The organism is Micromonospora sp. C51, assembly GCF_018070435.1.
GTDB classification, from domain to species: Bacteria; Actinomycetota; Actinomycetes; order Mycobacteriales; family Micromonosporaceae; genus Micromonospora; species Micromonospora sediminimaris.
The window spans coordinates 1-57,220 of record NZ_JAGPXQ010000028.1; the positions used below are offsets into that span (position 1 = coordinate 1).

Annotated in this window: 52 protein-coding genes (1 of these 52 cut by a window edge); 23 read left to right on the forward strand and 29 right to left on the reverse strand. The window is 72.5% G+C overall.

The window, feature by feature from the left end; genetic code table 11:
- Positions 1–5: 5 nt before the first annotated feature.
- From KBX50_RS23065 to KBX50_RS23080, 4 genes are all read right to left on the reverse strand, one after another.
- Positions 6–1,295, reverse strand: a complete 1,290-nt coding sequence (locus KBX50_RS23065) for a DUF2314 domain-containing protein (RefSeq protein WP_210939727.1) — start codon at positions 1,293–1,295, stop codon at positions 6–8.
- A gap of 67 nt (positions 1,296–1,362) precedes the next feature.
- Positions 1,363–2,136 carry an adenosylcobinamide-GDP ribazoletransferase gene (locus tag KBX50_RS23070; RefSeq protein ID WP_210939729.1) on the reverse strand — a complete coding sequence of 258 codons (774 nt, stop codon included), beginning with the start codon at positions 2,134–2,136 and terminating at the stop codon, positions 1,363–1,365.
- Positions 2,126–4,057 carry a bifunctional adenosylcobinamide kinase/adenosylcobinamide-phosphate guanylyltransferase gene (cobU, locus tag KBX50_RS23075; RefSeq protein ID WP_210939731.1) on the reverse strand — a complete coding sequence of 644 codons (1,932 nt, stop codon included), beginning with the start codon at positions 4,055–4,057 and terminating at the stop codon, positions 2,126–2,128. The genes KBX50_RS23070 and cobU overlap by 11 nt, the downstream gene beginning before the upstream one ends.
- Before the next feature lie 75 nt (positions 4,058–4,132).
- Positions 4,133–4,339 carry a Rho termination factor N-terminal domain-containing protein gene (locus KBX50_RS23080; protein ID WP_210939733.1) on the reverse strand — a complete coding sequence of 69 codons (207 nt, stop codon included), beginning with the start codon at positions 4,337–4,339 and terminating at the stop codon, positions 4,133–4,135.
- Between the two features lie 217 nt (positions 4,340–4,556).
- On the opposite strand from KBX50_RS23080, the gene KBX50_RS23085 reads away from it, so the two are divergent.
- Positions 4,557–4,757, forward strand: a complete 201-nt coding sequence (locus KBX50_RS23085; protein ID WP_203996708.1) for a hypothetical protein — start codon at positions 4,557–4,559, stop codon at positions 4,755–4,757.
- Positions 4,757–5,548 (forward strand): site-2 protease family protein, encoded by a 792-nt coding sequence (locus KBX50_RS23090; RefSeq protein ID WP_210939735.1) that lies wholly within the window; start codon positions 4,757–4,759, stop codon positions 5,546–5,548. Before KBX50_RS23085 ends, KBX50_RS23090 begins: the two co-directional genes overlap by 1 nt.
- Before the next feature lie 61 nt (positions 5,549–5,609).
- On the opposite strand, the gene KBX50_RS23095 is transcribed toward KBX50_RS23090, so the two are convergent.
- Positions 5,610–6,608, reverse strand: coding sequence for an aldo/keto reductase family protein (locus KBX50_RS23095; protein ID WP_093401229.1), 999 nt, complete (start codon positions 6,606–6,608; stop codon positions 5,610–5,612).
- A gap of 45 nt (positions 6,609–6,653) precedes the next feature.
- Positions 6,654–7,319: a TetR/AcrR family transcriptional regulator gene (locus KBX50_RS23100; protein ID WP_210939737.1), complete on the reverse strand. Its 666-nt coding sequence runs from the start codon at positions 7,317–7,319 to the stop codon at positions 6,654–6,656.
- A 108-nt stretch (positions 7,320–7,427) separates the two neighbouring features.
- Between KBX50_RS23100 and KBX50_RS23105 the strand changes: the two genes are divergently transcribed.
- Positions 7,428–7,952 carry a quercetin 2,3-dioxygenase gene (locus KBX50_RS23105; RefSeq protein WP_210939739.1) on the forward strand — a complete coding sequence of 175 codons (525 nt, stop codon included), beginning with the start codon at positions 7,428–7,430 and terminating at the stop codon, positions 7,950–7,952.
- Between the two features lie 226 nt (positions 7,953–8,178).
- Here the strand turns inward: KBX50_RS23105 and KBX50_RS32950 are convergent, their stop codons facing one another.
- The 4 genes from KBX50_RS32950 to nadA all read right to left on the reverse strand — a co-directional run bounded on the left by KBX50_RS32950 (position 8,179) and on the right by nadA (position 16,192).
- A complete protein-coding gene (locus KBX50_RS32950) occupies positions 8,179–12,228 on the reverse strand; it encodes a WG repeat-containing protein (RefSeq protein ID WP_247674273.1) in 4,050 nt (1,349 codons plus the stop codon).
- A gap of 521 nt (positions 12,229–12,749) precedes the next feature.
- A complete protein-coding gene (locus KBX50_RS23115) occupies positions 12,750–13,355 on the reverse strand; it encodes a DUF3043 domain-containing protein (protein WP_210939741.1) in 606 nt (201 codons plus the stop codon).
- A gap of 78 nt (positions 13,356–13,433) precedes the next feature.
- Positions 13,434–14,789, reverse strand: a complete 1,356-nt coding sequence (gene murA / locus KBX50_RS23120; protein ID WP_093401573.1) for a UDP-N-acetylglucosamine 1-carboxyvinyltransferase — start codon at positions 14,787–14,789, stop codon at positions 13,434–13,436.
- 227 nt (positions 14,790–15,016) lie between these two features.
- The gene (nadA, locus tag KBX50_RS23125) at positions 15,017–16,192 is read right to left on the reverse strand and encodes a quinolinate synthase NadA (RefSeq protein WP_210939743.1); all 1,176 of its coding nucleotides are present in this window, start codon (positions 16,190–16,192) and stop codon (positions 15,017–15,019) included.
- A gap of 68 nt (positions 16,193–16,260) precedes the next feature.
- On the opposite strand from nadA, the gene KBX50_RS23130 reads away from it, so the two are divergent.
- The 3 genes from KBX50_RS23130 (at position 16,261) to KBX50_RS23140 (ending at position 19,170) form a co-directional block, all read left to right on the forward strand.
- Positions 16,261–17,400, forward strand: coding sequence for a glycerate kinase (locus tag KBX50_RS23130; protein WP_210939745.1), 1,140 nt, complete (start codon positions 16,261–16,263; stop codon positions 17,398–17,400).
- A gap of 152 nt (positions 17,401–17,552) precedes the next feature.
- The gene (gene erpA, locus KBX50_RS23135) at positions 17,553–17,921 is read left to right on the forward strand and encodes an iron-sulfur cluster insertion protein ErpA (protein ID WP_093401225.1); all 369 of its coding nucleotides are present in this window, start codon (positions 17,553–17,555) and stop codon (positions 17,919–17,921) included.
- A gap of 271 nt (positions 17,922–18,192) precedes the next feature.
- On the forward strand, positions 18,193–19,170 hold the full coding sequence (locus tag KBX50_RS23140) for a carbohydrate kinase family protein (protein WP_210939747.1): 978 nt from the start codon (positions 18,193–18,195) through the stop codon (positions 19,168–19,170).
- 136 nt (positions 19,171–19,306) lie between these two features.
- Here KBX50_RS23140 and KBX50_RS23145 read toward each other — a convergent pair whose 3' ends face one another.
- Entirely contained in the window at positions 19,307–19,525 is a 219-nt protein-coding gene (locus KBX50_RS23145) for a sulfurtransferase TusA family protein (RefSeq protein ID WP_093401570.1), read from the reverse strand.
- 71 nt (positions 19,526–19,596) lie between these two features.
- Positions 19,597–20,748: an aminotransferase class V-fold PLP-dependent enzyme gene (locus KBX50_RS23150; RefSeq protein WP_210939749.1), complete on the reverse strand. Its 1,152-nt coding sequence runs from the start codon at positions 20,746–20,748 to the stop codon at positions 19,597–19,599.
- Positions 20,749–20,941: 193 nt separating this feature from the next.
- Here KBX50_RS23150 and coxB point away from each other — a divergent pair, with 193 nt between their 5' ends.
- Positions 20,942–21,913 (forward strand): cytochrome c oxidase subunit II, encoded by a 972-nt coding sequence (gene coxB, locus KBX50_RS23155; protein ID WP_210939754.1) that lies wholly within the window; start codon positions 20,942–20,944, stop codon positions 21,911–21,913.
- A 10-nt stretch (positions 21,914–21,923) separates the two neighbouring features.
- Positions 21,924–22,352, forward strand: a complete 429-nt coding sequence (locus KBX50_RS23160) for a cytochrome c oxidase subunit 4 (protein WP_093401221.1) — start codon at positions 21,924–21,926, stop codon at positions 22,350–22,352.
- 77 nt (positions 22,353–22,429) lie between these two features.
- Here the strand turns inward: KBX50_RS23160 and KBX50_RS23165 are convergent, their stop codons facing one another.
- The 4 genes from KBX50_RS23165 to KBX50_RS23180 all read right to left on the reverse strand — a co-directional run bounded on the left by KBX50_RS23165 (position 22,430) and on the right by KBX50_RS23180 (position 25,426).
- A complete protein-coding gene (locus tag KBX50_RS23165) occupies positions 22,430–22,627 on the reverse strand; it encodes a hypothetical protein (RefSeq protein ID WP_210939755.1) in 198 nt (65 codons plus the stop codon).
- A gap of 107 nt (positions 22,628–22,734) precedes the next feature.
- Positions 22,735–23,781: an anthranilate phosphoribosyltransferase gene (gene trpD / locus KBX50_RS23170; protein WP_210939758.1), complete on the reverse strand. Its 1,047-nt coding sequence runs from the start codon at positions 23,779–23,781 to the stop codon at positions 22,735–22,737.
- Between the two features lie 84 nt (positions 23,782–23,865).
- Positions 23,866–24,261, reverse strand: a complete 396-nt coding sequence (locus KBX50_RS23175; protein ID WP_210939760.1) for a hypothetical protein — start codon at positions 24,259–24,261, stop codon at positions 23,866–23,868.
- A gap of 163 nt (positions 24,262–24,424) precedes the next feature.
- Positions 24,425–25,426, reverse strand: a complete 1,002-nt coding sequence (locus tag KBX50_RS23180) for a cytochrome c oxidase assembly protein (RefSeq protein WP_374224709.1) — start codon at positions 25,424–25,426, stop codon at positions 24,425–24,427.
- A 108-nt stretch (positions 25,427–25,534) separates the two neighbouring features.
- Between KBX50_RS23180 and KBX50_RS23185 the strand changes: the two genes are divergently transcribed.
- The 5 genes from KBX50_RS23185 (at position 25,535) to KBX50_RS23205 (ending at position 30,607) form a co-directional block, all read left to right on the forward strand.
- Positions 25,535–26,134: a heme-copper oxidase subunit III gene (locus KBX50_RS23185; RefSeq protein ID WP_164449244.1), complete on the forward strand. Its 600-nt coding sequence runs from the start codon at positions 25,535–25,537 to the stop codon at positions 26,132–26,134.
- Positions 26,135–26,210: 76 nt separating this feature from the next.
- Entirely contained in the window at positions 26,211–27,050 is an 840-nt protein-coding gene (locus KBX50_RS23190) for a cytochrome c (RefSeq protein WP_210939762.1), read from the forward strand.
- An 11-nt stretch (positions 27,051–27,061) separates the two neighbouring features.
- Positions 27,062–28,147 (forward strand): ubiquinol-cytochrome c reductase iron-sulfur subunit, encoded by a 1,086-nt coding sequence (locus tag KBX50_RS23195; RefSeq protein WP_210939764.1) that lies wholly within the window; start codon positions 27,062–27,064, stop codon positions 28,145–28,147.
- A complete protein-coding gene (locus tag KBX50_RS23200) occupies positions 28,144–29,763 on the forward strand; it encodes a ubiquinol-cytochrome c reductase cytochrome b subunit (protein ID WP_210939765.1) in 1,620 nt (539 codons plus the stop codon). The genes KBX50_RS23195 and KBX50_RS23200 overlap by 4 nt, the downstream gene beginning before the upstream one ends.
- Positions 29,764–29,929: 166 nt before the next feature.
- Positions 29,930–30,607 carry a DUF4142 domain-containing protein gene (locus tag KBX50_RS23205; RefSeq protein ID WP_210939767.1) on the forward strand — a complete coding sequence of 226 codons (678 nt, stop codon included), beginning with the start codon at positions 29,930–29,932 and terminating at the stop codon, positions 30,605–30,607.
- Between the two features lie 48 nt (positions 30,608–30,655).
- Here the strand turns inward: KBX50_RS23205 and KBX50_RS23210 are convergent, their stop codons facing one another.
- From KBX50_RS23210 to KBX50_RS23230, 5 genes are all read right to left on the reverse strand, one after another.
- On the reverse strand, positions 30,656–30,943 hold the full coding sequence (locus tag KBX50_RS23210) for an Lrp/AsnC family transcriptional regulator (RefSeq protein ID WP_093401212.1): 288 nt from the start codon (positions 30,941–30,943) through the stop codon (positions 30,656–30,658).
- A gap of 361 nt (positions 30,944–31,304) precedes the next feature.
- Entirely contained in the window at positions 31,305–32,192 is an 888-nt protein-coding gene (locus KBX50_RS23215; RefSeq protein ID WP_247674275.1) for a sugar phosphate nucleotidyltransferase, read from the reverse strand.
- Complete coding sequence (locus KBX50_RS23220) at positions 32,189–32,731, reverse strand: NUDIX hydrolase (RefSeq protein WP_210939769.1); 543 nt, start codon at positions 32,729–32,731, stop codon at positions 32,189–32,191. The genes KBX50_RS23215 and KBX50_RS23220 overlap by 4 nt, the downstream gene beginning before the upstream one ends.
- Positions 32,732–32,805: 74 nt before the next feature.
- Positions 32,806–34,593, reverse strand: a complete 1,788-nt coding sequence (locus tag KBX50_RS23225) for a bifunctional (p)ppGpp synthetase/guanosine-3',5'-bis(diphosphate) 3'-pyrophosphohydrolase (protein ID WP_210939771.1) — start codon at positions 34,591–34,593, stop codon at positions 32,806–32,808.
- Between the two features lie 129 nt (positions 34,594–34,722).
- Positions 34,723–36,477 (reverse strand): DEDD exonuclease domain-containing protein, encoded by a 1,755-nt coding sequence (locus KBX50_RS23230; protein WP_210939773.1) that lies wholly within the window; start codon positions 36,475–36,477, stop codon positions 34,723–34,725.
- A gap of 128 nt (positions 36,478–36,605) precedes the next feature.
- Between KBX50_RS23230 and KBX50_RS23235 the strand changes: the two genes are divergently transcribed.
- The 3 genes from KBX50_RS23235 to KBX50_RS23245 all read left to right on the forward strand — a co-directional run bounded on the left by KBX50_RS23235 (position 36,606) and on the right by KBX50_RS23245 (position 40,622).
- Positions 36,606–38,039 (forward strand): NYN domain-containing protein, encoded by a 1,434-nt coding sequence (locus KBX50_RS23235; RefSeq protein WP_210939774.1) that lies wholly within the window; start codon positions 36,606–36,608, stop codon positions 38,037–38,039.
- A 178-nt stretch (positions 38,040–38,217) separates the two neighbouring features.
- Entirely contained in the window at positions 38,218–39,477 is a 1,260-nt protein-coding gene (locus KBX50_RS23240; protein ID WP_210939776.1) for a M48 family metallopeptidase, read from the forward strand.
- Positions 39,474–40,622 carry a glycosyltransferase family 4 protein gene (locus KBX50_RS23245; protein ID WP_210939778.1) on the forward strand — a complete coding sequence of 383 codons (1,149 nt, stop codon included), beginning with the start codon at positions 39,474–39,476 and terminating at the stop codon, positions 40,620–40,622. The genes KBX50_RS23240 and KBX50_RS23245 overlap by 4 nt, the downstream gene beginning before the upstream one ends.
- 21 nt (positions 40,623–40,643) lie before the next feature.
- Here the strand turns inward: KBX50_RS23245 and KBX50_RS23250 are convergent, their stop codons facing one another.
- The 5 genes from KBX50_RS23250 to KBX50_RS23270 form a co-directional block, all read right to left on the reverse strand.
- A complete protein-coding gene (locus tag KBX50_RS23250; protein WP_210939818.1) occupies positions 40,644–42,299 on the reverse strand; it encodes a bifunctional diguanylate cyclase/phosphodiesterase in 1,656 nt (551 codons plus the stop codon).
- Between the two features lie 79 nt (positions 42,300–42,378).
- A complete protein-coding gene (locus KBX50_RS23255) occupies positions 42,379–43,188 on the reverse strand; it encodes an SAM-dependent methyltransferase (RefSeq protein WP_093401205.1) in 810 nt (269 codons plus the stop codon).
- A gap of 161 nt (positions 43,189–43,349) precedes the next feature.
- On the reverse strand, positions 43,350–44,018 hold the full coding sequence (locus tag KBX50_RS23260) for a response regulator transcription factor (RefSeq protein ID WP_200209675.1): 669 nt from the start codon (positions 44,016–44,018) through the stop codon (positions 43,350–43,352).
- Positions 44,019–44,025: 7 nt separating this feature from the next.
- The gene (locus tag KBX50_RS23265) at positions 44,026–45,720 is read right to left on the reverse strand and encodes a histidine kinase (RefSeq protein ID WP_210939779.1); all 1,695 of its coding nucleotides are present in this window, start codon (positions 45,718–45,720) and stop codon (positions 44,026–44,028) included.
- A 14-nt stretch (positions 45,721–45,734) separates the two neighbouring features.
- Complete coding sequence (locus tag KBX50_RS23270; protein WP_210939780.1) at positions 45,735–47,534, reverse strand: long-chain fatty acid--CoA ligase; 1,800 nt, start codon at positions 47,532–47,534, stop codon at positions 45,735–45,737.
- Between the two features lie 145 nt (positions 47,535–47,679).
- Here KBX50_RS23270 and KBX50_RS23275 point away from each other — a divergent pair, with 145 nt between their 5' ends.
- The 6 genes from KBX50_RS23275 to KBX50_RS23300 all read left to right on the forward strand — a co-directional run bounded on the left by KBX50_RS23275 (position 47,680) and on the right by KBX50_RS23300 (position 52,960).
- Complete coding sequence (locus KBX50_RS23275) at positions 47,680–48,135, forward strand: SRPBCC family protein (RefSeq protein ID WP_210939781.1); 456 nt, start codon at positions 47,680–47,682, stop codon at positions 48,133–48,135.
- Between the two features lie 40 nt (positions 48,136–48,175).
- Positions 48,176–48,892, forward strand: coding sequence for a hypothetical protein (locus KBX50_RS23280; RefSeq protein ID WP_247674276.1), 717 nt, complete (start codon positions 48,176–48,178; stop codon positions 48,890–48,892).
- A gap of 73 nt (positions 48,893–48,965) precedes the next feature.
- On the forward strand, positions 48,966–49,913 hold the full coding sequence (locus tag KBX50_RS23285) for an ROK family glucokinase (protein WP_093401202.1): 948 nt from the start codon (positions 48,966–48,968) through the stop codon (positions 49,911–49,913).
- 29 nt (positions 49,914–49,942) lie between these two features.
- A complete protein-coding gene (locus KBX50_RS23290; RefSeq protein ID WP_210939782.1) occupies positions 49,943–50,647 on the forward strand; it encodes an endonuclease/exonuclease/phosphatase family protein in 705 nt (234 codons plus the stop codon).
- A gap of 91 nt (positions 50,648–50,738) precedes the next feature.
- Positions 50,739–52,145 (forward strand): NAD(P)/FAD-dependent oxidoreductase, encoded by a 1,407-nt coding sequence (locus KBX50_RS23295; RefSeq protein ID WP_210939783.1) that lies wholly within the window; start codon positions 50,739–50,741, stop codon positions 52,143–52,145.
- 11 nt (positions 52,146–52,156) lie between these two features.
- Positions 52,157–52,960, forward strand: a complete 804-nt coding sequence (locus KBX50_RS23300) for an alpha/beta fold hydrolase (protein ID WP_247674292.1) — start codon at positions 52,157–52,159, stop codon at positions 52,958–52,960.
- A gap of 29 nt (positions 52,961–52,989) precedes the next feature.
- Here KBX50_RS23300 and KBX50_RS23305 read toward each other — a convergent pair whose 3' ends face one another.
- The gene (locus tag KBX50_RS23305) at positions 52,990–54,405 is read right to left on the reverse strand and encodes a trehalose-6-phosphate synthase (protein WP_210939785.1); all 1,416 of its coding nucleotides are present in this window, start codon (positions 54,403–54,405) and stop codon (positions 52,990–52,992) included.
- A 175-nt stretch (positions 54,406–54,580) separates the two neighbouring features.
- On the reverse strand, positions 54,581–55,429 hold the full coding sequence (locus tag KBX50_RS23310; RefSeq protein WP_210939786.1) for a DUF308 domain-containing protein: 849 nt from the start codon (positions 55,427–55,429) through the stop codon (positions 54,581–54,583).
- Between the two features lie 551 nt (positions 55,430–55,980).
- Here KBX50_RS23310 and KBX50_RS23315 point away from each other — a divergent pair.
- Complete coding sequence (locus tag KBX50_RS23315) at positions 55,981–56,691, forward strand: 1-acyl-sn-glycerol-3-phosphate acyltransferase (RefSeq protein WP_210939788.1); 711 nt, start codon at positions 55,981–55,983, stop codon at positions 56,689–56,691.
- Between the two features lie 42 nt (positions 56,692–56,733).
- Here the strand turns inward: KBX50_RS23315 and KBX50_RS23320 are convergent, their stop codons facing one another.
- On the reverse strand, positions 56,734–57,220 hold the end of the coding sequence (locus tag KBX50_RS23320; RefSeq protein WP_210939790.1) for an adenylate/guanylate cyclase domain-containing protein. 3,077 nt of this gene lie beyond the right edge of the window; only the last 487 of its 3,564 coding nucleotides appear in the window; its start codon lies beyond the right edge, outside the window — the gene reads right to left on this strand; it ends in the stop codon at positions 56,734–56,736.

Consider the following 57,220-nt stretch of genomic DNA (forward strand, 5'->3'; position numbering starts at 1 on the left):
GGGGGTTAGGGGGTGGGGGGTTGGCCGGCGTCTAGGACGGCCTGGGTCCAGCCGCCCTCGATGACGCCGCTGGTGCCGAGGAGGGCCCAGTCGACGATGTCGGCGACCTCCACCACGACGGGGGAGCCGATTCGTACGGTGGCGTCGGTGTTGGCGTCGCTGGCGCTGGCACCGACGATCCGGTCCGGGGTGTCCCAGTCCGTCACGCCGGCCCAGACGTACTCCGGACCGTCGTCGCCCGGCAGCCCGTACTTGACGACCAGCTGCGTCTCCGGCGGCAGCTGACCGTCGCGGAACCGGGCCCGGATGTCCGCCAGCCCGGCGCGGGCGGTGGCGATCGCCCGGCTCATCGCGTCACCGGCGCGGGCGTACCGCACGTCGGGTTGGATCCCGGAGAAGAGCGTGGCGCAGGCGTTGGCGAAGTACCGCCCGGCCGGACCGGGATGCCCGGCCGGCGGGCGCAGGCTGAGGAAGGAGTCGGCGTCCGGGTCGGTGGCCGGATCCAGCTCCAGGCGCAGCAGCACCGGCGCGGTCGCCCCGTGCTGCTCCGGATTGCCGTACGCCACCGCGATGTCGTGTCCGGTCACCGTGGCCAGCACCGGTAGCTGCACGAACGCCGGCACCTCCGCGCCGGCCAGCCCGTCGGTCCAGTCCCGCAGCAGGCGTCGGGCGGCACCGGTCATCACCGCGCCCCAGGCCCGGGTGAGATGGTCGGGCACCCCCTGGGTCTGCAACTCCAGCAGGCCGAAGCGGCGCAGCCCCTTGGTGGTGAACCAGAGCCCTTCGGCGTCCGACGAGTAGGGCACCAGCACCCAGTCGACCAGCCGGACCCGGCCCTGCGCGTCGGGCAGCGAGCGCAGCGCCGCGGCCGGGTCCAGGAACTGCAGGCCGAAGACGTCCACCACGTCGCCACCCACTGCCTCGGCGACCGCCGCGGCCACCGCCCGGGCGGCCCACTCGTGGGCGGGCGGCCAGCCCGGCCGGTACTCCGCCTGCACCACCACCAGGTGGGTCGCCGCAGCCAGCCGGTCCAGCTGCGCGTCGCTGGCCCCGAACGCGGTGAGCAGGTCCGGCGGCAGCTCGGGAAACTCACCGACCGGCCGGATGTCGACGCTCATCAGCGGACTGTCAAGCATCTGCCGGGCCAGCCCGTAGACCGGTTCGGCGAGCCGGCCGGCCAGCTTCCCGACGGCCGTGCGGGCGGTCACCGACGGCAGCCCCACCGTCGGCACCAGATACGTCGCGCTGAGCGACTCCGGGACCGGAACGGGCAGGAAGTCGTCGGTGATGAGCATGTCGTCCCCCGGGTGGCCGCGCCGGTGCTGTCGTCGCAGGTACGCTACCCGGCGCCGGGCCATCGACTCAGGCGGACAGCACCAGTCCCAGGTAGACGAGCGTGGTGACCAGCTCGACGGTCGCGCCGAGCACGTCTCCGGTGATCCCGCCGAGCCGGCGTACCACGTGTCGCAGCAGCCCGGCCGCGACGGCGAGCGCCGCCAGGACGACCAGCGGGCCCTGCCACGGCCGGTGCGGCACCGCCGCGATCGCCAGCAGCGCGACGGCGGCGGTGGCGACGGCCAGCGCGACCGGTCCGACACTGCCGGCGACCAGCGCACCCAGCCCCTCCGGGCGCGCCGCCGGCACCCCACGACGGCAGGCCAGCGTCACTCCGAGCCGCCCCGCCGCGGTGGCCGTCAGCACCGCCGCGAACACCGCCGGGCGGGACCGACCGGCCAGCTCGGCCAGCGCCGCGGCCTGCACCAGCAGGACGAGGACCAGGGCGACCACGCCGAAGGGCCCCACGTCGGGCCTCTTCATGATCTCCAGAGCGGCCGGTCCGCGCCGGTACGACCCGAGCGCGTCCACGGTGTCGGCCAGCCCGTCCAGGTGCAGCCCCCGGGTGAGCAGAGCGGCCACCGCGACGGTCACTCCGGCGGCGACCAGCGGCGCGGTGCCGGCCTCCAGCAACAGCAGTACGCCGGCCAGCGGCACCCCGAGCAGTACGCCGACCGCCGGGGCGAGCGTCATCGCCGTACCGGCGGTGGCCCGGTCGATCCGGCCGACGCGCAGCGGCAGGATGGTGAGGGTGGTCAGCGCCAGCCGCGCCCCGTCGCCGAGCCGCAGCTCAGCTGGCACGTGCGGCGGAGGTCTCCGCCGGCTCGGCGGCCGGCGCGGTGGTGGTCGGGCCGGGCCCCTCGGGTTCCGGCTCGTGGAAGTCGGGCTCCGTCTCCTCGACGGGCTCCACCTCGCCGCTCTCGCTGTCGTCGCCCTCGGGGCGGTCCGGCAGCGCGGCGGACAGCGCCAGCGCCGAGCGCAGCAGCGGCAGGACGGTGAGCGCGTTCGCCCCCTCGCCGAGGTCGAGCCGCAGCTGGGTCAACGGATCCAGGCCGAGCACGTCGGCGGCCAGCCGGACGGCCGGATGCCCGCCGTCGTCGGCCAGCAGGCACCAGTGCCGGGCCTGCCCGGCCAGGTCCCGACTGATCAGCGCGGAGGCCACCCCGACCGGCCCGTCCAGCAGCACCGGCAGCCGGCGGGCGGTCGCACCCAGGAGGATGCCGGTGGCGACGGCGATGTCCCCGCCGCCCAACTCGGCGAGCACGTGCACGGCGTCCCGGGAGGAACGACGGGTGCGGTGCAGGGCGTCGCGGACCGCGGCGCAGCGAGCCATCCAGGCCACGTCGTCGATCTCGCCACCCGAGGTGACCACCCGGGCGAGCACTGCGGGCGGTTCGGCGCCGGCGGTCGCGGCCAGCACCGCCGCGGCCGTGGCCTCCGCGCCGGCGCCGCACGCGGCCAGCACCAGCAGCTGTACGCCGGCATCCGCCGCCTCCTCGGCCAGCCGCCAGCCGTAGCGCAGGGCCGAGTCCACCTGCTCGGGGTCGAGCGCCGGGCCGTGCTCGATGGGCGCGGCGGCGGGGGCGTCCACCACCTGGAGGCTCGCGCCGCTCTCGGCGGCCAGCCGGGCGAGCACGCCCTGCCCGGCCCGGGCCTGCTCGGCCCGCCGGTCCGACTCACCGGTCACCGTGCCGGCGGCGACCCCGCCGGCGTGGTCGCCGTGCACCAACAGCACCCGCACCGACCGCCACGGCGTGGGGGTGGGGGTGCCCTGGGTGGCGGCGGCGAACGAGATCACCTGCTCCAGCGCACCGAGCCCGGTGCCCGGCACGTCCAGGCCCGCCAGCCGTTCGACGGCCTGCGGTCCGGCGTACTCGTCGGGCATGGGCAGTTCCATGCCGGGCTGGATGACCAGGCCGGCCGCGGCCACCGGAAGACCCGTGGTGGGCGCCGTCCAGCCGGTGCCGACGGTCTCGGCGGCGGGTTCGGCGGGCACCTGCGGGGTGGTCACCGGCGGTGAGCCGGGCAGCGGCGGACCACCTGGGGCGACCGGCGACTGGCCGGTCGGGCCGGGCTGTGCGGGCACCGGGGCGGCGGCCGGGCCGTTCTGGGCGGGCACCGTCGCAGCAGACGGGGCGGGAGTGGCCGGTGCCGAGTCGGCGGGGGTGGGCTGGACGACGGCGGGCTTCAACCGGCACGGCTGACCGGCCACCACCAGGACCACCGAGTCGCAGGCATCCGCGACGGCGCGGTTGACCGCGCCGAGGGCGTCGGTGAATGCCCGTCCCAGCGGTGTGGTGGGTACCAGGGAGAGCCCGACCTCGGGACTGACCAGCACCAGCCGGGCGGCGCAGGACCGCACGGCCGCAGCCAGTTCATCGACGGTGGCGGTGTCGTCGGCCGGCTGGTGAGCCGGGTCGAGCAGCACGGTGACCCAGCCACCGAGGTCGTCGACGAGCAGCGTCTCCTCCGGCCGGGCGTTGGAGATCACGTCCGCGAGACGACGCGGGTCGGTCGCGGTCTCCTCCGTGCTCCAGGTCTCGGGCCGGCGGGCGCGGTGCGCGGCGAGTCGCGCGGCCCACTCGGGGTCGTCGCCCGGGTCGGCGGCGGTGGCCAGGTAGCGGACCGTGGGCGCGTCGGCGACCAGGGACTCGGCGAACTCCGACTTGCCGGACCGGATGCCACCGAGGACCAGAAGCGTGTTCCACCCGTCTTGGGACATGCTGCGTACCTTACGTCCAGCGGGGCGACCGGGGCACCGCAGGTGCGGCACCGTACCGCCGCCCCCGCGGCGTGGTCACTGCCGCTCGGGGGCCTGGTACCGGAAGTCGTTGGGGTTGACGTTCGCCGGCTTCGGATCCTCCTGCCAGGCGCCCTCACCGGGACGGGCCTGGAGGGCGTCGATGAGGTCCTCCCGGTCCATCTCCCGCGCCCCTTCGATGCCGCCGCGTACCGCGATGTCGCGCAGCTCCGCCGTGTCCATCTGCGGGATCGGTGTCGTCATTGTCGCCTCCTGTGCGTCGGGTTCCTGAAGGACATACCCCGCCGCGGCAGGGTCAGTCGCGGCCGAGCGACGCTGCCCGCGCCGCCCGCAGAGCACGCCGCTCGGGCCGGTGCCGGACGCCGATCGACGCCCGTGGCCCGGTCGTCGGCGCTGCGGTACGACTACGCTGGCGGAGGTCCGTCCCATGGGGGCAGCAGCGGCGAGGGGAGACGCGCAGATGGCGTGGAGCTGGCGGTACGAGGGCGCGAACGGCGAGTCGGTCGACGGGCCGGCTGAGTCGTTCGGCAGCCAGGCGGATGCCGAGTCCTGGATCGGCCAGACCTGGCGGGAACTCGCGGCGTCCGGCGTCACCTCGGTCGCGCTCCTCGAAGACGATCGGGTGGAGTACCGGATGAGCCTGCTGCCCGCGGCGGAGTGATGACACCCAGGGACTCCGAGCCGTTGGTGCTCGGGGTGCCCCGGGCGGCCTTCCGACCCAGCCCGGTCTTCCTGGCGCTGGTCGCCCTGCTGGTGACCAGCGCCGTGTTGACCTGGCACGGGATCGGCAACGTCCGGCTCACCGTGTTCGGCTTCGTCGTCTGCGGCTGGCTGGTCTCGTTGTGCCTGCACGAGTACGCCCACGCCGTGGTGGCGTACCGCAGCGGTGACCGGGGGGTGGCCCACCGGGGCTACCTGACGTTGAACCCGTTGAAGTACAGCCATCCGTTGCTGTCCATCGCGCTGCCGGTGGTGGTGGTGCTCCTCGGCGGGATCGGCCTGCCCGGTGGCGCCGTCTGGGTCGACCGGCACGTCATTCCGGGGCGGCTACGGCACACCCTGGTCAGCCTCGCCGGGCCCGCCACCAACGTGCTGTTCGCGATCGTGCTGGTGGTGGTGCTGCGGCTCGGTGCGGGCGGCGGTGGGCCGGTGGAGTTCTGGGCGGCGGTGGCCCTGCTGGCCTTCCTTCAGATCACCGCCAGCCTGCTCAACCTGCTGCCGGTGCCCGGCCTGGACGGCGGCAACATGATCCAGCCGTGGCTGACGCCGCAGTACCGGCGGATGTACGACCTGTTCGCGCCGTACGGATTCATCCTGCTCTTCGCGTTGCTGTGGAACCCGACGATCGGTGGCTGGTTCTTCACCGCCGTCTTCGCCGTCGGCGACACGCTCGGCCTGCCGCCCTGGCTGTACGCGACCGGTCTGGACCTGATCCGCTTCTGGCAGGGCTGACCAGGCTCGGGCGGCCCGTCCGCCCGGCCGACGTGCGGTACGCCGGCCGGGCGGGGTGGAGTCAGGGCCGTTCGGCCGGCGACTCGGTGCGCGCCGGGTCCCGCTCGGTGACCGGGTCGACGATCTCGTCGATCGCCTTGAGCAGGCCGGCGTCGAGCTTCACGCCGGCCGCCTTGACGTTGTCGTGCACCTGCTCGGGGCGCGACGCACCGATGATGGCCGACGACACGTTGGGGTTCTGCAGCACCCAGGCGATGGCCAGCTGGGGCATGGTCAGCCCGGCCTGGTCGGCCAGCGGCTTGAGCTGCTGCACCCGGGTCAGCACGTCGTCGGTCAGCCACTTGGCGATGAAGCCCGCGCCGGACTTCTCGTCGGTGGCCCGGGAACCGGACGGTGGCGGCTGGCCGGGAAGGTACTTGCCGGAGAGCACGCCCTGGGCCATCGGCGACCAGACGATCTGCCCGAGGCCCAGCTCTTCGCTGGTGGGGATGACCTCGCTCTCGATGACCCGCCAGAGCATCGAGTACTGCGGTTGGCTGGACACCAGCGGGATGCGCAGCTCCCGGGCGAGGCCGTGCGCCTCGCGGATCTGCGATGCCTTCCACTCGGAGACACCGATGTAGTGCGCCTTGCCGGAGTGCACGACGTCGGCGAACGCCTCCATCGTCTCCTCCAGCGGGGTGCTGTAGTCGTACCGGTGGGCCTGGTAGAGGTCCACGTAGTCGGTACGCAGCCGGCGCAGCGATCCGTTGATCGACTCCATGATGTGCTTCCGGGACAGGCCCCGGTCGTTGCGGCCCGGCCCGGTGGGCCAGTACACCTTGGTGAAGATCTCCAGGCCCTCGCGCCGCTCCTGCTGAAGCGCCCGACCGAGAACGTCCTCGGCGCGGGTGCCGGCGTACACGTCGGCGGTGTCGAAGGTGGTGATGCCGGCGTCGAGGGCGGCTCGCACGCAGGCGAACGCCGCTTCCTCCTCGACCTGCGAACCGTGGGTGATCCAGTTGCCGTACGAGATCTCACTGACCATGAGGCCGGAGCGGCCCAGGTGTCGGAATTCCATGCTCTGACCCTAGCCCGCCGTGGTGCGCCCGGCAGGAGACGGTGATCAGTCGGGGTCCGACAGCAGCGCGTGGCGCAGGCTGCGGCCGAGCCACCGCCGGAAGGTCTCCTCGTGCCAGCCACGCTCCAGCACCAGCGCGCCGTAGTGCGCCGGGTCGTTGTAGAACCACACCTCGTCGATGGCGGCCTCGCCGTCGGCGCCCTGGCGCAGCGGCGCACCCAGGGCGCACACCCGCTCGACCACCATCGTGGCGCCGAGCCGCCGGTTGCGGAGCAGCGTCTGCCAGACCTCGGCCACCTCAGGGCTGCTGTCGGCGGCGCGGCGGACGGTCTCGAACACCCGGGCGGTCCGCCCGCCGATCATGGTGCAGACCCCGGCGTACGCGTCGAGCACCTCGCCCCCGGTGGCGGCCTCCCAGACCGGCCGGTACCAGGGGCGCTGCGCCACCGGCACCGGCTCGTCGTCGCCGGCGAGCGCCTCGTCGAGCACCTGACGCAGCAGCGCCGCCTTGGCGCCGAACGTGGCGAACACGGTGGGTCTGGCCACCCCCGCCGCGGCGGCCACGTCAGCCAGCGACGTGGCCGTGTAGCCGCGCGCGACGAAGAGGTCGGTCGCCGCCGCGACCACGGCCTGCCGGGTGCGGCGGGCGTTCTCCTCGCGGATCCGGGACCGGTACGGCCTGGTCGGTTTTCCGTCCTTGACTTCACCCATGGCGTCGTCATACTAGCAATGTATTCACTAGACTCCTAGCTATCGAATAGCGAGCTGGCTATCCAATAGTTGGTTGTCCACCGAAGTTCGTCGTCCCTGGGAGGCGCCATGTCCGTCGATCCGTTCGTCCGTCGCCCCGACGAGGGGGAGGCGTACTGGTTCCTGGGCAATCTGGTCACCGTCAAGGCGACAGGTGCGCAGACCAGCGGCCGGCTCACCGCGGTCGAGTTCGTCAATCCGCCCGGCTTCGCCCCGCCACTGCACCGGCATCAGGTCGAGGACGAGATGTTCTACCTGCTCTCCGGCACCGCCACGTTCTACTGCGGCGACACGGTGCTGACCGCCGCACCTGGTGATTTCGTGCTGCTGCCGGCGGGTCTGCCGCACACCTTTGTGGTCGGGACGGACGAACCGCTGCGGGTGCTGCAACTGACCACCCCCGCCGGCTTCGAGGAGTACGTCGCCGACGTCGGGGTGCCGGCGCTCGAACGTCGGCTGCCGGACCCGGCGCCGATCGATCCGGCCGCGCTCGGGCACGCCTCCGCGCGGCACGGGATCGAACTGCTGGGACCGCCGCCCGGTCAACAGCCGACCGGCCAAGCCGACCAACCGACCCACCGGCCAGTGCCGTGACCACCGTCGGCACCCGCTGGGACGAGTCGCGGGGACCCAAGACCGGTCAGGCCCGGCCCCACCACGCCCGGACGGAGACGTCGGCCTGATCCTGGCCGGCAACAGTGGTGCTCCAGCGTGGCCACGACGCTCAGGATGCGGCCGATGGGCTGGCGGTGCCCGGACAGCCCGGCCGGTCGTCGTCTGGGCCGGCGCAGTCGGGCACGGCCTCCTCGAAACAGGCCCTTCAGAGCACCGGGTTGGCGTCGGCGAGCAGCCCGTCGATCTCGGCGACGACCGCGCTCGGGTGATGGAACATCGGGTCGATCAACGACTCGCCCCGGCGGTCCAAGGCACCCCAGTTCCCGGCGCTGTTGGTGGCCAGGAAGGCGACCGGGTGGATCAACAAGGCCGGATGCGCCGGTGCGACGATCACCTGTCCGTTACGGTCCACCACACCCTTGCGACCAGCCAGATCCACCACGGCCAGCCCCTCCTCGGTGAAGCCGTCGACGTAGTGACCATCGGCCAGTGCGGTGTGGAAGCCGTGGTAGCGGGTCGGCACCACGATTCTGCCGGTGCGGTCGACGGCCCCCCAGCCCTCTCGGCGTACCACCGCCACGCCCTTGTGGAAGGGCCGCACGTCGGCGAAACCCGGCGGCACCGCGACCTCACCCGTGGTGTCGACGGCGTGCCAACCGCTCTCGTCCCGTACCACCCAGGCCAGGCCGTCGGAGAACGGCCGAGCCGCCAGGTAGGTCGGCCCGAGCACCGTCTCGCCGGCCAGGTTGATCAACGACCATCGGTCGCTCTGCGGTTCGCGTACCCAGGCCAGGCCATCCCGGAACGGCTGTGCCTCCGCGTACCGGGCGGGCACCACCATGTCGCCGTCCGCGTCCGCGTAGCCCCACAGGCCCTGGCCGCCGTCGCGTGCCGGCACCGGCGCCCGGTCGCGCTCCAACACCTCGTCCCAACTGCGTGGGTACGGCCCGAAGCCGCTCTCCTCGGCGCGGGCGGCCACCGCGTCGAGGCCGGTCCGGACCCGGGCCAGCAACTCGGCGTCCTGCTCGCCACGCAGGTCGAGAGCCCGCTCGAAATGATGGCACGCCTCGATCAGCCGGCCCTGGTCGAAGCAGCAGCGGGCCGCGTGCTCGTGCAGTGCGGCGCGGAGCCGGTCGGGTAGTTCGATCGAGTTGGCCTCCGCGAACAACCGGTCGGCCTCGGCGAACTCGCCGCGCCAGCGCAGCACATGGGCCAACCGGGCCTGGGCGAGCGCGGCCCGCCGCAACTCCCCGGTCGCCTCGGCGTAGGTAAGCGCCATCCGGCCGTCGTCCAGCGCGTCGTCCAGGTCGTCGAGGACCCGCGAGGCCACCGCCCGCAGACTCAGCAGCCGAGCCCGGGACCGGTTGTCCAGCGCCGAGGCGAGCTTCTCGGTGAGCCGCTCCCGAACCTCCCGCAGTTCCTCCGGGTCGTCCACGATCTCGCGCAGAGTCGCTGGGTCGAGGCGCCAGCGGAAGTTCGCCAACACCTGCTCGGGATCGGCCGGCGGTTCGGGGGCGGGCTCACCGTCCTCCGCGTCCTCGGCGCTCTGCTCGCCGTCGGCCGGTGGGCCGGCTTCCGCCGAGGTGGCGAGCGCCGCGTCGACCGGGCCAGGACCATCACCCGGCGATCTCCCGTCACCGACGTCACCGGGCGAGGTGTCGACCGCAGGCTCGATGGTGTGACCGGATTCCTCGGTGCTCTCGGTAGCAGCGGGCTCGGTGCGCTCGACCTGAGCCTGGTCCTCCGATGACGCGGAGTCACTCGGCCGGGGGGTCGGCGGTGCCGACACCGGCACGGCGGAAACCGGCGCGTCGAGGTCGGGCTCGCCGGGGAGCGCGGAGACCGACGACCCGTACGCCGGCGGCGCGGAAACCGGCGATGTCGGGGTCGGCGACTCCGGTACGGGAGGTGCCGGGACCGGGGACGCCGAGGTTGGCGGTGTGGGGGCCGGCAGGTCGGACGGCGGTGCGGAGACGGGAGGTGCCGAGACCGGCGGCGCGGCGGCCTCGATGTCGTCGAGCGGCGCGATCTCCGGTGACGCGGGCCGGTCCGACGCGGGGAGGCTGGACGGTGTCGGCACGGGGTCGGCGAGCGGATCGGTGCCAGGTGCGGCGCGCTGCTCCCGTGGCGGCGTGGCGGTCTGCGCCGCAGCTGCCGGCTCGGCGGCGGGCCCGAACCAGCTCTGCGGGCCGTCGGAGGCGGGACGGGCGGGCGGGGGCGCGGACGGCTCGGGCGTTGGTGGGACGTACCGGGTGGGCTGGCGGGCGGCCGGTGTGCTCGGTAGCCCGGCGTCGCCGCCAGCCCGGTCGGGTCGCCCCACCGGCGGCGGGTCGGTGATGGCCCCGGACGGCCGCCCCGACGATGCGGGCACGGCCGGCTCGCCGGGTGGCGCGGAGACCGGTTGGTGGGTCGGTGGTGCGGAGACCGGTCGGGCCGGCGGCGGGGTGACGGGTGGCGCGGCGGCCACCGAGGGTGCCGGGGCCGGTGGCGGCGAGGCGACGACCGGCTGGTCGTGCAGGGGCGCCGGACGGACCTGGTGCTCGTGCAACGGCGCGGGACGTACCTCGTGCTGGTGCAGGGGTGCCGGCCGGACCGCGTCCCCGGTCGGGGCCCGGTCGGCACCGGAGGCGACGGCCGGCCGGTCCCGGTCCTGGCCGGGAAGCTCGACCCGGTTCCGGTCGGGTCGCCCGGTCGGACCACGGTCCTGACCCGGCAGGTGGGTGTCGCGCCGGTCCCCGGCAGTGGCGGCGGGGCGGCTCCGTTGCGGGCGGTCGATCTCCGACTGAGGGTGCTGCGGCGCCGGGGAGACGGGCCGGGCCCGGCCGGCTGCGGGGGAGACGGGACGATCCCGTTCCGGAGCGGGGGAGACCGGGTGGTTCGGCACCACCGACAGGTGACGGCGGCGTGGATCCTGGTCGGGTGCCGCGGAGACCGGCCGTTCGGGGTCGGGCAGCGCAGCGGCCGGCCGGTCGACGAACCGCTCCGGGCCGGGACCGTCCGGTGCGCCGCCCGGCCGCCGGTCGACCTCCGGCTCCTGCGGTGTCGGCCGCTGGTACTCGCGATGGTCCCGTCCACTGCTCGGTCGCAGCGGTCCGGGCGCGGGCCAGGGCAGGTCGCCAGGCGACGGAGCGCCGTACGCCTGCTGATCCGGTGTCGGCGGTTCCGGTCGCCTCCGACGGGGAGCCCGATCCGGGCGGACCCATTCGTCGGACGCGGCCGGGACCGGTTCGTCGTCGACAAAGCCGTCCGGGTACGGAGCGGCGTCCGGGTCGCCGCCGCCGACGAAGTCGGTGCGGTAGCCGTCCACCAGTGGGCCGTCGGTGCGGGTCGGCTGCCCGGGGTGGTGACTCCACTGGTAGCGAGGGCGCGGGGAGGCGTCGTCAGGCGCCCGGCGGTCGGCACCCTCCACCGGGCGGTGTGCGGCGGCGGGCCGGCGCGTCTCCTCGTCCACCTCGGCAGCCCAGCCGGGTTCCGGACGAGGGGCCGGGGACACCGGCGCCCCGCGCCGGTAGTCGTCGCGGCTAGCCGGCTCGGAGCGGCGGCGCGGCCGGTCCGGGTACGGCTCGGGTTCGCGCTGGCCCCGTCGATCTGGTTCGGGTCGCGGATACCGGTTGTCGCGGCGGTCCGGGTCACGTCGTTCGGGCTCCTGCCGGGCGTGCCGCTCCGGGTCGCGTCGGGCGTACCGGTCCGGGTCGCGCTGGTCGCGGCGGCGGTCCGGGTCGCGTCGGTCGGGAAACCGATCGGGTTCGCGCTGGTCGCGTCGATCGACGTACCGGTCCGGGTCGCGCTGGTCACGGCGTGGTGGTGCGCCGTTACCGGTGCCCTGCGGGCCGAAGTCCGACCAGACGACCCCGTCGCGGCCCCGGGCGGGCTCACCGTACGGCGAGCGTCGTCTGTCGGGCCTCGCCCGTTCGGACCGGGCGTCGGGCGGCACCGACCGGTCGTACGGTGCCGAACCGTTGGGGCCGTCGGCAGGCCGCCGGTCGGGTACCTCGTGCCGGCCCGGCCAACCATCCGGCTCGTCGTCCCAGGACCGGCCGACGTACGTGCCGTCGGGTCGGGTCGGCGCGAGCGGCGGCACCTCGGCGCGCCCGACGGCGCTCGCTCGGCCTCGGGCGGAAGGTGGCTGGTGCTCGACGCCGATGTCACCCGGATAACGCTGGCCAGGAAACTGCGGCTGCCATTCGCTCGTCGGCTCGACGACCCAGGATGGCTCCGCGGGATCGTGCCACCGGTCGGCGTAGCCGCGACTCATCCGCCGGACCTGTCGCTGCGGCCGGGACGCAGCCGGGCGGCGGCGCCAGTCACGACAAGAGACGCTTGAGCGGGTGCGGCGGAACCCCGACGATCGAGCCCGCCGTCCCGGCACGTGCCGGAACCCAGGGCCGGCGCCCGCTCGCTCACGGTCGCGCCCCGGTGGTCGGCTCGCGTCCGCTCGCTCACGGCGATGTCACCTCGTCGGAAATGGTCGCGCTGGGCACCCCGGAGACCGGTGAAATCGCTCGTCCGGGCACCGAATGGCTGCGCAAGGAGGGTAGCGGCGCGGGCTCGGTCACCGCCACTGCGGCACCCTCGTCAACCCAAACGTTATCCTATTGATCCGGACATTTATCCCTATGCCGGTATCGGACTTCCGACGATGCTGCACCCACCGTCAGCCGCCCGTAGCGGCTGCCCGGGGCCCGGGTGACGCGACCCAGGATCGCTCCGCGCCAGTCCGGCGCAAGGGCCCGGTTCGCGGATCCGACAGTGCTCGGCGTCCCCGTGGTTCGGCGGTCAGACCTGGTCGCCGATGGCGACCCGCGGCTCCGGCGAACGCAGCTTGCGGAAGGTGATCGAGCGCATGATCGCGTAGAGGTACAGCGAACCCATCCGCTGGGTGGACTTCGGGAACCGCTCGCGGACCAGCTTCTTGATCCTGCGTGAGATGAGCACCGAGTCGACCACCACGCCCAGCGCCAGCGCGCCCCAGAGCAGGTTGGAGGCCAGCCGGATCACCGGCGGCATCGCCTGGTTCGAGCCGATCAGCACCACCAGGGCGCCGCCGAAGAACCAGGTGCCGACGGTGCGCCGGGAGTCGACGACGTTGCGGGCCAGCAGCCGCTCCGGACCCCGGTCACGGGGACCGCCCTCACGCCGGAACTCCGCGGCCGCCTCGGCGCGTCGTTGCCGGCGCAGCGCTTTCGCCTCGTCCTTGCTCAGCGGCTTCGTCGCCCCGGCGGGTCGGCGGCCGGTGACGGGTCGCTTCGGCGTCTCCCGTCCCTTGGCCGGGGTGTAGGCACGGGACCGCGCCGCCTCGGCTGCCTCCTCCTGCGCCGGGGTCAGCGGCTCGGTGGGAGGATCGGCGAGGTCGGCGGACTTGCGACGAAACAGCGACGGCACGCGGCAAGGGTAGCCAACGCCGCGCGTCCGGTGCACATCGCGGTGCAGGCGAACGCGCGGCAGGCGGCGTCGACTCGGCTACGGCCGTTCCACCTGCGCGCCGAGATCGGCGAGCTTGGCCTCGAAGTCCTCGTAACCCCGGTTGATCAGGTCGACGCCGTAGACCCGCGACGTGCCCTCGGCGGCGAGCGCGGCGATCAGATGGCTGAAGCCCGCCCGCAGGTCCGGAATGACCAGGTCGGCGGCGTGCAGCTTGCTCGGGCCGGCGATCACGGCGGAGTGCTTGAAGTTGCGCCGGCCGAAGCGGCACGGGGTGCCGCCCAGGCAGTCCCGGTAGACCTGGATGTTCGCGCCCATCGAGTTCAGCGCCTCGGTGTAGCCGAGCCGCTGCTCGTAGACCGTCTCGTGGACGATGGACAGGCCACGAGCCTGGGTCAGGGCCACCACCAGCGGCTGCTGCCAGTCGGTCATGAAACCCGGGTGCACATCGGTCTCCAGCGCGGTGGCCTGGAGTTCGCCGCCGGGGTGCCAGAAACGGATGCCGCCCTCCTGACCCGGCTGTCCGGGCCGAGGCGGACGGGTGTCGGTCACCTCGTACTCGCCGCCGACCGACCGGAAGACGTTCAGGAAGGTCATCATGTCGGCCTGCTCCGCGCCGAGCACCTCGACGTGGCCACGGGTGGCCAACGCCGCCGCCGCCCAGCTCGCCGCCTCGATCCGGTCCGGGATCGGCCGGTGGGTGTAACCGTGCAGCTTCGGTACGCCCTGGATCTCGATGACCCGGTCGGTGTGCACCTTGATGATCGCGCCCATCTTCTGCAGCACACAGATCAGGTCGACGATCTCCGGCTCCACGGCCGCGTTGCGCAGCTCGGTGACGCCCTCGGCCATCACCGCGGTCAGCAGCACCTGCTCGGTCGCGCCGACACTCGGGTAGGGCAGCGCGAACTTGGTGCCGTGCAGCCCGTTCGGCGCGGACAGGTGCAGCCCTTCGGGGGTCTTGTCGACGGTCGCACCGAACTCCCGCAGCGCCTGCAGGTGGAAGTCGATCGGCCGGGGCCCGATGTGGCAGCCGCCGAGGTCCGGAATGAAGGCGTGCCCGAGGCGGTGCAGCAGCGGCCCGCAGAACAGGATCGGGATCCGGCTGGAGCCGGCGTGCACGTTGATCTGGTCGGTGCTGGCGCTCTCCACGTTGGCCGGGTCGAAGACCAGCTCGCCGTCCTCGACGCCGTCGGTGACCTTGACGCCGTGCAGCCCCAGCAGGCCCCGGACGACCTCGACGTCGCGGATCTTCGGTACGTCGAACAGCCGGCTCGGGCTGTCGCCGAGCAGCGCGGCGACCATCGCCTTGGAAACCAGGTTCTTCGCGCCGCGCACGCGGATCCGCCCTTGCAGCGGCGTGCCTCCGTGTACGACCAGGACGTCGTCGGTCAACGCAACCTCCAGCGCGTGCGTGCTGCCGTTTCGATGGATGGACACCACCCGGTTCGCTACCCGGGACCCGGTCGCGCCCAAACGCCCGCGCCCGCGTGTGTCGTCGCCCGGCAGCATAGCCCTCCGTGATGAGAATGGATCCGGTCACACCGCCTCGGAGGGCATTTATCGGTGATCCGGCACTTTCGCGTACACCGTCCCTCACTGAGCGTGAGGGGTGGGCGAGGTCAGGCCCCGGGCAGTGCGAGCATCTGGTCCAGCGCCACCCGAGCGTGGTGCGCGGTGTCGGCGTCAACCGTGATGCGGTTGACCACCCGACCGGCGACCAGCTCCTCCAGCGCCCAGACCAGGTGCGGCAGATCGATCCGGTTCATCGTCGAGCAGTAGCAGACGGCCCGGTCCAGGAACATGATCTGCTTGTCCGGGTGGGCCAGCGCCAGCCGGCGGACCAGGTTCAACTCGGTGCCGACGGCCCACGCGGAGCCGGCCGGAGCCGCCTCGATCGTCCTGATGATGTACTCCGTCGACCCGACCAGGTCGGCGGCCTGCACCACCTCGTGCCGGCATTCCGGGTGCACCAGCACGTTCACTCCCGGCACCCGCTGCCGAACGTCGTTGACGCTGTCCAGGGTGAACCGCCCGTGCACCGAGCAGTGCCCGCGCCAGAGGATCATCTTCGCTTCGCGCAGCTGCTCCGCGGTGAGCCCGCCGTTCGGCTTGTGCGGGTCGTACAGGACGCAGTCGTCCAGGGAGAAGCCCATCTCCAGCACGGCGGTGTTGCGGCCCAGGTGCTGGTCGGGCAGGAAGAGCACCTTCTCACCCTGCTGGTACGCCCACTCCAGGGCCCGCTTCGCGTTCGACGAGGTGCAGACCACACCGCCGTTGCGGCCGACGAAACCCTTGATGTCAGCCGAGGAGTTCATGTAGGTGACCGGGACGGTGCGCTCGGTCAGGCCCAGCTCGGAGAGCACGTCCCAGGCGTTCTCGACCTGCGGCAGCGCGGCCATGTCCGCCATCGAGCAGCCGGCGGCCAGGTCGGGCAGCACGACCTGCTGCGTGTCGGCGGTGAGGATGTCCGCGCTCTCGGCCATGAAGTGCACACCACAGAAGACGATGTACTCGGCCTGCGGCCGGGCGGCGGCCTCGCGGGCCAGCTTGAACGAGTCGCCGGTCACGTCGGCGAACTGGATCACCTCGTCGCGCTGGTAGTGGTGACCCAGCACGAAGACCCGGTCGCCGAGGGCGGCCTTGGCCGCGGTCGCACGGGCCACCAGGTCGGGGTCGCTCGGTGCCGGCAGGTCACCCGGACACTCCACGCCACGTTCGGTGGCGGGGTCGCTGCCGCGGCCGAGGAGCAGCAGCGCAGTGGCGGTGTTGGAGGGCTCAACCCAGGTCGACGTCACGCCCTCCATGGTCCCACAGCGTGACCGCCGTGCCGCCCGTGCCGGTGTGGGCTGCCACACTGCCAGGCATGCGCGTACTGCTCTGCCCGGACAAGTTCGCCGGTACGCTGCCGGCCCCGCAGGTCGCCGCTGCCGTGGCCGACGGCTGGCGGGAGGTGGCACCCGGCGACGACCTGCTGGTCAGACCGCTGGCCGACGGGGGACCGGGCTTCCTCGACGTGCTCGCCGGGGCGCTGCCGGGTCGGCGGGTACCGGTGCCGACGACCGATCCGTTGGGCCGCCCGACCACCGGTGAGATGCTGCTCACCGAAGGGGGTGCGGTCGCGTGGCTGGAGAGCGCGCAGGCCTGCGGGCTGCACCTGCTCGACGTCGCCGAGCGTGACCCGCTGGCCACCACGTCGTACGGCCTGGGTCTGCTGATCGCCGCCGCGGTGGAGGCCGGCGCGCGCACGGTGGTGGTCGGGCTCGGTGGTTCCGCGACCAACGACGGCGGCGCGGGAATGCTCGCCGCCCTGGGTGCGGTGGGCCTCGACGGCACCGGCGCGGCCCTGCCGTACGGCGGTGCGGCCCTGGCCGCCGCGGCGAAGCTCGACGGGCTGCCCCGGTTGCGTGAGGCCCGGTTGATCGCGGCCACCGACGTCGACAACCCGTTGCTCGGTCTGCACGGCGCGAGCAACGTCTTCGGCCCGCAGAAGGGTGCCGACCGGGCCGACGTGCTGCTGCTCGACGCCGCGCTCGGGCGCTGGGCCGAGGTGCTGGAGCGGGACCTGCCCGGCTGCCCCAGCGGGCTGGGCGCGGTGCCGGGCGGCGGTGCTGCCGGCGGCATCGGTGCCGCGTTGCTCGCCCTCGGCGGGCGGTGCGAGTCCGGCATCGGACTGGTCAGCCGGGCCGTCGGGCTGGAAATCGTGCTCGACGAGGTGGATCTGGTGGTCACCGGGGAAGGCCGTTTCGACCACCAGTCGCTGCGCGGCAAGGTGGTGGCCGGCGTGGCCGGCGCCGCCCGCGACCGGGGCGTCCCCTGCGTCGTGCTCGCCGGCCAGGTGAGCACCGGGCGGCGGGAGGCGGCGTCGGTCGGGGTGACCGACACGTACAGCCTGGTGGAGCACTTCGGCGGCGAGGAGCACGGCGGGCTGGCCGCCGCGCTGGAGCGTCCGGCGGAAGGGCTGCGGGCGCTCGGCGCCCGGCTGGCCCGGCAGTGGAGCCGCTGATCAGGGTTCCCACCGAGTGCCTGGTCACGCCGCCGGGCCAGGTCGCCACCGGCGGCCTACAATCAAGAACTGGACCACTGTGGGAATCGCTGACCGGCGGCTGACGTTGGCCAGGGGAGGACCACACCGACGCGCCGCAGGGAGAATTCCACGTGACCACGCCAGCGCAGACCGAGTCGACCGAGGCCAAGGCCCCCACGTCCGTCGTCCTCACCGACGTCGCGGCGCAGAAGGTCAAGGCCCTGATCGAGCAGGAGGGCCGCGACGACCTGCGGCTCCGGGTCGCGGTGCAGCCGGGCGGCTGCTCCGGCCTGCGGTACCAGCTCTTCTTCGACGAGCGTTCGCTCGATGGTGACATCGTCACCGACTACGACGGTGTCGAGGTCGTCGTCGACCGGATGAGCGCCCCCTACCTGGCCGGCGCCACCATCGACTTCGCCGACCGGATCGACGCCCAGGGCTTCACGATCGACAACCCCAACGCGGGCAACTCCTGCGCCTGCGGAGACTCGTTCAGCTGAGTCCGGTTCGCCACGCGGACGGCGGTACGGCCCACCCGGCCGTACCGCCGTCCGCGTCTCTGCGCCCCGGCCGCCGCCGCGTCCACCCAGTTGACCAAGAAGTTCTGGTCGCGATATGGCCGGCGGCGCGGCCAAAACCTCTTGATCATCCGTGCAGGGTTGGGGTGGGGTGGGGTGGGGTGGGGTGGATTCGGGTGGGTGGCGGGTGGTCGCTCGGGGATCGCGGTGCCGGTAGGCTGATCGGGCTCTGCTGCCGATCCCGAGGGTTGCCATGAAGATCGCCGTGACCGGCTCGATCGCCACCGACCACCTGATGAGCTTCCCGGGGCGGTTCGCCGACCAGCTCATCGCCGATCAGCTACACAAGGTGTCGCTCTCCTTCCTGGTGGACGATCTGGTGCTGCGCCGGGGCGGGGTGGCGGCAAACATCGCGTTCGGCATGGGGCAGCTCGGTCTCCAGCCGGTGCTGCTCGGCGCGGTCGGCGCCGACTTCGCCGACTATCGCTCCTGGCTGGAGCGGCACGGGGTGGACTGCGACTCGGTGCACGTCAGCGAGATCGCCCACACCGCCCGCTTCGTCTGCACCACGGACACCGACATGTGCCAGATCGCCTCGTTCTACGCGGGCGCGATGAGCGAGGCCCGCAACATCGAGCTGCACCCGGTCGCCCAGCGTCTCGGTGGGCTCGACCTGGTGCTGGTCGGTGCCAACGACCCGGAGGCGATGCTGCGGCACTCGGCCGAGTGCCGCGAGCGTGGCTACCGGTTCGCCGCCGACCCGTCGCAGCAGCTCGCCCGGATGCCTGGCGAGGACGTGATCGCGTTGATCGACGGCGCCGACTACCTGATGACCAACGACTACGAGAAGTCGCTGCTGCAGAGCAAGGCCGGCCTCTCCGACGACCAACTGCTGGACCGGGTGAAGATCCGGGTCACCACGCTGGGCAAGCACGGGGTGGAGATCGCGGGGCGGGAGATCGAGACGATCCACGTGCCGATCGCCCGGGAGACCCAGGCGGTCGACCCCACGGGTGTCGGCGACGGCTTCCGCGCCGGCTTCTTCACCGCGCTGTCCTGGGGGGTCGGGCTGGAGCGGGCCGCCCAGGTCGGCTCCCTGCTCGCCACGCTGGTGCTGGAGACCGTCGGCACCCAGGAGTACCAGGTGCGCCGGGACGTGTTCGTCAAGCGCCTCGCCGAGTCCTACGGCGACCACGCCGCCAACGAACTCCGCCCCCACCTCCTCCCCTAACTCGAACCCCGAACGGGCACGCATCCCGGCACCGGGATCGGTGTTGATCATGAGGTTGGCGGCAGTGTCCGATCTCCACGGTGCCGCTAACCTCATGATCAACGCGGGTGGGCGGGTGGGCGGGTGGGTTGGGGGGTTAGTGGGTTCGGCGGATGTGGTAGGTGGGGCCGGGGTGGGCGCCGAGGAACTCCTGGCCGCGCATCCGGCACCAGGCCGGGATGTCGACAGCTGCCGCCGGGTCGTCGGCGAGTACCCGGACCACCGCGCCCACCGGCAGTTCCGGTAGCCGGCGGGCCAGGGCGATCACCGGCAGCGGGCAGCGCTGGCCGAGGCAGTCGAGCACCTCGTCAGGCAGCTGACCGGGCAGGTCGCCGGACGCGTTCCCGGCGGGGCTGTCCGGTGTGTCACCGGTGGCGTCGGGGACGGTCACAGCCCTGTCACCCCCGCCTGTTCCCGCAGGTCGGCGACGATGCCGGGCAGTTCGGTGAGGAAGCGTTCCACGTCGGCCTCGGTGCTGCCGGTGTGCAGCGAGACCCGGACGTTGCCGTGCGAGAGCACCCCCATCGCCTCCAACACGTGCGACGGACGCAGGGTGGACGAGGTGCAGGACGAGCCCGACGAGACGGCGAAACCCCGCCGGTCCAGCGCGTGCAGCAGCGCCTCCCCGTCGACGTACAGGCAGGAGAAGGTGACCAGATGCGGTAGCCGGTGCTCGGGATCGCCGACCACCTCCACATCCGGCACCTCGGCCGCCACCCGGGCCCGGATCCGGTCCACCAGCGCGGACAGCCGCGTCGCCTGGGCCGCCGCGTCGGCCGCCGCCGCGCGCAGGCTCGCCGCCGCCGCCACCACCGCCGGCAGGTTCAACGTGCCGGGCGTACGCCCCGACTCACGCTCGTCGGCCGGCCAGGGTGACTCCCAGCGGGTGCCCTTGCGGACCACGAGCAGTCCGACGCCGGGTGGACCGCCCCACTTGCGGGCACTCGCGGTCAACACCGACCAGCCGGGTGGCACCGGTACCCGGCCCACCAACTGCGCGGCGTCGACGTGGAGCGGCACGCCGACCCGGGCGCAGGCCGCCGCGGCGGCCTCGACCGGCTGGACGGTGCCCACCTCGTGACTGGCCGCGATCAGCGCGGCCGACGCCACCTCGGCACCGGTGACCGCCGCCGACCAGGCGTCCAGGTCCAGTCGGCCGAGGCGGTCGACCGGCACCTCGACCGCCGTGCCACCGCCCGCGACGTGCTGTTCGGCGGCGTGCAGCACGGCCGAGTGCTCGATCGCCGAGTGCACCAGGACCCGGCCGGCCCGTCGGCGTCCGCGCAACCCACCGAGCACTGCGCTGTGTGCGGCGCTGGTGCCGCTGGCGGTGAAGGACAACTCGTCGGGGCGTACACCGAGGGTCTCGGCGGTGGCCTCGCGGGCGGCGTCGAGCAGTTGGCGGGCGCGCCGGGCCTGCGAGTAGAGCCGGTCGGGGTCGGCCCAACCGTCGTCGAGCGCGGCCAGCAGCGCCTGCCGGGCGACCGGATGCAGCGGCGCGGCGGTGGCCGCGTCCAGGTAGACGGGGGAGGAAGTCACGTCTGCCCACGCTATCGCCTCGGTCGGCACAAGATCCCCCGTCAGGTGCGGACAACGACCCCAACCGGGTCCAGCCCGTCATGGTCGAGTAATCTGCGACCGTCGGTGACGCCTTTGCCGCCGGTGCGGCGGCTCCGCTCGGCGGAGCCGGCCGAAACGAGGACACCGCGGCGCGCTAGGGAGGCAGGACCAGGTGGTCGCAAGGAGTTCGGAGGTACGGCCGACGGCCGTACGGCGCAGCGCATCCCCGCGAGCCGGTGGGCGGCGGGGGCGTCGTGCCGGGCGTCTCGCCGGGCTCGGATTCAGTGGGGCGGCGCTGCTGGTCCTGCTCACGGGCTGTGACGTCGGTGCGGCGTTCGGGGGCTTCGGGTGGCCGCAGGGCGGCATCACTCCCGAGTCCCGGCGGATGTACGACCTGTGGATCGCCTCGTGTGTCGCGGCACTCGCGGTCGGCTTCTTCGTCTGGGGCCTGATCTTCTGGTGCATCGTGCGCTACCGCAAGCGCGGCAACGAGCTGCCGGTGCAGACCCGCTACAACCTGCCGATGGAGTTCCTCTACACCATCGCGCCGGTGCTGATCGTCTCGGTGCTCTTCTACTACACCGCGGTGGTGCAGACCGACGTGGTGAAGACCACCAACAACCCCGACGTCACCGTCGAGGTTGTGGCCTTCAAGTGGAACTGGCAGTTCAACTACCGCGACGGCCAGGGCGTCGACGCCGAGACCACCGCGTCCGTGCTCGGCACCAGCGAGGTCATCCCGATCCTGGTGCTGCCGACCGGCCGGTCCATTCGGTTCGAGGAGACCAGCCGCGACGTCATCCACTCGTTCTGGGTGCCGGAGATGCTGTTCAAGCGGGACGTCATGCCGGGCAGCATCCGCAACGTCTTCGAGGTCTCCTCACTGGAGACCGAGGGGGCCTACGTGGGCCGCTGCGCCGAGCTGTGCGGCAGCTACCACGCCTTCATGAACTTCGAGCTGCGGGTCGTCTCGCCGGAGAACTTCGACCGCTTCCTCGCCGCCAAGCAGGGCGGTGCCTCGACCCAGGAAGCGTTGACGTCGATCGGCGAGGAGCCGTACGCGACCACCACGAGGCCGTTCGAGACGCGGCGTACCGAGAGCAACTTCAACCCGGACACCGCTCCGGCCGGCACGGGAAGCTGAGGCAACCGGCATGAAGACCGAGTGGCGTATCTTCCTGATCATCGCCGGGTTCCTGCTGTTCGCGACCTTCCTCTACGGCGGCTGGACGTGGGCCGAAGCGGACGGTCGGGTCGAGTGGATCGGCACTGTGGCCCTGCTGCTGTCGTTCCTGCTCTGCGCGATGTGCGGCGGCTTCTTCTGGTTTGTCTCCCGCCGTATCGACCTGCGTCCGGAGGACCGGCCGGACGCCGAGATCGCTGACGGCGCGGGCGAGATCGGCTTCTTCAGCCCGGGCAGCTACTGGCCGTTCGGGCTGGCCCTGGCCGCCGCGATCGCCGGCCTGGGCCTGGTGTTCTGGCAGTTCTGGCTGCTCGGTCTCGGTGCGCTGGCCGTGATCCTGGCCGCCTGCGGCCTGCTGTTCGAGTACTACAGCGGCACTCGGCGCACCGCCGAGCACTGAGCCGCGGAAACGCAGCGAGAGCCCGCCCCAACCGGGGCGGGCTCTCGTCGTTGTCGGTGTCGGGTGGGCGGGCCGGTTCAGGCGGCGCGGTGTCGGATCGCCGAGCGGCGACGGGTCGACCGGCGCGGCGGGCTGAGGACAACGGTGATGATCGCCGCCCCGCAGCCGGTGCAGGCGCGCTCGGGGCAGTCGGCACCGTGGCCGTCGACGCAGGGCGGCGCCTCGAACGGCTGGATGCTGCCGCAGGTGTCGCAGTGAAGCTCGCGCTCCGTCACGGACCTCTCCTTCCGCTCGGCGGCCGGTCGCTTGGCATCGCCGGAACTACTCAGTTGTAGTTTCCCACGGTCCTCCGACATACCCCCGCGTCGAGCACCAGGCGGGATCAGACGGTGCGGGCGACCTCGATCCAGCGGTCCAGGGTGCGGGCTGCCGCGCCGGAGTCGATCGACTCGGCGGCGCGGCCCAGGCCGGCGCGGAGCGCGTCGGTCAGGTCACCGTCCAGGGGCCCCTGGGTGGCCAGGGCCGCCGCCGCGTTGACCAGGACGGCGTCGCGCACCGGTCCCGGCTCGCCGGCGAGCAGCCGCCGGGCCACGTCGGCGTTGTGGGCCGCGTCGCCGCCGCGCAGGTCGGCCAGGGTGGCCCGGGGTACACCAAGGTCGACCGCGTCCACCACGGTCTCCCTGACGGCCCCGTTCTGGGCGATCCAGAATCGGGTCGCCGCGGCGGTGGTGAACTCGTCCAGCCCGTCCTCGCCGCGCATCACCAGCACCGAGTCGCCCCGGGCCGCGAAGACGGCGGCCATCACCGGCGCCATCGTGGCGTCGAAGCAGCCGACGGCGCCCGAGCGGGGACGGCCCGGATTGGTCAGCGGGCCGAGGAAGTTGAACGCGGTCGGCACGCCCAGTTCCCGGCGGACCGGACCCGCGTGACGCATGCCGGGGTGGAACCGGGCGGCGAAGCAGAAGCCGATCCCGGCCTCGGCGACACAGCGGGCCACCTGATCGGGCCCGAGATCCAGTGGAATGCCGAGGAACTCCAGCAGGTCGGCGGTGCCGCAGGAGGACGAGGCGGCCCGGTTGCCGTGCTTGACCACCCGTACGCCGGCTCCGGCCACGACCAGCGCCGTCATCGTGGAGATGTTGACCGTGTGGGCGAGGTCGCCACCGGTGCCGACCACGTCGAGCGCCTCGGCGCGTACCTTTTCGGGCAGCTCGACCGGGACGGCCCGGCTGAGCATCGCCTCGACCAGCCCGGTCACCTCGGCCGGGGTCTCGCCCTTGGCCCGTAGCGCGACGGCGAAGCCGGCGATCTGGGCCGGCCCGGCCGAGCCGGCCATGATCTCGCCCATCGCCCAGGCGGTGTCGGCGGCGGATAGTTCCTCGCCGCGCAGCAGCGCGGTGAGCAGGTGCGGCCAGGTCCGATCGCCCATGGTGGGCCTCCCGAGCAGACGGTTACGGGTGGGACGGGACCGGCGCCGGCTCGCCCGGCGCCGTGGCGGTGCCGGAGTGGGACGTCAGGCGGGTGCGCCCGCGCGCAGCAGCTCGGTCACGGTGGCGGCGGTGGTGACCGGGTCGAGCGGGTGCACCAGAGTGGCATCGACCTCGGCGAAGGACGCCAGCCAGCGGTCGGCGGCGCGGGCGATCACCACACAGGTGGGTGGGGCGTCGTCCCGGTCGTCCTTGATCTGCCGGGCGATGCCGATGCCGCCGCCGGGGGTGGCCTCACCGTCGAGCAGCATCAGGTCGATCTCGTACTCGTCGACCAGTCGGACACACTCGGCGTAGTTGGACGCCTCGACGAACTCGACCCGCAGGTCGGCCGCGGGTCGGGTGCCGACGGCGAGCCGCATCCGGTCCCGCACCTGCGGGTCGTCGCTGTAGAGCAGGACGGTGCACAGACGGTCGCTCATGCCGACACTCCGCTTCGCTTCGGGCCGTCCTGAGACACCATCGCACCGAGCTTGATCCGCTCGCTCATGGCTTTCACGGCTCCCACTTCGTAGCTGCGTGGCTGATCGTACCGGTCGGTGTGGTGCGCGTGACACGCCGCCCCGGCCCGTCGCCGGGCTGCCCTCAGGCGGTCGTTTCCGCCGCTCGGCGGCGGGCCTCCTGGCGGTCCAGTTCGCGGTCGATCCGGCGGGCCTCCCGCTCGGCCTGACGCATCCACTGCACCACCAGGACCGCGAGCATCGTCACGCTGACGAACTCGCCACCGGCCCACAGGATCCCGCCGGCGAGCACCTGGTCCTCCCACGGGTCGGCCCAGGTCAGCGCGAGCGAGGGGTACCAGTCGCCACCGAAGAGGGTGGTGCTCTGCATGATCGTCAACCCGAGCACGGTGTGGAACGGCACCGACAACAGCATCAGCAGTGCCCGCCCGGGGTACGGCCAGCGTCCCGGCAGCGGATCCAGTCCGAGCAGCGGCCAGAAGAAGACGCAGCCGGTCATGATGAAGTGCGCGTGCACCACCTCGTGCGCCCAGGCGTGCTCCAGCGTGTAGCGGTACAGGTCGGTGAAGTAGAGCGCGAACGGGTTCACCACGAAGATGGCGAACGCCACCAGCGGGAAGGTGTAGATCCGGGCGATCCGGCTGTGCACCACCGCGAGCAGCCGCTTGCGCGGACCGGTCGGCAGGGTACGCAGGGCCAGGGTCACCGGCGCGCCCAGCGCCAGGAAGATCGGCGAGACCATGGACAGCACCATGTGCTGCACCATGTGCACCGACAGCAGCGTGGTGTCGTACGTCTCCAGTCCGGTGACCGTCACCGAGGCGATGCCGCCGAGGCCGGGGCCGAGGAAGAAGATGGTCCGGGCGACCGGCCAGCGGTCGCCGCGCAGCCGCAGCCGGTACACCCCGTAGAGGTAGAGACCGGCGGCGAGGACCAGGCCGACGGCGAGCCAGCTGTCCAGCCGGGTCTCGGTCACCACGGCGGTGATGGAGAACGGCGGTGGGGCGGCTTCGGCCGCCAACGCCCCGACGCCCGTCGTCATCCCGTTCGCGGCCGAGCCGGTCGTGGCCGCGGTGAGCAGCGGCGCGGCCGGAGCGGCCACGGAGATCGGATCGACGTGCAGCACACCAATCAGCCTAGGTCAGGCGAACCGGACGGTACCGATCGGGCCACACCTGGCCCGGGTTTCACCCCCCGCTGATCGCCGGCCGTGGTGAACGGCAATAATGACCGCGTGACTGCGGCCCCAGCCATTGACAAGAGCCGGATCCACTCCCTGACGCGTCCCAACATGGTCAGCGTCGGGACGATCGTCTGGCTCTCCAGCGAACTCATGTTCTTCGCGGCGCTGTTCGCGATGTACTTCTCCATCCGCGCGGCGGCGCCGGAGCAGTGGGCGGAGCACACCGAGGTCCTCAACATTCCGTACGCGACCACCTTCACGGTGATCCTGGTGTTGTCCTCGGTGACCTGCCAGCTCGGCGTGTTCGCCGCCGAGAAGGGTGACGTCCACGCGCTGCGGCGCTGGTTCACGATCACCTTCGTGATGGGTCTGATCTTCGTGCTCGGCCAGCTCAACGAGTACCGCGAGCTGGTGCACCACGGCGTCAAGATCAACAGTGACGGCTACGGGTCGATGTTCTACCTGACCACCGGCTTCCACGGCCTGCACGTCACCGGGGGTCTGATCGCCTTCGTGATCTTCATGATCCGTACCACCATGGGCCGGTTCACCCCGGCTCAGGCCACCTCCGCGATCGTGGTGTCGTACTACTGGCACTTCGTCGACGTCGTGTGGATCGCGCTCTACGCCATGATCTACTGGCTCCAGTGATCTTGGCGCGCGCCAGCCGCCTTGCCGCTGCTTCACCCCCCGCAACACAAGGTCCAACCGGTTAAGGACACAGGTCATGACTTCTGACAACGACCGCCGACGCGGTCTGCTCGCGCGGCTGCGCGGGCGGCCCGGGGCGCCCAGCAGGGGCCGCCGCCGGCTGGGTGCTGCGGTCCGGCTGGTCGCCGCGCTGATGCTGGCCGGCGGCGCCTACACCGTCCTCGCCCCCGGCGCCGCCGCCCAGGAGAACCCGCCGCTGAGCACCGCCGCCGCCGACGGCAAGGCGCTGTTCGACGTGAGCTGTGTGACCTGTCACGGTCGCAACGCGCAGGGGGTCGAGGGGCGCGGGCCGAGCCTCATCGGCGTCGGCGCCGCCTCCGTGGAGTTCCAGGTGGGCACCGGTCGGATGCCGATGGCCCGGCAGGAGGCCCAGGCGGCGCGCAAGCCCGAGGTGTTCACCCGCGACGAGATCGACCAGCTCGCGGCGTACATCCAGGAGCTCGGCGGGGGCCCGGTCGTGCCGGCCGGTGACAATCTGCACGCCGACGGCAACGTCGCGATCGGCGGCGAGCTGTACCGGATCAACTGCTCACAGTGCCACGCGTTCAGCGGCGGCGGCGGCGCCCTCTCCTCGGGCAAGTACGCGCCAAGCCTGCGGCCGGCCACCGACCGGCAGATCTACGCGGCGATGCTCAGCGGACCGCAGAACATGCCGGTCTTCGGTGACAACCAGATCACGCCGGAGCAGAAGGCGGACATCATCGCCTACATCCAGCAGACGCTGAAGGACGACGGCGACCCGGGTGGCCTGTTCAACCTGGGCCGGTACGGACCCTCCACCGAGGGAGTGGCGATTTTCCTCGTCGGTATCGTCGCGCTGGTCTTCGCCAGCCTGTGGATCGCGGGCAAGTCGTGAGCGGGGGGACCATGAGCAGCCAGACCGGGCAGCGCGCCCTGCCGGGCGGGGAACCGCTCGACGTGAACGACCCCCGGCTGAGTCGGTTCGACATCGTCCGGGAGGGTGCCCGGCGGGACGACATCGAGATCGTCCACTACGAGCCGCAGGTGGCCCCGGGCACCAAGGCCGAACGGCGGCTGGTCCGCACGGTGGCAGGCTTCTTCCTGCTGACCGGGCTGGCGGCGACCGCCTTCCTGGCCATCTACATCTGGTGGCCCTGGGAGTACGAGCCGGGTCGCGGCGGCGACAAGCTCTACACCCCGCTGCTCGGGGTGACCCTGGGTGTCGCCCTGCTCGGCATCGGCTTCGGCATCCTCACCTGGGGCAAGAAGCTGCTGCCCAAGGAGGTGTCGATCCAGGACCGGCACGAGGGCGCGGTGCCCGCCGAGGACCAGCGGATCACCGGCGAGACCATGGCGTACATGGCCGACGAGCTGGGGGTCAAGCGTCGGCCGCTGCTCGGGGTGTCGCTGCTGGCCGGGTTGCTGCCGGTCGGCGCTGTCGCCGCGGCGCCCCTGGTCGGCGGGCTGATCTCCGACCCGCACAAGGACGACCAGATGATGACCACCGGGTTCGCCCCCCGGGACGGTCAGAAGATCCGGCTGGTCCGCGAGGACGGCCGGCCCATCCGACCGGCCGACATCAGCGCCGGTGGTCAGATCACCGTCTTCCCGGGCGTGGAGCACGGGGTCAGCAACCAGTACGCGGACTCGCCCACCCTGCTGATCCACCTGCGCGAGGACGACGCCGAGGCGTCGCGCCGCAACAACGAGCGCGAGGGCCACGGCGGCTACATGTGGGGCAACTACGCCGCGTACTCGAAGATCTGCACGCACGCCGGCTGCCCGGCGAGCCTGTACGAACAGCAGACCAACCGGCTGCTCTGCCCGTGCCACCAGTCGCAGTTCCTGATCACCGACAACGCCAAGCCCGTCTTCGGTCCGGCCAGCCGGCGGCTGCCGCAGCTGCCGATCGAGGTGGACGCCGAAGGTTACTTCGTGGCTACGTCCGACTACACTGAACCCGTCGGGCCCGACTTCTGGGAGCGGCCGTGAAGCGGCGAAAGTTTGACGTGGCAGCAGTGCCGGGCAACACCGCCCGAGCGGTCGACGACCGCTTCCAGGTGGCGACTCCGCTGCGCCGACTGCTCAACAAGGTCTTTCCTGACCACTGGTCCTTCCTGCTCGGCGAGATCGCGCTCTTCTCGTTCATCGTCCTGCTGTTGACCGGTGTCTTCCTGACCTTCTTCTTCGAGCCGGCGATGACCGAGGTCATCTACAACGGCAGCTACGCCCCGCTGCGGGGCACGCCGATGTCGGCCGCGTACGCCTCGACGCTGGACATCTCCTTCGACGTCCGTGGCGGCCTGATCATGCGCCAGATGCACCACTGGGCGGCGCTGCTGTTCATGGCCGCGATCGTGGTGCACATGCTGCGGGTCTTCTTCACCGGCGCGTTCCGCAAGCCGCGCGAGACCAACTGGATCATCGGCTCGCTGCTGTTCTGGGTCGGCTTCCTGGCCGGCTTCACCGGCTACTCGCTGCCGGACGACGGCCTGTCCGGCACCGGCCTGCGGATCGCTTCCGCGATCATGCTGTCCATTCCGGTGATCGGCTCCTGGGTGACCGCGGCGGTCTTCAACGGCGAGTTCCCCGGCACGATCATCATCAGCCGGTTCTTCATCGCCCACGTGCTGCTCATCCCGGGGCTGCTGGTGGCGTTGATCACCGTGCACCTGGGCCTGGTGTTCAAGCAGAAGCACACCCAGTGGCCGGGGCCGGGCCGGACGAACGGCAACGTGGTCGGCGAGCGGATGTTCCCGCGCTACGCGATCAAGCAGGGCGGCTTCTTCATGGTCGTCTTCGGCGTGATCGCGCTGATGGGCGGTCTGTTCCAGATCAACCCGGTCTGGCTGTTCGGCCCGTACGAGGCGTGGGTGGTCTCGGCCGCCAGCCAGCCGGACTGGTACGTCATGTTCCTCGACGGCTCGACCCGCCTGATGCCGGACTGGGAGATCACCATACCCATCGGCGAGGGATACGTGATCCCGCCGCTGTTCTGGCCGACAGTGGTGCTACCCGGCATCCTGGTGGCGATATCCCTGCTCTATCCCTTCATGGAGGCTCGCCACCTGAAGGATTACCGCAGCCACAACCTGCTCCAGCGTCCCCGCGACGTTCCGTTCCGCACCGGCCTGGGCGTCATGGCCCTCACGTTCTACGTGATCCTGACGCTGTCGGGCGCGAACGACGTCATCGCCGACAAGTTCCACATCAGCCTGAACGCGATGACCTGGGCCGGCCGGGTCGGTCTGCTGCTCCTTCCGCCGCTGGCGTACTACGTCACCTACCGGATCTGTCTGGGCTTGCAGCAGCACGACCGGGAGGTTCTCGCGCACGGCGTGGAGACCGGCATCATCCGGCGGCTGCCGGACGGCCGGTTCGTCGAGGTGCACCAGCCGCTCAGTGCGGGCAACGGACACGGCGAGCTGGATTACGCCGGTTGGGTGGTACCGAAGAAGATGAACCGACTCGGTGCGCTCGGCCCGGCCATCCGCGGCTTCTTCTACCCGATCGAGCGGCCGGCCGAGGCTCCGGTCTCGCCGGGGCACCCGCCGGTCGAGCCGCGTCCGGAGCGGGAGGAGATCACCAGCGGGGAGAGCCGCTCCTGAGATCCGTCGTAACGTGACGTGGCGCCCGTCGGACCAGTTCCGGCGGGCGCCACGTTCGTTCTGCCTCTTCCGGACGTCGCCGCCGCCTCCCGCCGTCGCCGGATCGCAGGAATAACCCCGGCCAGCCGGGTATCCGTGCGGTCCAACGTCTCAACGGGGAGGAAGCATGTTGGGTATCAAACGCCTCGGCCTGCTGGCCGCGCTGGTGCTGGTGGGCGTCGCACCGGCCGCGGCGGCGCAGGCGGCCGCGCAGCCGTCGGAACAGGACACCCAGTACCTGCAGGCGGTCCACCAGGTGAACCTGTACGAGATCGCCGCCGGTGAGCTGGCCCAGCAGAAGGGCCAGAACCAGCAGGTCAAGGAGCTGGGGCAGCAGTTCGTCACGGACCACACCGAGCTGGACCAGTCGGTGCAGGATCTGGCCGGGCAGCTCAACGTCGAGCTGCCGAGCGAGCCGACCACCGATCAGCAGGACGGTCTCGACCAGCTCAACAACGCCAGCGGTGAGGAGTTCGACCGGCTCTGGGTGACCCAGGAACTGGCCGGCCACGTCCAGGCCATCCAGGCGACCCAGACGGAGATCTCGCAGGGTACCGAACCGCAGGTGGTCCAGCTGGCGCAGACCGCGCTGCCGGTCCTGCAGGCGCACTACGACGCCCTGGTGATGCTGGCCGAGGAACTCGGCATCCCGGTCCCGGAGACCAGCCCGAGCGGTACGGCCAGCCCGGGTGGCACCGTACCGGCTCCGGGCGGCACGACGCCGACTCCGGGTGAGACCTTCACCGAGGAGGCCCCGGTTCCGGGTGGCACCGTCACCGAGACCCCGGTGCCGCAGCAGAGCTGACCCGGCGGTACGAGACGAGCCGGTCCACCCCACGCGGGGTGGACCGGCTCAGTCGGTGCTGCCCAGCCCGATGGCGAAGGCTTCCTCCAGGTCGTGCCGCGAGTAGGCGCGGAAGGCGATGTGCGACTCGGTGTTGAGCACGCCCGGCACCTTCGAGATGCTGCCCGCGATGATCTGGGCGATCTCGTCGAACTCGCGGACCCGGACCATGGCGATCAGGTCGACGTGCCCGGCCACCGAGTAGACCTCGCTCACCCCCGGCAGGTTGGCCAGTGCCTCGGCCACCTCGGGGATCGCGTCGGTGGCGCAGTCGATCAACACGATCGCGGTGATCACTGGAGGGTTCTCCGTTCGTCGGCGTCGCAGCCCATGCTAGTCGTGTGGTGCCGATGCAGTGCGCTGTGGCGGTCCGTCGCTCCATCGGGGACGACGACTCTCGGTGACCAGCACGTAGAGTGACGGTGGGTCCTGTCCGCCGCCACCCGACCAGTCTCCTGTGCCGACGCTTCGCTCTGCTTCAACCGACGCAGTGGCCGTCTTGCTGCGGCGTCATCACCACGACGCTGCCATGATCGTTGCCGCCAGCGTGCGGAGAGTGACTGTTGCGTATGGTGAAGCAGAGCAAAGGCAGCGGGGTTGCGGGGGGCGGCCCGCCCGGTTCTCACCCACGGTGATGTTCGGCGGTTATCCCGCCGAATCAGAGCGCCGGGACGGTCAGGTCGGCGCCGACGCGGATCACGTCGTGCAGGTCCTCGTCGGTGCCGACGACGGCGTTCGGCCAGATCACGCTGCGGCTGACCGAACCCCGGACGGTGGCACCCGCCCCCACGACGGAGCGGTGGCAGTGGCCGGTGACCGTGGCGGCCGGGTCGATCAGGCCGCCGTCACCAGCGGCGTGCAGGTTCGCGGCGAGGTAGTCGGCCGGGGTGCCGGTGTCGATGAAGGTGCCCCGGTAGCCGACCACGGTCAGCCGGCCGGCGGCCTCTGCCGGGCGCCACACCGCGCGTACCAGGTCGCCGAAGGTGGCGGGCAGGTCGCGGATCAGCCACCACGGCAACAGCGAGAAACCGGTGAAGACGTGCCCGTCGAAGGTGCCCGGTGCGTCCGGGTCGGCGGCCGGCTGGCCGAGCAGCCGTACCGACTCGCCGTCCCAGCCGTCGAGCAGCGTGGCGATGTCGGGGCCGGGCGGTGCCGCCGGATCGGCCAGGTAGGCGTCGGCGTTGCCGACCAGCACGCCCCGGCCGTCGATCCAGTCCCGCAGCCGTCCCACGCCGCCCGCGGTGCCGAGCGGGCTGCCCGGCTCCACCGAGAGGTGCGCCCGGGCCCCCACCCGCTCCACCACCTGTTCGCCCAGGTAGCAGGCGTTGACCGCGACCGCCGCCGGGCCGCTCAGACCGAGGCCGGTGAGCCGGGCGAGCGCCCGGTCCAGCAGGGGCACGTTGCCCACCGGGCAGAGCGCCTTGGGTACCCGTTCGGTAAGCGGGCGCAGCCGGGTGCCCTCGCCGGCGGCGAGCACCACCGCGCAGACGCCGTCGGAGGGCACGGTCGGCCGACGGCCGCTCTCGGCGCCCCCGGACCGGGTCATGGCGTCGTGTCGGGCAGCGGCGGTGGGAACTGCCCGGCCAGCGGACCGATGTCGTAATACGCCAGCAGGCGGGCGGTCGGCCAGGTCAGCTTCGGCAGATCGTCCAGCGGATGCCAGGCGGCCTCGAAGACCTCGGCCCCGTCCACGGTCAACTCGGTGCTGGACGCGGGCACCTCGGCGGTGAACACCACATCCACCCAGCCCTTGGCGTGCACGATGGCGTTGGGCACCGCCGGGGTGAGTCGGGCGGGGGAGAGGCGGACACCGCTCTCCTCGTACAGCTCCCGGGCCGCGCCGACGGCCGGGTGCTCGGCGCGTTGCAACAACCCCGCCGGCAGGGTCCACCCGCGGCCCGGTGGTTGCCGCAGCAGCAGCAACCGTCCCGCACCCTCGGCCTCACTGTCACGGAGCAGGGTGACCGCGCCGACGATGTATTTGGGTACGGCCATCCGGACCAGCCGACGTCGGACCGGCAGCGGCAGCCGGTAGAAGACCTGGTACGCGACGGCGCGCCCGGTGCGGCGGGTACGGGGGATCATGACTCCAGGCTAGTGGCCGTGAGGCGTGCTCGCGCCACGAGGACCACGCCGAGTACCGCGTGCGGCCTGGGCGGTCACTGACGGTGATCAACCAGGTCGATGAGTTGGCGTACCACGGCGTCCGGCTCGATGACCCGGTCGAAGACCGCGACCAGCAGGGTTTCCAGATCCGGGTAGCCGAGTTCCTCCGACAGCCGCAGCAGCGGCAGATCACTGGCCAGCCCGCGGTTGTGCTGGCGCAGGGCCAGCCCGATGGTGGCGCGGCCCAGGCGGACCTTGTCGCTGATTGAGATGCCCGGCTCGCTGTGCTGGGCGAACCACCGGTTGATCTGCATCTGCGCGTGCGGTGACTTGACGAACCCCAGCCACTCGCGACGCGGCCCCCGGGGAGCCACCTCGGCGTCGAGGCTGCTCTCCTCGTCGGTCTCGGTGAAGATCTCCACCACGTCACCCTCCTCAAGCTCGGAGGAGAGCGGGACCAGCCGACCGTTGACCCGGGCTGCCAGGCACCGTTCCCCCCGGTCCGTACCCAGCTCGTACGCCAGGTCGACCGGGGTGGCGCCGGCAGGCAGCACGATCTGCCGCCCCTCGGCGACCACCTGGATCTGCGCCTCGGACAGGTCGCAACGAAGCGAGTGGAGGAACTGGGCCGGGTCGGCCGCGTCCTGCTCCCAGTCCAGCACCCGGCGCAGCCAGTCGAGCTGCCCCGGGCGGGCCGTCGTGCCGCCGGAGCGGGGGAAGCGGAAGTCGGCGGCCACCCCGTACTCGGCCGCCCGGTGCATCTCCGTCGTGCGGATCAGCACCTCGACCGTGCGGTTCTTCGGCCCGCAGACGCTGGTGTGCAGGGATCGGTAGAGGTTGTTCTTCGGTGAGGCGATGAAGTCCTTGAACCGGCCCGGCACCGGCCGCCAGACGCCGTGCACGGCCCCGAGTGCCGCGTAACAGTCGGTCGCCGGGCCGTCCACCACGATGGTGATCCGGGGCAGGTCGAACGGGGCGGCGTGGTCGCCGGCCACGGTGTCCTTCCAGATCGAGTAGAGGTGCCGGGGTCGCGGGGCCACCTCGGCGTCGACCCGGCTGCGCCGCAGCGCCACCCGGGCCTGTGCGACCACCTCGGCGAGGTAGCTGTCCCAGCCGGGCCGGTCGTGTACGTGCCGCGCGATGCGGGCGTGCTCATCCGGTTCGAGGTGCAGCAGGACCACGTCGTCCAGTTCCCGCTTCAGGGTCTGGATACCCAGCCGGTCGCAGAGCGGTACCAGCACCTCCTGGGTCTTGCGGGCGATGCGCTCGCGGGAGGCGGCCGAGCGTACGCCGAGGGTGCGCATGTTGTGCAGCCGGTCGGCGAGCTTGATGATGAGCACCCGGACGTCCTTGCCGGCCGCAATGATCATTTTGCGGATGGTCTCCGCCTCGGCGGCCTGCCCGTAGAACGCCTTGTCGAACTTGGTCACCCCGTCGACCAGGTGGGCGACCTCGTGGTCGAAGTCCTCGGCGAGGGCCTGCAACGTGTAGCGGGTGTCCTCCACCGTGTCGTGCAGCAGCGCCGCGACCAGGGTGGTGGTGTCCATGCCCAGCTCCGCGCAGATCTGGGCGACCGCCAGCGGGTGGGTGATGAACGGCTCCCCGCTCTTGCGGAACTGGCCGCGGTGCATGTTGTCCGCGATGGTGTACGCGCGGCGCAGCACCGCCGGGTCGGCGCCGGCATGGATGGTGCGGTGGGTGCGGACCAGTTGGCCGACCGGCTCGGTCTCGGCGGTCGGCCAGGTCAGCAGCGATCGGAGTCGTCTGGTCAGGGGCAGCTCGCCGGGCTGTGTCGGGAGCGCACCGCCCAGGGCGCCGCCGTGTCCGGCGTTGACGTCCACCTGGGACACCCCCTCACGCCTGCTGCACCACCACCGGAATCCGGCAAGCGGGAGCAGACCCTCGAAACGGGCAGGACTGCACTTCCTTAACAGAGTAAGTGAGTCGACGTAGTCCGATCGGACAGTTGCTCATGAGCGTTCGGACCAGAGTTGCCGGGACGCCGCGTTCTCGGCCTTGGTCAACAGGTCCCGGAACCGTGCCGCGCCGGCCACCGGGGACGACCAACCGGCTGACATCTCGACCAGCCGGGTCTCCGGTCGCTCCAACCAGGACAGGATCCGCTCCGACTCCTCCGGACTGGCCGCCGGGACCGGGCCGTGCCCGGGTGACACCGTCTCGGCGGTGGCCCGGATGGTGGCCAACGTCGGTCGAGGGTGGACGCCGGGCGGGGACACGCCGGCCCCGGCGAGCCGCCCGTGCCGGATCAGCGCCAGCTCCCAGCCGCCGCCGGCCGCCGGGTGGGCGGCGGCCACCTCGGCGAGCCCACTCAACGCGGCGAGACGCTGCATGCGTACGGCGGCCCGCAGCACCGCGGCGAGCCGGGAGCGCAGCACGGCCGCGTCCTCGTAGCGTTGGCCGGCCGAGAGCGCCTCGATCCGGGCGAGCAGGGCGTCCACCACCGGCTGCGGATCGCCGGTGGTGGCGGTGGCGAACGGCATGACCGCCCGGGCGTCGTACTCCTCGGGAGAGATCCGGTGCTCGCAGGGCGCCGGGCAGCGGCCCAGCTCGGCCAGCGCGCAGGCCGGCGTGACGGTGCGCAGCGACAGCCGGTGGGTGCACTGCCGTAGTGGGACCGCGTCGTGGAAACCGGCGGCGGCCAGCTCGGCGGCGCGTCGCGAGGTGAACGGGCCGAGGTAGGCGCGGTCGCTCGGGGAGATCTCCCGGACCACCGACAACCGGGGGTACGGCCCGTCGGTCAGCTTCAGCCAGACCACCCGCTCCGGGTACTTCGACCGGCGGTTGTACGGCGGCGCGTGCGCCGCGATCAGCCGCAGCTCCCGCACCTCGGCCTCCAGCGAGTGTGCGCACTCCACCGCCTCGACCCGTTCGGCGGCGGCCAGCATCTCCGAGATCCGGGCGCGTTTCTCCGCGGCGGTGAAGTAGCTGCGCACCCGGGTGGCGATGTCCCGGGAGGTGCCGACGTAGAGCGGTCGGTCGTCGGCGGCCCGGAAGATGTAGACCCCGGGGGAGCGGGGCAGGCCGTCGGCCAGGTGTCGCTTGCGACGCTGGGTCGGGGTGACCGCGCGGGCGAACTCGATGGCGTCGCCGATGGTGTCGACCCGGTGCCCGCCGAGGCGTCCGATGAGCCCGTGCAGCACGTCGACGGTGGCCCGGGCGTCGTCCAGGGCCCGGTGGGTCGGCTGCGTGGCGGCGCGGAAGTACGCGGCGAGGGTGCCGAGCTTGCGGTTGGGCACCTCGTCACGCAGCAGCACCCGCCGGGCCAGCGCCGCGGTGTCCAGCACCCGCGGGTTCGGCCAGCGGTAGCCGTGCTTCGCGCAGGCCGCCTTCAGGAAGCCGACGTCGTAGGGCGCGTTGTGGGCGACCAGCACGGCGTCCGAGACGAACTCCAGGAAGCTCGGCAGCACCTGCTCGATCGGTGGTGCCGGCAGCAACATCGCCTGGGTGATGCCGGTCAGCACGGTGATGAAGGGCGGAATCGGCACTCCGGGGTTGACCAGGGTGGCCAGCACCCCCAGCTCCTCACCGCCGCGCACCTTGACCGCGCCGATCTCGGTGATGCCGCCACCGTCGGGAGCTCCGCCGGTGGTTTCCAGGTCGACCACCACGAATGTCGTCGCGTACAGCGGGAGCGCCGGGTCGACACCGCCGACGGTCGGATCGAGCCCGGCCAGCGCCGGTTGCAGGAACTCCTGTGCTGCCATCCGCGGCACCGTAACGGTCCGGTCCGACACTCGCGCCCCATCCGTCCCACCGGCAACTCCCGGGTCTAGGATGAGAGATCGGCTCACTCACCGGGCGGTGGGCCCGGTCGCGGTGGGAGACTTGCCACATGCCCCTCACCGAGCCGTACGACGACAACCTCCCGCAGGAGGAGCAGGTCGTCGCGGTTCCTGCGGCCGGTGACGACGCCACCGACACCCCGGCGGTGACGGACTCCGGGCCGGTGGAGCCCGGGCAGCCGGAGCCGGAGCCGAGCCTGCCCGAGCCGGTGCGACAGCGGATCGTTTCGCTCACCGCCGCGGTGCTGCCCGGTCTGCCCGGTGACGAGGTGCCCGTGCCGCTGCGCCGGGTCGCCAAGTTCGCCCCGAACCGACGCGCCCGGCTCGGTGCGCCGGTGATCGCCGCCCAGCTCGCCGCCGATCCACTGTTCCGGCAGCGGGTCACCGCCCGGGTCCTGACCGATGCCGGTGATCTGGGTACGGCCGTGGTGGAGGGCACCGCCCCCGCCGCCGCCGACCCGGTCGAGGTGGCCGCCCTGGCCTACCTGGCCCGCCCGCGAGGCTGGCGGGAGCTGATCGACGCCAGCGGGGCGGCGGTCCGCGCCGAGGCGGACACGGCGGTGGTGGCCGAACTGGTTCGGCAGGCCGAGCAGCGGGCCACCCGGGCCGAGCATGACCGGGCGGTGGCCCGGGTGGAGGCGGAGAAGCTCCGCGACGAGCTGGCCCGGGTGCGCGAGGAGTTGGGCCAGCTGCGTGAGGAGGCCCGGCAGTTGGCCCGTACGCTCCGGGAGAGCCAGGCCCGCGAGCGCCGGGCGAACGAGTTGCTGGCCACCGAGCGGGGTCGGGCCACGCGGGCCGCCGCCGACGCGGACGCCGAACTGCGTCGCGCCCGGGCCCGGCTGGCCGAGGCGGAGGCGGCGGCCGGCGCGGCCCGCAGCAGCGCCAAGGAGGCCCGCTCGGTCGACGACGCACGACTGTGGCTGCTGCTGGAGACGATCGGTCAGGCCGCCCTCGGGCTGCGCCGGGAGCTGGCCCTGGACCCGGTCGACCGGCTGCCCGCCGACTTCGTGGCCGACTCCTTCGCCGATTCTCCGGCGGCCACCGCTGCCGCGGCCCGTGCCCAGGACACCGACGACCCGGCCCGGCTGGACCAACTGCTGGCCCTGCCCCGGGCGCACCTGGTGGTCGACGGCTACAACGTGACCAAACGTGGCTTCGGCGAGATGTCGCTGGAGCAGCAGCGCAAGCGGCTGGTCACCGGCCTCGGCGGGATCGCCGCGCAGACCGGTGACGAGGTCACCGTGGTCTTCGACGGCGCCGAACGGGTGCACGGCCTGCCACCTGCCCCGCGCGGCGTTCGGGTGCTGTTCTCCCGCAAGGGTGAGACCGCCGACGAGTTGATCCGCCGACTGGTCCGTGCCGAACCGCCCGGCCGCCCCGTGGTCGTGGTGTCATCCGATCGTGAGGTCGCCGACGGGGTGCGCCGGCACGGGGCGTACCCGCTGGGGGCGGACTCGCTGGTGCGCCGGCTGTCGCGGTCCTGAGCCGGCGGCGGTGGTCCTGCGCCGGCCGTGCGGGCGGGTCGACGGGCGTGGGGCGGGCACCCGCCGGGACATAGGATGGCGCCCATGGCGACAGGAGCGGCGGTATGAGGCGCACGGCGGGCGACGGGTCGGTTCGCGTTCGCTGCGGCGGATCGCCGGTGCCGGACGGGGCGTCGCGGTGAGCCCGCGGGGGTGGGCGGTGCTGACCCTGGCCGGGCTGGGCGTCGCGCTGGTCGTGACGGCACTGGTGCTGGTCCCGTGGCAGCGCCCACCGGCTCCCCGGGCCGATCAGCTCGCCGCCCTGCGTGACCTGCCGACCGAGCAGGTGGAGCACGCCCGGCAGTTCCGATCCGCGTTGCGTCCCGGCGGATGGGCGGCCCTCGGCGTCGGCCTGCTGGTGGCACTGGCGCTCGGGTTGACCCCGCTGGGCAGCCGCCTGGTCGAGTTGGCCGGGCGCCCCTTCGGCGGGCACTGGATCGCGCAGGCGATCCTCGGCGGTCTGGCCGTGGTGCTGGTCGCCGACCTGGTGACGCTGCCGTTCGCGGCCTGGCGGCACAGCGTGCTCACCCGCTACGGGCTGGCCACCAACGGCTGGGGCGGCTGGGCGGTGGACCTGCTCAAGTCGTACGCGGTCAGCGCCGTCATCGGCGCGGTGGCCCTGCTCGGCTTCTACACCGTCATCCGACTCGCCCCGCGCTGGTGGTGGGCGTTCGGCGCGGCCGGCGCCGCCACCCTGGTGGTGCTGCTCTCCTTCGTGCTGCCGGTGCTGGTCGAGCCGGTCTTCAACCGGTTCAGCCCGATGGAACCCTCGCCGTTGCGCAGCCAGCTCATGGAGCTGGCCGAACGCGACGGAGTGCCGGTGCGCGACGTGCTGGTCGCCGACGCCTCCCGGCGCACCCGGGCGGTCAACGCGTACGTCTCCGGCCTGGGGCCGACCCGCCGGGTGGTGGTCTACGACAACCTGCTGCGCGAGGCGACGCCGGCCGAGGTGACCGCGGTGGTGGCGCACGAGCTCGGCCACGCCCGGGACCGGGACGTATCGGTGGGCACCCTCACCGGCGCGCTCGGTGCCGCCGCCGCGGTGGTGGCGCTCTACCTGATCGGCTCCTGGCCACCGTTGCTGCGTCTGGCCGGTGTCGACTCGGTGGCTCAACCCCGCGCGTTTCCGCTGCTGCTCGCCCTGGTGACGGTCGCCGGGCTGGTCTTCACCCCGGTGCAGTCGCTGATGTCGCGGCGGGTCGAGGCCCGCGCCGACGCGCACGCGCTGGCGTTGACCGGCGACCCGGCGGCATTCGAGTCGATGCAGCGGCGGCTGTCCGCGGTCAACCTCTCCGACCCCGACCCGCCCCGCTGGGAATACCTCTACTCAGCGTCTCATCCGTCCACCGTGGAGCGGATCGCCGCCGCCCGCGCGTACGCCCGAAAGGTTGGTCGGTGAGCGAGCGTCAGCGAGCGAATCATCAACGCACGTTGCTGGTGACGAACGACTTCCCACCCCGGCCGGGCGGCATCCAGTCGTTCGTGCACAACCTCGCGGTGCGTCAGCCGGCCGGTTCGGTGGTGGTGTACGCGTCGCGCTGGGCCGGCGCGGACAAGTTCGACGCCGACCAACCGTTCGAGGTGGTGCGGGAGCGCACCAAGGTGCTGCTGCCCACGCCGCTGGTGGCCCGCCGGGCCGCCCAGCTGGCCCGGTCCTACGAATGCGACACGGTCTGGTTCGGCGCGGCGGCTCCGCTCGGGCTGCTCGCCGCCGGGCTGCGCCGGCGGGCCGGGATCCGGCGGGTGGTCGCCCTGACCCACGGCCACGAGGTCGGCTGGGCGGCGCTGCCACTGGCCCGGACGGCGCTGCGACGCATCGGTCGGGACACCGACGTGGTCACCTACCTGGGGGAGTACACCCGCACCCGGCTGGCTCGGGCGCTGGACGGCCTGACCGAGCTGCGGCGGCTCGCGCCCGGCGTGGACACCGACGTCTACCATCCGTCCGTCGACGGCGGCGCGGTGCGGCACCGGCTCGGCCTGGCCGACCGGCCGGTGGTGGTCTGCGTGTCCCGGCTGGTGCCCCGCAAGGGCCAGGACATGCTGATCCGGGCGATGCCGCTGATCCGCCGTCGGGTGCCCGACGCGGCGCTGCTGGTGGTCGGCGGCGGACCGTACCGGACCACGCTGGCCCGACTGGCCCGCCAGTCCGGGGTGGAGCGGGACGTGGTCTTCACCGGCTCGGTGCCCTCGGCCGAACTGCCCGCCCACTACGCGGCCGGCGACGTGTACGCCATGCCGTGCCGCACCCGCAACCGGGGACTGGACGTCGAAGGTCTCGGCATCGTCTACCTGGAGGCGTCGGCGACCGGTCTGCCGGTGGTGGCCGGCAACTCCGGCGGTGCCCCGGACGCGGTGCGCGAGGGCGAGACGGGCTACGTGGTGGACGGTCGGGATCTCGCCGAGCTCGCCGACCGGGTGGCCACCCTGCTGGCCGACCGGGACCTGGCCCGGCAGTTCGGCGCCGCCGGCCGGGCCTGGGTGGAGCGGGAGTGGCGCTGGGAGACGCAGGCGCTACGCCTGTCCACGCTGCTCGCCGGCTGAGACCGGCCACCGGAGGCTGGCTCAGCGGATGCGGGCGAGAATGTGGTCGGGGGAGGCGGGGCGGCCGAAGTGCCAGCCCTGACCGGCGTCGCAGCCGATCGCCCGCAACCGCTCGGCCTGTCCGCCGGTCTCCACCCCTTCGGCGGTGACCGTCAGGTCCAGCGCGTGCGCCAGCGACACCAGCGAGGCGAGGATCCGCTCGTCGGCGAGGGCCTCCGGAGTGCGTAGGCCGCGGACGAACTCACCGGCCACCTTCAACTCGGTCACCGGCAGATCCCGCAGGTAGGCCAGGTTGCTGTAGCCGGTACCGAAGTCGTCGATGGCGATCCGGATGCCCAGGTCGGCGAGGGCACGAAGGGCGCGTACCGGCTCCTCGGAGGTGGTCATCATCGTGCTTTCGGTGATCTCCAGCTGGAGCCGGTTCGGCGGCAGGCCGGTACGCCGCAGCAGGGACCGCACCTCCTGCACCAGACCCGGGCGGCGGACCTGACGGACCGCCAGGTTGACGCTGACGTACGGCGGCTGGCCCGAGGTGGACGTCCAACCGACCGCCTCACGGCACGCCTCGGCGAGCACCCACCCGCCGAGCTGCACGATCAACCCGGTCTCTTCGGCCAGACCGATGAACTTGTCCGGCCGCAGCACCCCGAGCCGTGGGTGACGCCACCGGACCAGCGCCTCCACCCCCAGCAGCGAGCCGTCGTGCAACGAGGTCAACGGTTGGTAGTCGAGGAAGAACTCACCCCGTTCCAGGCCCGCCGGGATGGCCGCGCTCAGCTCCTGACGGGCCTGCTCCCGCCCGTCGCGCTCCGCGTCGTACAGCGCCCACCCCGCGCCGCCAGCGGACTTTGCCCAGTGCAGGGTGCTGCCGGCGGCACGCATCAGGTCGTCCGGAGAGGTTCCCGCGACCCGCCGCTCCACGATGCCCACGCTCGCCGTGACCGTCACGTCGTGCCCGTCGACCACCACCGGCTCGGAGAGCGCGGCCAGCGCCGCCTCGGCGACGGCGACCACGTCACCGGTGCCGGTGGACCGTTCGACGAGGACGACGAAGGCGTCCCCGCCGAGCCGCGCGACCAGGTGCGGCTCGACCGCCCGCCGCAGGCGCCGCGCCGCCGCCACCAGGGCCCGGTCGCCGATCTGGTGCCCGAACGAGTCGTTGACCCGCTTGAACCGGTCCAGGTCGAGAAAGCAGAGCCCGACCCGGCGGCCACTGCCGGCCGATCCGTCGACGGCGGCGGCGAGCCGTTCGGCGAAGAGCGTGCGATTCGGCAGGTCGGTCAACGGGTCGTGGGTCGCCTGGTGCCGGAAGCGGGCCTCGCTGGCCCGCAGGGCCTGCTCCGCCTCGACGCGGGCGGTCATCGCGGCCCGCCGGATGGACTCCTGCTCGTCGAGGGTCCGGTCACGCAGCGCCCGGGCGTAGCCGGTGGCGACCGCGCCCAGCAGCCGGGCCATCCGGTCCTCGATGTCGTCGGAGACCAGGTCGAGGTCGCGGACCAGCCGAAGCTGGATCACCTCCACGGTCCGGCCGAGCGCCTCGGCGGAGACGATGTGCGCGGCGACCAACTCGTCGGCGACCTTGTGCCCCACCCGCAGGTCGAGCGGCTCCGCCCGCAGCGCCTCGGCCAGCAGGTCGGTGAGCCGTTGCAGCAGCAGCTCCAGTTGGGCGTGGGTCATCGGCAGATAGCTGGTGCCCGCTACCGCCTTCGCCCAGGCGCGGGCGAACACGCCGACGCAGGGCTGGCCGTCCGGCGGCTCACCCACCGAGGCGCCCGACCCCGCCGAGGAACACCGCCCGTTCGGCGTCCTCGGCGCTCTCCGGGGTTTCCGGACGCCACTGCGGCACCCACACCACGCCGGGCTCGACCAGCTCGAAGCCGTCGAAGAACCCGGTCAGCTCGGCTCTGCTGCGTACCCACAGCGGGCTGTCGGTGCGCCGGTAGACCTCCTCGGCCTCGGCCCGCTCGGCTTCGTCCCGGCCGTCGTCGCTGGCCTGGGACAGGACCAGGTAGCTGCCGGGAGCCAGTGCCGCCCGCAGGGTCCGCAGCACCTCGGCCGGTCGGTCGTCGTCGGAGACGAAATGCAGCACCGCCACCACAAGCACGGCCATCGGCTGGGAGAAGTCGAGCATCGCGCGGACGTCGGGATGGGCCAGGATCCGGTCGGGTTGGCGCAGATCCTCCTGAATGACCGCCGTGCGGTCGTTGCCCGCCAGGATCTCCCGACTGTGCGCCACGGCGACCGGGTCGACATCGACGTAGACCACCCGCGAGTCGGGGGCGTGCAACTGCGCGATCTCGTGCACGTTGCCCACCGTGGGGATGCCAGAGCCGATGTCCAGGAACTGCCGGATGCCGGCGTCGGTGAGGAACTGCACGGCCCGGCGCAGGAAAGCACGGTTGGCCTGGGCCATCAGCGGCGCCTGCGGCACCGCCGCCACCATCGCGCGGGCGGTCGCCCGGTCCACGGCGAAGTTGTGTGAGCCGCCGAGGTAGTAGTCGTACATGCGGGCGACGCTGGGACGTTCGACATCGATTGTCTCGGGTGCCCAGTCCGGCCGCTGCAATGCCCTCACCCCTTCGCACGCCCACGGGGGCGACGGCGCCCCGGCGGGTATTCTGCCCCGCTTTCCCAAGGGAGGCCATAGCCGTTCGTGTCGGAGGGCGATGAATGCGAAGATCCGTGCCCCGCCGTGGCGGGACACGGATCCCCGTCGTGCCGCGCCGGTCAGAACTTCGGCGCGTCCGGTGCCTCAAGCAGACCGAGCCGCAGCGCGGTCATCAGCGCCTGCGCCCGGTTGGCCGCGCCGAGCTTCTCGTAGAGCTTCGAGATGTGGGTCTTGGCGGTCGACTCGCTGACGAACAGCTGCTTGGCGATGCCGGCGACGCTCATTCCGTCGGCGAGCAGCCGCAGCACCTGACCCTCGCGGGGGGACAGCTGCGGGCCGGACGGGGCGAGCCGACGCTTCATCGCCTCGGCCAGGTCGGCGGCGGTGAAGGCACTGGGCGAGGAGGCGGCGTGCCGGGCGGCGGCGACGACCTCGTCGGCCGGCGCGGTCTTCGGCACGAACGCGCTGGCCCCGGCCTCCAGGGCACCGAAGAGCTGGTCGTCGCCGGCGTACATGGTGAGCACCACGATGCCCATCGACGAGCTGGACTTGCGCAGCGCCCGGGTGGCCTCCAGGCCGCTGCCGTCGGGCAGCCGCAGATCCATGATCACCACGTCCGGCTGCAGGGCACCGGCCTGCCGGACGCCCTCCGCCGCCGTGGCCGCCTCGCCGACGACCTCGAACTGCCGGTCGCGCTCGAAGGCGTGCCGCAGGCCCTTGCGGATCAAATCGTGATCGTCGACAAGGAGGACCTTGGTACGGGTTGCCGGTGTCGGGCTTGTGGTCATCCTCGGCTTACTCCCCTTCTGCAGCGGCGGCGCTACCGCGAACGTTATCGCGCCGGGGCGGTGAACCGACCACCACCGCGACGGTCGTCCCGCTCGGCTGCCGCGGCCTGATCTCCAACCGGCCCCGGATACGTTCCGCTCTCTCGGCCATGATCGCAAGACCATAGTGCCCGTCCGAGCGCTGGTCACCTATGCCGTGACCGTCATCCGACACTTCGATCTGCGCGTAGGGTGGGTCCACCTCGCAGGTGACCCAGAGATTGGCCGCGCCGGCGTGCTTGCGGGCGTTGGTGACCGCCTCCTGCGCGATGCGCAGCAACTCGGCCTCGGTCGCGGCGGGCAGCCGGGCTGTCGACTCGTCCAGCGACAGGTGCACCCGCAGTCCGCCGGAGGCGCCGACGGTGCGGGCGTACTCGGCGATCGCGGCGGCCAGGCCACCGTGCCGGTCCACCTCGCTGCGCAGCTCGAACAGGCTCAGCCGCAGCTCGGTGATCACGCGGGTCACCTCGTGGCGCAGCAGGCGCAGCGACTCGGCGGTCTCCTCGGCGTCGTCGTGCACGGTGGCCAGGGCGTTGTCGATGCCGTAGCCCACCATCACCAGTTCCTGGGCCACCCCGTCGTGGATCTCCCGAGCCAGCCGCTGCCGTTCCTCGTTGGTGGCCAGCGAGCGCACCTCGTCGAAGAGCAGCGCGGCCTCCAGACGCAGCGCGGCCGGGCCGGTCAGCCCGGTCACCTGGGCCACCACCGGTGGCGGGTACGCGTGCGCCGTGTCCGTCTCCAGCACCACCAGACCCACCGTGCGCAACCCGGCTACCAGCGGCACGATCAGTGCCGAGACCTCTCCGCCCCGGTGCGAGCGGGACTGCGAACGGGCCGAGGTCTGCGACTGCTGGCTGGCCCAGGCGTCGGCGATGGCCGAGTCCGCGTCGATGGTGGTCTCCCAGTCGACCCGGTCCGCACCGAGTTGAGCGAGCACCACCAGCCGGCCACCACCGCTGGCGGAGAGCACCGCGCCCCGGTCGGTACGGGCCACCGTGCGCAGTTCCTCCAACAGATGCTCGGAGATGCCGCCCGGGTCCAGCGTGGCGCCGGGCAGTTGGCGGGCCACCGTACGCAGCTGGGTCAGCAGCCGGGTCGCCTCGGCGTACGGCTGGGGTTTGCTGTCGTGGCGGGCCTGCATGACCCGGTGCAGGGTGCCGGCGGCGTAGAGACCGAGGGCGGCCAGGATCAGCCACTGCGCGCAGACGGCGAGATACCCGGGCTGGCTGAGCTGCCGAACCCCGCCGACCTCGGTGACCGCGCCGGCGACAAGCAGAGTGCCGGCGGTCACGGCGATCAGCGCCGCACCCTCACGGAATCGGCGACGCAGCGCCGTGACCGTCACCGGCACCGCGAGATAGGGCAGCACCGCGGAGGCACCCAGCCCGCCGATGTGGCCGCCGACGGTGGCCACCGCGGCGACCTGGCTGGCCGCCAGGCCGAGCACCACCACCTCCGCCACCCGGCTGAGTGGACCGACGAGCCGGTGCTGGGGGGCCAGCATCGCCGGTAGCCCGGCCAGCGCCAGCAGCACGATCCACCACAGCTGGGTGACGTCGCGGGTGGCGAACAGCGTCAGGACGGCGACCAGCGTGAGCACGACGACGCGCGCCGCCGCGGCGAGCGGGTGCGAGCGGGCCAGGGCGGATGTGGAGGCGGGCACGTGACGGATGGTAGTCAGCCGCGGTAGATGTCGGCGATTTCCGCCGCGTACGTCTTGTGCACGACTTGGCGCTTGACCTTCAGCGACGGGGTCAACTCCCCGGTCGCCTCGGTGAAGTCGCGCGGCAGCACCCGGAACACCTTGATCGCCTCGGCCTTGGAGACCGACTCGTTGGCCAGGTCCACCGCAGCCTGGATCTCCGCGCGCAGCCCCTCGTGCTGACGCAGTTCCTCGATCCCGGTGTCCGCCGGTAGACCGGCCGACTCCAGCCAGCCCGGGAGGGCCTCCTCGTCCAGGGTGACCAGTGCGGCGATGAACGGCTGCCGGTCGCCCACCACGACGCACTGACTGACCAGACGGTGCGACCGAACCTGGTCCTCCAGCACGGCCGGTGCGACGTTCTTGCCGCCGGCCGTCACGATGATCTCCTTCTTGCGGCCGGTGATGGTCAGGTATCCGTCACCGTCGAGCGAGCCCAGGTCGCCGGTGCGGAACCAGCCGTCGGTGGTGAGCGCCTCGGCGGTGGCCGCGTCGTTGTGCCAGTACCCCTGGAAGACGAGATCACCGGAGACGAGGACCTCGCCGTCGTCGGCGATGCGGATGGTCACACCGGGCAGCGGCCGGCCGACCGTGCCGATCCGGGTGAATCCGGGCAGGTTGGCCGAGGCGGCGGGAGAGGTCTCGGTCAGGCCGTAGCCCTCGCAGACCGTCACGCCGATGCCCCGGAAGAAGTGGCCGAGCCGGGCGCCGAGTGGCGCGCCGCCGGAGATCGCGTCGCGGCAGCGCCCGCCGAGCGCGGCCCGCAGCTTGCTGTAGACCAGCCGGTCGAAGAGCGCGTGCTGGGCACGGAGCGCCAGGCCGGGCCCGCCGGGCGTCTCCAGCGCCTCGCTGTACGCGATGGCGACCGCCTCGGCCCGGGCGAAGATCTTGCCCTTGCCGCCGGCCTCGGCCTTCTGCTTGGCGCCGTTGTAGACCTTCTCGAAGACGCGGGGCACCGAGAGCACGAAGGTCGGCTTGAAGTCCTGCAGCTCGGCGACCAGGTTCTTGGTGTCCGAGCAGTGCGCCATGGTCGCCCGGGCCTGCACCACGCCGATCTGGATGAGCCGGGCGAAGGCGTGCGCGAGCGGCAGGAACAGCAAGGTCGAGGCGTTCGGCCCGAACAGGTTCGGCAGCACCGGGACGGCGTTGGCGATGTCGGCGTACATGTTGCGGTGGGTCAGCACGCAGCCCTTGGGCCGGCCGGTGGTGCCGCTGGTGTAGATGATGGTCGCCACGTCCGAGGAACGCAGGGCCGCGCGGCGGCGATCGATCTCGGTTGGCTCCACCTCCGCGCCGGCGGTCACCAGGTCGTCCACGCCACCCAGGTCGATCTGCCAGACGTGGGCCAGGGCGGGCAGCTGGTCCCGGACGCCGGCCACCAGCGTGGCGTGCGCGGTGGTCTCCAGCACGACGGCCACCGCGCCGGAGTCGCCCAGGATCCAGGCCGCCTGCTCGGCACTGGAGGTCTCGTAGATCGGCACGGTGACCGCACCGGCCGCCCAGATGGCGTAGTCGACGAGCGTCCACTCGTAACGGGTGCGGCTCATCAGCGCCACCCGGTCGCCCGGCTGCACACCGGCGGCGACCAGCCCGCGCGCGACCGCGGCCACCTCGTCGCGGAACTGCCGGCAGGTCACGTCGGTCCAGCCCCCCGCCGCGTCGCGGCGGGCGAACTGCACCGCGTCGGGCGCGGTCTCGGCGTTGTCCCAGACCGGATCGGTGAGGTTGGCCGAATCGCCGACGGTGACGATCGGCGGAACGGTGAACTCGCGCACCTGCACTCCCTCGTGCTCACGGGACCTGGTCGGGCCGCCACCTGCGCCGGTGGCTCTGTCGAAACCTACCCGCCCGGTCGACCGGGAGCACACCGCAGGTGGGCGGCGCGGCGCGCGGGGGGTCACCGGACGGTAGCCTCCCAGCATGGCGGACTCCTCCACCCAGTCGATCATCATCGGCGCGTCACCGGACCGGGTGGCCGCGGTCATCTGTGACTTCCCGAGCTACCCGGAGTGGACCGACGCGGTCCGTGCGGCGGAGGTGATCGAGGAGTACGAGGACGGTTACGCCAGCCAGGTCCGTTTCGTGCTCGATGCCACCGTGATGGCCGACGAGTACGTGCTGGCATACGCCTACGCCGAAGACCTGTCCCGGATCGAGTGGCACCTGGTGGCCCCGTCGAAGATGCAGCGGGCGCAGCGGGGCGCGTACGACCTGGAGGCCAACGCCGACGGGAGTACCACCGTGACCTACACGCTGGAGGTGGAGCTCGCGGTCGGGATGCTCGGCATGTTCCGTCGCAAGGCCGAAAAAATGATCATGGATGCCGCGTTGAAGCAGCTCAAGCGCCGGGTAGAAGCATCCGGTGCGGCGCAGTGACGCAGCTGGCGACCCGGTCGCCGCGGTAGAGGAGCCCAGCATGGGTGCGACAGATCCGGGTACGGCCCGGGAAGAAGCGGAGCGGCTGGTCGCCACTCTGCTGGCCACCGTACGGTTGGCCGCCGCCAACCCGGCGGCGGTGCCGCTGGGCCCGCTCGGCGGGATCGTGACTGGTGTCCTCGGTCACAACGACGTTCCGGGTGCGGCCTCCGCTGACGCCGGGGCGGGTTTCGCCACCGGTGCGGCCGAATGCTGTGTCTGCCCGGTTTGCCGGGGCATCGCCGCGTTGCGTGACCCGAGCCCCGAGTTCGCCGAGCGACTGGCCACCGGTGCCGGGGATCTGGCCGCTGGCCTGGCGAGTTTCCTGCGCGCCTTCGCCCCGGCCGAGCCGCCGGCCGGGGCGGGCGCGGCACCACCGCCGGGGCCCGCCGCCGATGCCACCGCCACCGCCTCCACCGATCCGTACGGCGACCACGTGTGGCGCGAGGCGACCCGGACCGGGCATGATTCTCAGCCGGCACCGGAGCGGGACGTCTGGTCCGCCGCGACCCGGGCGGAGGACGTCGCCGTCCCGGCCGCCGCGCCCGTCGATGCCGCCGGGCCGGTCGCACCGGCCGGACGCCGGACGCCGACCGAGCATCGCGTGGTGCCCGCCTCCCGGGTACCCGACGGCGAACCCGCGCCGGGTGACGAGCCCGCGCCGGACGGCCGTACCGTGCCCGGCGGGCGGCAGGGCGCACCAGGCGACGGGGCCTGATCACGGACGACCCGCAGCACCACCGGCGAGGGCAGGTGTGCGCGGGGTGGCACAGCAGAGGGGAGTGGCAGCGGTGACGCTGACCATCGGAGTCGACGTCGGTGGCACCAAGGTGGCCGGCGGTGTCGTCGACGACACCGGCACGGTCCTCGTGCAGACCCGACGGGACACCCCCGCCGACGACGTCGGCAAGACCCGCGACGTCATCATCGAACTCGTCGCCGAACTGAGCGCCGGTCATGACATCCAGGCGGTCGGCATCGGTGCGGCCGGCTGGATCGACGCCAGCCGTTCCACAGTGCTCTTCGCCCCCAACCTGGCCTGGCGGGACGAGCCGCTGCGGGCGTACGTCAGCGCGGCGGTCGGCTTGCCGGTCATCGTCGAGAACGACGGCAACGTGGCGGCCTGGGCGGAGTTCCGCTACGGCGCCGCCCGCCACGCCGACGACTCGATGGTCATGTTCACCATCGGCACCGGCGTCGGCGGCGGCATCGTGCTCGGCGGTGAGTTGGTCCGCGGTGCCCACGGCATCGCCGCCGAACTGGGCCACATGCTCACCGTTCCCGACGGCCACCAGTGCGGCTGCGGCCGACTCGGCTGCATCGAGCAGTACGCCAGTGGCAGCGCCCTGGTCCGGTTCGCCCGGGCCGCCGCCCGGCAGGAGCCGCACCGGGCCGCCGCCCTGCTGGAGTTGGCCGACGGTGAGGCCGAAGCGATCACCGGCCCGATGGTCACCGCCGCCGCAAAGGGGGGCGATCCGGTCTCAGCCGAGGCGTTCGCGCAGGTCGGCCGCTGGCTCGGCACCAGCCTGGCGGACATGGCGCAGATCCTCGACCCGCAGATCCTGGTCGTCGGTGGCGGCGTCATCGACGCCGGTGACCTGCTGATGGGCCCCACCCGTCGCTCGTTCACCGAGGCGCTGGCGCAGCGCAGCCGGCTGCCGGTGGCCGAGATCCGGCCAGCCGAGCTCGGCAACTCCGCCGGGGTCATCGGGGCCGCCGACCTGGCCCGGCGGATCTAGCGGTGCCGGTGTCCTCGACACCGCCTCCGGTGACGGAGCCCGGTGTCCCGCTGCGCGTGTTGTCGTACAACGTCCACGGCCAGCGCGACGACACCGCCGCGCTGGCCACGGTGGTGCGCGAGGCGGCACCGGACGTGGTCATCGTCCAGGAGGGACCGCGCCGGTTCCGGTGGCGGGAGAAGTCCGCCGCGCTGGCCGAGTCGTTCGGGTTGGTGGTCGCCGCCGGTGGGCTGCCGTCGCTGGGCAACCTGGTGTTGACCAGCCTCCGGGTGCGGGTGACCGCGACCCGCTGCCGGCGCTTTCCGCTCACCCCGGGCCGGCACCTGCGCGGCGCCGCGTACGCCGACTGCCGGGTGGGCGCCTCGGCCCGGTTCACGGTGGCCGGGTCGCACCTGTCCACCGATCCGGCGGAGCGTCCCGGACAGGCCGAGCTGTTCAAGCGGGACCTGACCGCCGCACCCCACCCGGTGATCGCCGCCGCCGACCTCAACGAGGAGCCGGACGGGCCGGCGTGGCGCACCGTGGCCGACGGGCTGACCGACGCGGCGGTGGCGGCCGCCCGGACCGATCGGCTCACCTACTCGTGCGCCGAGCCCCGACGGCGCATCGACGCACTGTTCGTCGACGCGCGGATCACCGTGGTCGACTACGACGTGGTGGACACCCCGCTGACCCGACGGGCCAGCGACCACTTCCCGGTCCTGGTCGACCTGCTGGTGCCCGCCACCGCCTGAGACGGCCGTCCGCCGGGCTGGACATCCCGCTCCGTTGTGGAGAGGATTTCGCGCGACCCGGCATTCGTGCCGAGACGAAGGAGATCCCCCGGTGCCCACCTCCACCGAGCCCGGCCGGCCAGATCCGGAGACGACCACGCTCGCCCGCGGCCACGACGGCCGCCCGGTCTCCGACCGGGGCGACACCGTCTGCGTCATCGGCGCCGGTGCCAGCGGCCTGACCGCCGTCAAGAACCTCGCCGAGCACGGCTTCGGGGTCGACTGCTACGAACGCGAGACCGGAGTCGGTGGCGCCTGGAACTGGCGGCACGACCGCAGCCCGGTGTACGCCAGCACCCACCTGATCTCGTCGCGGCCGTTCACCCAGTTCCCCGACTTCCCGATGCCCGACCACTGGCCCGACTACCCGCACCACAGTCAGCTGCTGTCGTACTTCGAGCGCTACGCCGACCACTTCGACCTGCGCCGGCACATCTGGTTCGGCACCGAGGTGGTGCGGGTCGAGCCGGTCGGCGACGACCGGTGGGACGTCACCACCCGCAGCACCGGCGGCTACGGCCCCGAGCGCACCTCCCGGTACGCCGCCGTGGTGATCGCCAACGGGCACAACTGGTCACCGAAGCTGCCCCGCTACGAAGGGCTGGAGCAGTTCCGGGGCGAGGTCATGCACGCCGCGTCGTACAAGGATTCGGCGCAGCTGCGGGGCAAGCGGGTGCTGGTGGTGGGCGCCGGCAACACCGGCTGCGACATCGCCGTGGAAGCCGCCCAGCAGGCGTCGCGTTGCTGGCACTCCACCCGCCGCGGCTACTGGTACGCCCCGAAGTACGTCTTCGGTCGCCCCGCCGACCAGGTGAACGACCTGCTGCTGGCGCTGCGGGTGCCGCTGCGGGTACGGCAGTGGCTCTACCACCGGACACTACGACTGACCGTCGGCGACCTGACCCGCTTCGGCCTGCCGAAGCCGGACCACCGGGTGTACGAGACCCACCCGATCGCCAACAGCCTGCTCGTCTACCACGTGGGTCACGGCGCGATCACTCCGGTGCCGGACATCGAGCGTTTCCACCCGCACTCGGTGGAGCTGACCGACGGCCGGCAGGTCGACCCGGAACTTGTCGTCTTCGCCACCGGCTACCTGCCGCGCTTCGAGTTCCTCGACGGCAAGATCCTCGGCGACGACGAGGGGGTGGGCCGGCCCCGGCTGTGGCTCAACGCCCTCGTACCGGACCATCCCACGCTCGCGGTGACCGGGCTGCTCCAACCGGACTCCGGCATCTTCACCCTGGCCCACTGGCAGGCCGTGCTCGTCGCCCGGTTGCTGCGGTTGCGCGTCAGCCGACTGGAGCGGGCCGCGGCCTTCGCCGCCCGGGTACGCGCCGGGGCCGGCGAGCGCTACTCGGGACAGGTGAAGGATTCGACCCGGCACTGGTTCGAGGTCGGGCACGCCGACTATCTGCGCGCGCTGGAGCGCGCCCTACGCGAGCTGGAGAGCAAGTGACCGAGCGGGTGATGCGCAGCTTAGAGTGGGCGCGGCCGGTGCGCCCGGTCCGGCGTGAGGTGCTCAGCGCCGTCCCGGAGTTGGAGGAGGGGCGGCCGCCGCTGCTGTTCGTACCCGGCTTCGGCCATGGCGCGTGGGCGTACGCGGAGAACTGGCTCGGACACGTCGCCGCCCGCGGCTTCGGTGCCTACGCGGTGAGCCTGCGCGGGCACGGCGCCAGCGAGCCGGCCCCGGAGGCGACCCTGCGGGCGTACGCGCACGACGTGGTCCAGGTGGCGGCGAGCCTGCCGCGCCGGGCGGTGCTGGTGGGGCACGGCGCCGGGGCCCTGGTGGTCGCGCACGCCATGGCCCGCTATCCGGCTCGGGCAGCGGTGCTGGTGGCGCCGGTGTTCGGCGGCTGGGCGACGTTCGGCGCCGCGTTGCGCCGCAACCCGCTCGGTACCCTGCCGGCAGTGTTCGGCGCCGGGCTGCGGCTGAATCGCCGGCAGCTGTTCAGTGGTGAGCTGCCCGACGCCGACGCCCGGCGGTACGCCGGGCGGCTGGGGCGGGCGGCCCGGCGGGCCCAGTGGCAGCTGTTGACCGGCGCCGATCCGGAGCCGGCGGTGGGTGATCCGCCCGTGCTGGTACTGGGTAGCCCGGACGACCGGGTGGTGCCGGCCGCCGCGCTGACCCGCGCCGCGCGGCGGTACGGTTCGGCTCCGCTGCTCTTTCCCGGCATGGGTCACGACCTGATGCTCGATGCCAGGTGGCGGGAGCCGATCGACGCGATCCTCGACTGGCTGGTCAAGGACCCGGCCCGCGACGACCTCGGCTGAGGCGTCGCGGGTGTGCCCGACGGCCGGTCTCAGCCGCCGCCGAGGCGGGTGAGCATCGAACCGCTCTGGTCCAGCGTGGACAGGTAGGAGCGAGCCCAGGCCCGGATGTCGTGCTCGTGCAGGTACGCACGCATTGATCGCATCCGTTCCCGTACGTCGGCGGGGTCGGCGCGCAACGCGGCGAGCAGACCCTGCTTGAGCCCTTCCAGGTCATGCGGATTGACCAGGTACGCCTGCGGCAGTTCGGCGGCGGCCCCGGCGAACTCGCTCAGCAGCAGCGCGCCGCTGTCGTCGACCCGGGCGGCGACGTACTCCTTGGCGACCAGGTTCATCCCGTCGCGCAACGGGGTCACCGCCATCACGTCGGCGACCCGGTAGAGCGCGGCCAACTCGGCGCGATCGAACGGCTGGGTGAGGTAGTGGATGGCGGGCTCACCCACCCGGCCGAACTCGCCGTTGATCCGCCCGACCTCGCGCTCCACCCGGTCCCGGAGGATCTGGTATTGGCTGACCCGCTCCCGGCTCGGCACCGCCACCTGCACCAGCACCGTGTCGCGGACCTTGACGTGCCCACCGGCCAGCAACTCGCTGTACGCCTTGAGCCGCTGCTCGATGCCCTTGGTGTAGTCCATCCGGTCGACGCTGAGGATCACCTGGTCGGGGCTGCCCAGGTCGTGACGCAGCCGGTGTGCCCGGTCGGCCACGTCCGGGCGGTCGGCCAACGCCGCCATCTCGACAGTGTCGATCGACACCGGGAACGCGCCGATGCGCACCACCCGGTCCTCGACGCCGACCCGTCGGTCGGTGGCCGGCAGCCCCAGCACCTTCGTCACCAACTGGGCGAAGTTGTGCGCCGCCTGGGCGCGCTGGAAGCCGACCAGGTCGGCGCCGAGCATTCCGCGTAGCAGTTCGGCCCGGCGGGGCAACTGCATGAACAGCTCCGGCGGGGGGAAGGGCACATGCAGGAAGAAGCCGATGCGCAGGTCGGGCCGGAGGGCGCGGAGCAGCCCCGGTACCAGTTGCAGGTGGTAGTCCTGCACCCAGACCACCGCGCCGGGCTCGGCCACCTGCGCGGTGGCCTCGGCGAACCGCTGGTTGACCCGTTGGTAGGCGTCCCACCAGCGCCGGTGGTGCTGGGGCTGCTCGACCGCGTCGTGATAGATCGGCCAGAGGGTCGCGTTGGCGAAACCCTCGTAGTGGTCGCGCAGGTCTTCACCGCTGAGCGGCACGGAGCGCATCCGTACTCCGTCGATGTCGGGCAGGGCGGGCGCGGGACCGGTGCCGCCGGCCCAGCCGACCCAGGTGGCGGGAGTGTGGCGCAGCAGCGGGTGCAGCGCGCTGACCAGCCCACCAGGGCTGCGCCGCCACTCGCAGGCGCCGTCGGGGGCCACGCTGTCGTCGATGGGTAGGCGGTTGGCCACCACCACGAGGGAACTCTGTCGCATCTCGGGCATTCCGATCAGCAGGGGAGTGACCGCCACGAGGAAGGAACAACCGGGCAGTCGGCGGGTGACGTGACGTACTGCGGTATTCCTACTGACAGTAAGTTACACCACTGTTACGCGCGTCGGCACGGGCGGTCGCCGTCCCGGTATCCGGACGGCTACCCTGCGCGGTGACTCAGACGACGGCGCCGTCGTCCGGGTCTCGGTCGTCGGCGTCGCCGGGCCGCAGCCGCCACACCAGCGTGACGAAACCGGCGAGAATGCCGGTGAAGCCGAGCAGCGTCACGATGCCCTGGTCGACGGGGAGCAGATCGGGAAAAAGGAACAGCACGAAGCCGAGCAGCACGGCGAGGATGCCGGCCAGCGCGAACTTCGACACCCGGGGCAGCGGTGGTGGCGGCGGCGGTACGTAGCGCTCGTCGTCGTCCGGGTCGTCGGGCAGCTCCGCGCCGAAGGTGTCCAGGCCGTCCAGCAGCGACGGCCCCTCCCCGTCGCGGGGGCCACGTCCCACCGAGACGCCGGAGATGTCGGCGGCGTACGGCAGTCGGCGTACGTCGGTGGCGGTGGGGCCGGGCTCCTCGGTGCCGGGTCGGGTGGCGGTGGCTGTGCCACCGCCCCGCCCGGCCGGGTCGTCCACGTTCTCGGCGGCGGGCCACGGATGGTCGCCGGAGCCGAGCGGGGCGTGGAAGCCGGCGATGATCCGCTCCCACTCGGCGTCGATGTCCGGCTCCTCGCTGGCGCGGGCGTCGCCGGTCTCGTCGGCGAGCTGGCTGAGGTAGTCCCGGGCGGTGCTCAGGTGCGAGCGGTCCACGTAGAGCCGGTCCACTGGTCGGGGCGGCACGGTGGTGGTACGGGTGACCGGGTTCAGGTCGGCCGATGGTTGCAGGTAGGCGGCGATCCCGCCGGCGGCCAGCACGTCGAGCAGGTGCTCGCCGACGCGCGGATCCACGTCGCCGGCGATGGCGTACTCGCTCGCGTCGAGACCGTTGTCCCGCCGTCCCCGGCGGGCCCCACCCGCTGACACCGACCATCCTCCTCATCGCGCCACCGGCGCGCCCCGCAGCCCCTCGGCGCGCCCCCGCACGCCCCGTGCCCTGAATCGTGACACGTCGAGGGTGGGTTCGGGGAGTGCCTTGTGGCGCGGCGTACGGTCACCGGGCCCGGCCGATGGCCACAGCCGTCACTGTCGCACCGCTTGTCTGCCAGGCGACTCTGCCAGGCTACGACCCTCGGTGATGGTCACCCAGCGTTACAGGAGCCGCCTCGGCCCCCACCTACCCACCGCCGCCTTTGCTCTGCTTCAACCCACGCACAGCCGCCTGACCAGGTGGGATGGCGCCAGCGGAAGCCAGGCTCCGGCTGACAGCCGGCACGGAAAGTCACTGTTGCGTGGGTTGAAGCAGAGCAAAGGACGGAGAAGGGAGGTACGGAGGGGGAGGGGCGAACACCGAACGTGACGGGTGATTTCGGGCCGAGCGTCCGTTGCCGCGGCTGGCCGTCGGTTCGTAGGCTCGTGCCACGATCACCCGACCCGGCGCGGTCCGCGGTGACCAAACACCTGGGGAGAGGATGCCGGTGCTCTACTGGCTGCTGAAGTACGTGCTGCTCGGCCCGCTGCTGCGGCTCATCTTCCGGCCGCAGGTGGAGGGCCTGCACCACGTACCGGCGACCGGCCCGGTCATCCTGGCCAGCAACCACCTCTCCTTCTCGGACTCGATCTTCACGCCGCTGATCGTGCCGCGCAAGGTCACCTTCGTGGCCAAGGCGGAGTACTTCACCGGCAAGGGGATCAAGGGCTGGCTGACCAAGATGTTCTTCACCGGCACCGGCACCATCCCGGTGGACCGCACCGGCGGCCGGGCCGCCCGCGCCGCGCTGGACACCCAGCTGAAGGTGCTGCGGGCCGGCGGCATCGCCGGCATCTACCCGGAGGGCACCCGCTCTCCCGACGGCCGGCTCTACCGGGGCAAGACCGGAGTGGCCCGGCTGGCGCTGGAGAGCGGTGCGCAGGTCGTGCCGGTGGTGATGCTCAACCTGGACGAGATCCAGCCGCCCGGGCAGCTCATCCCGAACCTGGCGCGGGTCCGGATCCGCTTCGGCCCGCCGCTGGACTTCTCCCGTTACGCCGGGCTGGCCGGTGACCGGTTCGTCGAGCGCGCGGTCACCGACGAGATCATGTACGAGTTGATGGAACTCTCCGGTCGCGAGTACGTCGACGTCTACGCCCAGCAGCTCAAGACCCCGCCCACCGCGACAACCCCGCCCGCCACACCTGTCGCGGCCTGAGGGGCCCGCCGGGGAGGGCGGGCCGGGCGAGGGTGTGGCCGGTCAGGAGGCGAGGATCTGCGCGGTGTCGGCTGGCGGCTGGGCCAGAGCGAGCAGGCCCGGTGCGCCGTTGCGGTGGGCGAAGGCGCGCAGCTCGGCCAGAGGCGCGTCGGCCGCCGCGAGGTCACCGGCGCAGGTCAGTTCGCGTACCGCGAAGGTCAGTGCCAGCATCCGGTCGGTGACGTCGGGGATACCGGCGTAGGTCTCGGCGGCGGCCAGGTGCAACTCGGCGGCGTGCCGGTGGTTGTCGTCGGCCCCGGCCAGCGCGCCGGTCACCGTCCGCAGCGCCGCCTCCGACCAGGGCGTACGGTGACCGACCTGGTCGAGCATGGCGCGTATCCGGGCGGCGGGCTTGCGTCCGGTGAGGCACGCCGCCCAGCTGGCCGCGGCGATCCACTCGCCGCTGGCCAGCGCCGGCACCGCCGTCCACGACTCGGCCAGCTCGTCGACAAGCGCGGCGGCCTCGTCGAGGCGCCCCTGTACCGCCCGG

Coding starts and splice junctions, on each gene's coding strand:
- KBX50_RS23215 (WP_247674275.1), bottom strand. CDS start 32,192: ATGACCCGGTCCGGGGGCGCCGAGAGCGGCCGTCGGCCGACCGTGCCC.
- cobU (WP_210939731.1), bottom strand. CDS start 4,057: ATGTCCCAAGACGGGTGGAACACGCTTCTGGTCCTCGGTGGCATCCGG.
- KBX50_RS23095 (WP_093401229.1), bottom strand. CDS start 6,608: ATGGAATTCCGACACCTGGGCCGCTCCGGCCTCATGGTCAGTGAGATC.
- KBX50_RS23140 (WP_210939747.1), top strand. CDS start 18,193: ATGAAGATCGCCGTGACCGGCTCGATCGCCACCGACCACCTGATGAGC.
- KBX50_RS23280 (WP_247674276.1), top strand. CDS start 48,176: ATGGGTGCGACAGATCCGGGTACGGCCCGGGAAGAAGCGGAGCGGCTG.
- KBX50_RS23085 (WP_203996708.1), top strand. CDS start 4,557: ATGGCGTGGAGCTGGCGGTACGAGGGCGCGAACGGCGAGTCGGTCGAC.
- trpD (WP_210939758.1), bottom strand. CDS start 23,781: ATGGGCGATCGGACCTGGCCGCACCTGCTCACCGCGCTGCTGCGCGGC.
- KBX50_RS23205 (WP_210939767.1), top strand. CDS start 29,930: ATGTTGGGTATCAAACGCCTCGGCCTGCTGGCCGCGCTGGTGCTGGTG.
- KBX50_RS23090 (WP_210939735.1), top strand. CDS start 4,757: ATGACACCCAGGGACTCCGAGCCGTTGGTGCTCGGGGTGCCCCGGGCG.
- KBX50_RS23130 (WP_210939745.1), top strand. CDS start 16,261: ATGCGCGTACTGCTCTGCCCGGACAAGTTCGCCGGTACGCTGCCGGCC.
- KBX50_RS23275 (WP_210939781.1), top strand. CDS start 47,680: ATGGCGGACTCCTCCACCCAGTCGATCATCATCGGCGCGTCACCGGAC.
- KBX50_RS23105 (WP_210939739.1), top strand. CDS start 7,428: ATGTCCGTCGATCCGTTCGTCCGTCGCCCCGACGAGGGGGAGGCGTAC.
- KBX50_RS23065 (WP_210939727.1), bottom strand. CDS start 1,295: ATGCTCATCACCGACGACTTCCTGCCCGTTCCGGTCCCGGAGTCGCTC.
- KBX50_RS23260 (WP_200209675.1), bottom strand. CDS start 44,018: ATGACCACAAGCCCGACACCGGCAACCCGTACCAAGGTCCTCCTTGTC.
- KBX50_RS23175 (WP_210939760.1), bottom strand. CDS start 24,261: ATGAGCGACCGTCTGTGCACCGTCCTGCTCTACAGCGACGACCCGCAG.
- KBX50_RS23100 (WP_210939737.1), bottom strand. CDS start 7,319: ATGGGTGAAGTCAAGGACGGAAAACCGACCAGGCCGTACCGGTCCCGG.
- KBX50_RS23080 (WP_210939733.1), bottom strand. CDS start 4,339: ATGACGACACCGATCCCGCAGATGGACACGGCGGAGCTGCGCGACATC.
- KBX50_RS23230 (WP_210939773.1), bottom strand. CDS start 36,477: ATGGCAGCACAGGAGTTCCTGCAACCGGCGCTGGCCGGGCTCGATCCG.
- KBX50_RS23195 (WP_210939764.1), top strand. CDS start 27,062: ATGAGCAGCCAGACCGGGCAGCGCGCCCTGCCGGGCGGGGAACCGCTC.
- KBX50_RS23220 (WP_210939769.1), bottom strand. CDS start 32,731: ATGATCCCCCGTACCCGCCGCACCGGGCGCGCCGTCGCGTACCAGGTC.
- KBX50_RS23305 (WP_210939785.1), bottom strand. CDS start 54,405: ATGCGACAGAGTTCCCTCGTGGTGGTGGCCAACCGCCTACCCATCGAC.
- KBX50_RS23190 (WP_210939762.1), top strand. CDS start 26,211: ATGACTTCTGACAACGACCGCCGACGCGGTCTGCTCGCGCGGCTGCGC.
- KBX50_RS32950 (WP_247674273.1), bottom strand. CDS start 12,228: ATGAGTCGCGGCTACGCCGACCGGTGGCACGATCCCGCGGAGCCATCC.
- KBX50_RS23235 (WP_210939774.1), top strand. CDS start 36,606: ATGCCCCTCACCGAGCCGTACGACGACAACCTCCCGCAGGAGGAGCAG.
- KBX50_RS23160 (WP_093401221.1), top strand. CDS start 21,924: ATGAAGACCGAGTGGCGTATCTTCCTGATCATCGCCGGGTTCCTGCTG.
- KBX50_RS23300 (WP_247674292.1), top strand. CDS start 52,157: ATGCGCAGCTTAGAGTGGGCGCGGCCGGTGCGCCCGGTCCGGCGTGAG.
- KBX50_RS23250 (WP_210939818.1), bottom strand. CDS start 42,299: ATGACCCACGCCCAACTGGAGCTGCTGCTGCAACGGCTCACCGACCTG.